The organism is Advenella kashmirensis W13003 (genome assembly GCF_000506985.1).
Lineage (GTDB): Bacteria > Pseudomonadota > Gammaproteobacteria > Burkholderiales > Burkholderiaceae_B > Advenella > Advenella kashmirensis_A.
Window position 1 is genome coordinate 1,240,710 of sequence record NZ_KI650979.1, and the last position, 57,671, is coordinate 1,298,380.

The window sequence follows — 57,671 nt, forward strand, 5'->3', positions numbered from 1 at the left end:
CGCACCGGTAATCATGTTCTTAACATAGTCGGCGTGGCCCGGGCAGTCAACGTGCGCGTAGTGACGGTTCGTTGTCTCGTACTCAACGTGAGCCGTGTTGATCGTGATACCACGCGCTTTTTCTTCAGGCGCCGCATCAATCTGGTCGTAGCCTTTGGCTTCGCCGCCAAACTGCTTGGACAAGACCGTTGTAATCGCCGCTGTCAGCGTTGTTTTGCCATGGTCAACGTGACCAATCGTACCAACGTTTACGTGTGGTTTGGTACGTTCAAACTTACCTTTTGCCATTACCGACTCCTGAAGATTGGGGCTGGATAAATAATTAAAACGCTCGTGGTGCCCATGGCGGGAATCGGACCCGCGACCTCTCCCTTACCAAGGGAGTGCTCTACCACTGAGCCACATGGGCAAATTCTTTCTAACAACGTGTCCGGATCGTATAAAAACCTACGTACATACGATCAGAACACCGGAAACCAGGCGGGATGGAGCGGGTGAAGGGAATCGAACCCTCATCATCAGCTTGGAAGGCTGTTGCACTACCATTGTGCTACACCCGCAGGATCCTGAAACGTTTCCTGCATTCGCAATTTGTTATTGTTGAAGCGGTATTATTTTCACATACCGGTATTGCCACGGCTACTGCTAAAGCGGGAAAGTCTGCAACAGACAAAAAACTGCAAATCTGGGCAAATTCACTCACTCCGGCAGCCACTGGCTAACAAAAGCCTTCACAAAGAACAAATTCGGCTGGTGGTGGAGGTTGGATTCGAACCAACGTAGGCGTAAGCCAACAGATTTACAGTCTGCCCCCTTTAGCCACTCGGGCACTCCACCAAGAGAACTACGGATTATGTAGGATTTAAGACTGGCTGTCAAGCGTTATTTGCAATCAACATGCAGGATCCTGACATAGCCGGTCATTTTTTCAAAAGTGTCGGAAATTTGCTGCATATTGCCGCGGATTTTCGCTCCGGCGCGTCAATTTTCCAGAATATTGCCCAGGCCCTGCTTTTCCAGCAGGGAGTTCAGATGCTCCCAGCCATGAAAATCGATCAGCAGCTGGCCCTTGTCCTTGCTGCCCAGCTTCAGGCTCACCCGGGTGCCCAGATGATCCGAGAGCGCCTCTTCCAGGCGTTCCACGTCCCGGCTGACCGCTTTGGGTTTGGCCAGTGCCTTGCCCTGCCCTGCCTTGCCTGCCTGGTTGACAAGCTTTTCAGTCTCCCGGACAGACAATTGCCGCGCCACCACCTGATTGGCCAGAATGATCTGGGTTGCCGAATCGACGGCCAGCAAGGCCCGGGCATGACCCATATCCAGTTTGCCCTCCAGCAGGAACGTCTGGACCGGCTGGGCCAGGTTGAGCAGCCGCAGCAGATTACTGGTCAATGACCGGGAACGCCCGATGGCCTGGGCAGCCTGTTCATGCGTGAACTGAAAGTCGTCGATCAGCCGCTTGACACCGTGTGCCTCTTCCAGCGGATTCAAGTCTTCCCGCTGAATATTCTCAATCAACGCCATGATTGCGGCATTTTCATCCGCTACCTCACGCACGAGCACGGGTACTTCCGCCAGGCCGGCCAGTTTGGCAGCCCGAAAACGCCGCTCGCCGGCAATAATCTCGTATTTTTCCGGCTGGTCACCGGCAATCGGACGTATCAGGATGGGCTGCATGATGCCCTGGCTACGTACCGATTCCGCCAGTTCATTGAGCGCCGCATCGTCCATGTGAGTTCGCGGCTGGTATTTGCCGGCACGAATCAGGGTCAGAGGCACGCTGGTAGGCAGTTCAACCCCCTTCTTTTCATCGCGGGACAAATCTTCAATGACATTGATGTCATTGCCCAGCAAGGCGGACAGACCGCGGCCCAGCCCTTTGGCTTTCTTTGCCGCAGCAGGCGCTGCACGGGTGGCCGATTTTGTGGTGGTTTTGGCTGCCGTTTTGCGGGCTGTTTTTGATGACGCTGTTGCCATGATTTCCTCTATTGTTCCTTATCCATTGCTTTGACGCGCTTGATGACTTCGGCACCAAACTCCCGGTAGGCTTTTGCGCCCCTGGACGACTTGTCGTACAGGATGCCGGGAACGCCATGACTGGGCGCTTCAGCCAGTCTGACGTTGCGCGGCACCACCGACTTGAACACGTTATCGCCAAAATGCTCAAGTAATTGCTCCGACACCTGCTGTTGCAGGGTCACGCGGGCATCAAACATGACACGCAACAAACCGATCATCTTTAAATTCGGATTAATGTTCTTGTGAACCCGCTTGATGGTGTTGACCAGATCCGATAAACCTTCCAGCGCGAAATACTCGCACTGCATGGGAATAATCACACCATGAGAGCAGGCCAGCCCGTTGAGCGTGAGCAGCGATAATGTCGGCGGGCAGTCTATCAGGACAAAATCATAGTCCTGCGCCACTTCGCCAATCGCATCTTTCAGGCGATGCTCCCGGCTTTCCATCTCAAACAAATCGAAATCGGCACCGGACAGTTCGCGGTTGCCAGGCAAGACATCGTACCCGCCCGCCTCTGCACGTACCCGCACGTCACGGATATTGGCCTGGCCAATAAGCACCTGATAAATGTTTAAGCTTAAACTATTTTTATCAATGCCGCTGCCCATGGTCGCATTGCCTTGCGGATCCAGATCAACCAGCAGCACCCGTTTCTTGTGCTGTGCCAGGCTGGCAGCCAGATTAATTGCGGTGGTTGTTTTACCCACCCCTCCCTTCTGATTTGCGATACAGAATGTACGGGGTAATTTTATTTCATTTGTCATATTTTCCTACTTGCTGCAACCATACAAGACAACGCTCTGCATCCAGCTCCGGTACGTTCAGTTTCTGAACCCGGCTCACTGTCCACTCGCCCTTTTGCTCCAGCTGCGACACCTCTTCAGATGCCAGCCGCCCTTTCATTGCTACCAGATGACCCTGCTCGCCGACATGCCTGCCAGACCAGTCGCTGAAATCGACAAGTGAGGCAAAAGCGCGTGAGATAACCAGATCGGCATTAGCCGGTGCCTTGCGTTCAATACGGATATGTTCGGAGACCAGATTCGGCAATCGAAGCACACTCGCAGCCTGCCTGATGAATGCCGTCTTTTTTTCCACCGCATCAATGCAACACACCTGCCAGTCAGGTCTCATTATAGCCATGACTGCCCCCGGCAGGCCACCACCCGAGCCCACATCCAGCACAGAAATTTGCTTCCCCTGGTCAAATAGATCATCCAGCGGAGCAATAACTGACAGGCTATCGAAAATATGCTGAACCAACACTTTTTCGGGATCACGCAAGGCGGTCAGATTGTAAACCTTATTCCATTTCAGCAACTGTTCCTGATATGAGTTCAGCTGCTGCGCCTGCACGTCACTGATGGTCAGACCCAGGGACCTGGCTGCTGCCATAATGCGCATCTGTGGCGCTACTGCGTCGTTACCTTCCTTCATGCTCATTTAATCAATCCGATCATTCGAAGCCACTGCTGCCTCTTCATCCTGTTTGCTCCCTTAACCTTTGCGCGTCTATCTCGAATGTTCATATTCTGGATGCTCGCATCTTGAATGGTTCACGCTCCGAATATGCCGACACAAATGTACCTGTCCGAATGTTCTCATTCCGGTAAGCCATTCAGGTTGGCTAAATCAGACCACCTGAAAATACTGACGCGCACTTAAATTTAATGTTCCACGTGGAACATCCCATCTAGTGTTCGCTCACAGCCATACCTGGTTTGCGTAACGTTTTCGCTGACAACTGCATCCGTTTCAGATGAATAAGCAGAATGGAAATGGCTGCGGGAGTCACACCGGAAATACGGCGCGCCTGCCCAACCGTTTCGGGTCGCGCATCTTTGAGTTTCTGTCGAACTTCAAAGGACAGACTGCTCACAGAATCATAATCCAGCTCGGCCGGAATTTTCTGCTCTTCCAGATGGCTTTGTCGACGGACTTCTTCTTGCTGCCGGGCTATATATCCAGCGTACTTAACCTGAATCTCGACCTGTTCTTTCACTGCCCCATTCAATGGCTGATCGGAAGCCAAACGGGTTCCGTCTGCCGTCTGTGCATTCATCAGTCCTTCATAGGTTACCGAAGGACGTTTGAGCAAGTCTGCCAGCGAATAATCCCGTTCGATCACATTCCCCAGCAATTGCTCTGACAACGCTGGACTGAACGTGCGCGGAGACACCCGCGTGCCGGTCAGGCGCGCAACCTCCTGCTCGACCGCATCACGTTTACGACTGAACGCATCCCAGCGTTCATTATTGACCAGCCCCAGTTGGCGCCCTACTTCGGTCAAACGAAAATCAGCATTATCTTCACGCAGACTCAAACGGTATTCTGCCCGTGAAGTGAACATACGATAGGGTTCCGTAACGCCACGTGTCACCAGGTCATCCACAAGCACACCCAAGTACGCTTCGTCACGCTTGGGCGTCCAGGGATCCAGATTCCGGGCTTGCCGGGAAGCATTCAGACCAGCAAGCAGGCCCTGCGCGGCAGCCTCTTCATAGCCTGTTGTCCCGTTAATTTGCCCAGCAAAAAACAGACCCGAAATAACCTTTGTTTCCAGACTGCGTTTCAGTCCACGTGGATCAAAGTAGTCATATTCGATTGCATAACCCGGACGCAACACATGTGCGTTTTCCAATCCAGGCAGCGTGTGAATCAAATTCAATTGAACATCGAATGGCAGACTGGTTGAAATCCCGTTAGGGTAAATTTCATTGGTTAACAGCCCTTCTGGCTCCAGAAATATCTGATGAGAATCCTTATCTGCGAATCGATTGATTTTGTCTTCTATTGAAGGACAATATCGAGGACCAACGCCGTCGATCACCCCCGTGTATAAGGGCGACCGGTCCAGACCTTGGCGAATAATATCGTGCGTCTGGTTATTGGTATGTGTAATCCAGCAGGAAACCTGACGCGGATGCATATCAGCAGAGCCAAGATAGGAAAACACGGGAACGGGATCCGTATCGCCGGGCTGTTCTTCAAGTTTGCTGAAATCAATGCTTCGTGCGTCAATACGCGGTGGCGTACCTGTTTTGAGCCGCCCTTGTGGCAACTTCATCTCTTTCAGGCGCTGCCCAAGGCTAATTGCCGGCGGATCCCCTGCTCTACCCGCAGAATAATTATTCAGACCGACGTGAATCAGACCATTCAGAAACGTTCCCGCAGTCAGAACCACAGTTTTGGAGCGAAAGATAATTCCAATCTGAGTCTTTGCACCGACAACACGATCGCCTTCCAGAATAAGATCATCTACTGCCTGCTGAAAAAGCCAGAGATTTTCCTGGTTTTCCAATCTTGAACGTATGGCCTGCTTATACAACAGTCTATCGGCCTGAACGCGTGTTGCACGCACTGCAGGACCTTTTGAACTATTAAGCATTCTGAACTGAATCCCGCCCTCATCTGCTGCAATAGCCATTGCCCCACCGAGCGCATCGATCTCCTTAACCAAATGCCCTTTTCCAATGCCCCCGATCGAGGGATTGCAGGACATCTGTCCCAAGGTTTCAATATTATGAGTCAATAAAAGGGTTTTAGATCCCGAACGTGCAGCAGCTAAGGCGGCCTCGGTACCAGCGTGGCCACCACCAACAACTATGACGTCAAATTCGTCTGGGTAGTTCATCGTGTTCTTTATGTCGTAAATATAGCGGAATGTTCCACGTGGAACATTTAAAAGATTTAAGGATGAATGTTATTGTAATCAGAAGAACGAACAAAAAACATTCAATAATTTGTTCCACGTGGAACAAATGTGGATAAGTATGTTGATAACAAGGGTATATGCAGTGGATATATAGGTATTATTTGTGCATAAGATTACCAACATTCAGGCATAATAAGGATTATAGCCCTGTTGATAAAATTAATACAGTACGAGACGCAAAAAGTGATTACACGTATTTCTTCGAAACTTCCAGCAGTTGGAACCACAATTTTCACCGTAATGAGCAAAATGGCCGCCGATTTCAAGGCCATAAACCTGGGTCAGGGCTTTCCGGACTTTGAACCAGACCCAAAACTGGTTGAACTGGTAACTCAGGCCATGAAAACCGGGCACAACCAATATCCCTATATGCCAGGCGATCAGGTGTTGCGAAGCAATATCTCAAAAAAAGTCGAAACGCTTTACGGTCACAGATATGATGAAAACACCGAAGTCACCGTAACGAGCGGGGCAACGGAAGCGCTGATGGCAACAATTATTGCCGTTGTTAACCCTGGCGACGAAGTCATTGTGCTTGAACCATGCTACGACTCGTATGTTCCCGCGATTCGACTGGCGGGGGGAATTCCGGTTTTTGTCCCGCTAACACCGCCGGACCAAGAAAATAATACCTATCGGGTGGACTGGGACAGGGTAGGGGAGGCTATCACTCCCAAAACCAGATTAATGATGCTGAATTTTCCGCACAATCCTACGGGGATCACGCTTAAAAGCGAAGATCTGGATGCGCTGGAAACCATAGTAAACAATACAGAGGTTTTGCTGCTGGCAGACGAGGTCTATGAACACATTGTTTTTGATGCCAAACCGTTTTTAAGTCTGTGTACCCGTCCAGCTTTGGCTGCCAGAACTTTTCTGATTTCGTCCTTTGGTAAAACCTACCATACCACTGGTTGGAAGATGGGATATTGCTGCGCGCCAGCAAACCTGACCACCGAGTTACGCAAAGTGCATCAATTTATGGTTTTTACCGTAAGTTCTCCTATGCAAGTTGCGCTCGGTATTTATATGGCGGATGCCTCAACATATTTGACCCTGCCATCTTTTTATCAGGAAAAACACGATTTCCTCTATGAAGGTTTGAAACAGACACGTTTCAAACCCATACGCAGCCAGGGTACTTTCTTCCTTTTGGCAGACTATTCAGCCATTTCCAAAGAAAAGGAGCTTGATTTTGCGAAGTGGCTGACTCAGGAGAAAAAAGTGACCTTGATTCCCGTCTCTGCTTTTTACCGAAGTCCGGAAGAGGATGCTTCAAACCATAACTTGGTTCGATTCTGTTTTGCCAAGAAAGAGGAAACCCTGGAGCAGGCTTTATCGGTGCTCAAGCACCTCTAGTTATTAATCTTTTTGAATATATAACAGATTAAGAGATAGATACTCTGTGAATATGTTGAAACTGCCAATTTTGAAAATATATTCAATGACTTAGCGTGCATTTTGCTTGGTGAAGACCGTGCTTTTGAACGGTGTACAAAAATGAACAACTTTGGCGTCTGAGCATAACCGAGGGTTTATCAAGTTTTGATACATAAGTTATGCACAATGGACACCCCAGAGCTTATCCACAGGGCAAAAACACGCTAATGTCGCGTTTTCAAGGAGTAAAAGCGGTTGTGAAAGGGCGATTTTTTCGGATTTTTTGAAGGGTTTTTAGTGTTTTTTGAATCAATGCCAGGCCAAAATTTCTGTACTCTGATAAGAGCGGGCGGGTATGCAGGGAAGGGCAGTTGTTTCAGAAAAGGGGAATGCACGAATCATTTCTGGTCACAAGCCAGCTGGTGGTGCACAAAAAGCGGATTCAAAACGGCTTAAAAATAGACCCTGGTTAATGTCAGAAAGCGGGTCGTTTGGTTAAAATCACAGCCGCAAGCAGCCTTAATCACGTACCCGGGCAATCCTGCTTATAATCCATGGTAATCATTCAAGGCGGCGGTTATACCGCAACGCAGCATCCCGGCGATGGTGCGAGCCACAGACATCCAACCCGTTTTAGATTAATTCGATACAGGAGTCACCATGGCCTACAACAGTCAGAACATCTTTGCGAAAATTCTCCGGGGCGAGGCGCCATCCTTCAAAGTGTATGAAGACGAACATACCTTTGTGATGATGGATATCATGCCGCAGACGAAGGGGCATCTTCTGATTCTGACCAAGGAGGAGGCTGAAACCTTGCTGGATCTGTCCGTGGAAGGCGCTCAGGCTTGCGTGGCAACAGCAAAAAAAATCGCGCCAGCGCTGCTGGAAGTCACTAACGCGGACGGCTTTGTTATGTCGCAATTTAACAATGAGGTTGCGGGTCAGACTGTCTATCACGTGCATTTCCATCTGGTTCCCCGCTATGCTGGACAGAAAGTCGAGCGGCACAGTGCAGTTAAGGGGAATATGGACGAAATCGCCGAACTTGGCCGTCAGATCGCAGCAGCAATCAAGTAAATAGATAAATAATCAGAGAGGCGGGCAGAGCTGCATTTGACCGCCTATTGTCCCACGTGACAACAGGACTTGCCCCTGGCAACGGCGGCTCGGGGAAGCGTTCTTTTACCCCGCTATTAAAGACGGGTTTCGTCGCCGGCTGATGTTTTTCGCGGTTCTGTGTGCTTTGTGACGGAAGCTGAACGACGTTTTCGTTTGAATCTGACACGATTTTTGCGCTCTTTATGTACGGTAATTCCTTCACCGGCTTTCGCGTCGAGTTTATAGAACCAGTACGCGGCGGCAACGGATAGCAAGCCAATTACCCAGAACCCGGTATGAATATCGCCAATTGAAAGGTGGCTGGCGCCTCTCATTTGCATGCTCAGATCCAGAGTGACCGTGGCGATGCCCATGCCCAGGCTGATGCCAATCTGCTGCGCGGTCGCCGAAAAGGAACTTGCCTGACTCATTTTTTCCGGTTCAATATCGGCAAAGGCCAGGCTGTTGACGCCCGTGAACTGCAGGGAGCGGAAAAAACCACCAATCAATAGCAAGGTTCCCATCAGCAGCACTGGCGTGCTTTCAATGAAAAAAGCGTTTGTAATGGTCATCAGGCCGGTCAGTGTGCCATTGATCAGCAACACTTTACGAAACCCCCATCGACCGAAAACAGAGGTTGCGATAAATTTCATCATCAACGCCCCGATCGCCATGGAAAAAGTAATCATTCCACTGGCCAGGGGCGAATAGCCAAAGCCGATCTGAAATAGCAGCGTCAGCAAAAATGGCATTGCGCCGACGGACAGACGGGTCATGTTGCCGCCCACCACGGCGGCAGAAAACGTTGGGATCTTCAGGAGCGAAAGATCAATAATCGGGGCAGGGTGGCGCCTGGCATGGTGGATATACAGCATGGAGCAGACCAATCCTGTGCCCAGGAGCAGCAACGGATAAAGATATCCATGAGTATGATTACCAATCGCTTCGATGCCAATCACGAATGTGGCCATGCCGACCCCGCTCAACAGAAAGCCGACCCAGTCCAGGCGCGGCTTTTCTTCACTGCGAAATTCAAGGACATATTTCAGGATGAGGGCAATACCAATAGCAGCGATCGGAATATTGATCAGAAAAATCCAGTGCCATGATGCATAGGTCACCAGAAAGCCGCCCAGGGGAGGACCCAGAATGGGGCCCAGCAGGGCAGGAATAGAGAGGAAAGAGGTGGCTTTGAGGATCTGGTTGCGCGGGATGGTGCGCAACATGATAATCCGGCCGACCGGAACCATCATTGCACCTGCAATACCCTGGATGAATCGCGATATGGTAAGCGACATGAGATCCCAGGACAGGGCACATGTCAGCGAAGTCAGGGCGAAAAGAGAAATGGCGAAAATGAACAGCCGCCGGGCGCCGAACCGGTCAGCAGCCCAGCCACAAATGGGAACAAACACAGCTACGGCAAGCAAATAGGACGTAATTGCCACGTTCATGCGTACCGGCGTTGAATGCAATGAGACCGCCATCATGGGCAGGGCGGTCGCGACGACGGTGGCATCGAGCATTTGCATGAACAGCGCGCAGCCAACAATAAAGGGGACCAGTTTGACGGCGATGTCCTGCTGGACGAGATCGGGGCTTTTCATGAAAGTTTATATTTGTTGGAAAGTAAGCGGTATAACGGACCCGTAACAAGTAATACAAAGACCATTCGAGATACGTGAAAGGCCGTTACAACAGGGGGGCTCAGCTGCAACACTTTGGCGGTAATAGTCATCTCTGCGATACCGCCCGGGCTATTTGCCAAATACAGGGTTGCCAGCGGAATATCGGAAATCAGGGTCAGCAGCATGCAAAAGAGCAGCGCCAATCCCAGCGAGCCGACGCAAACAAGGGCTACGATTCCCAGGTACTTCGGTGCGCGCCGAAAAAAATCCGGCCCGAACTTGTCCCCCAGAGACCAGCCAATGAACATCTGGCCGACGTGTTGAATCTCCGGGGGAATGGTGGACAGCTCGATATGATTGCTGGTCAGCACTGTCATGATGAACAGCGGCCCAAGCACCCACGGATTGGGAATGCGCAGTTTTCCAAACAGAAAACCGAACACACTTGTGATTGCGACCATTTGGGCGAAACCGCCGTAGGAAAATGCAAGCGCGCTTGTGGCACTGACAGTCAGACCGTGCAAGCCGAAGAATTTATACACAAAAGGAACGGTTACCACCACCAGCAATACGCGCAGACTATGGGCAGAGGCGACACGGTCTATGCGTGCGTGATTGCGCTCTGCCAGATTGGCCATTTCGCTTGCGCCGCCAATGGCCGACGCGAACCAGGCGGTCTTGAAATCGACGTCGCCCAAGCGTCGCAGGGAAAATGCTCCTGTGCATCCCAGGAACAGGGCAAACAGCATGCCCATCACAATTGCAAACGTGTTATCCAGAACAATGTGCAGCACTTCTTCTGTGAAATACAGTCCCAGAGATGTGCCAATCACCCATTGGCCCATGCTTCGAAATATGACATGGGACTGGGTTCGTGCGCCGCGCAATTTGCTGATGGCGGTTATCAGTAACGGGCCGATCATCCAGGGCAATGGCAGGTGTAGCAAGTTCGCCAGCAAAGCACCGGCAAGTGCGAACAGAAACCCGGCCAAATAGCGCTGCATCATATTCTTCAGACGATCGAAATACTTGTGAAGCCTTCATTGTACGTATTCGCTCAAGAAAATGCGAAGGAAAACTGTATAAATTTGAAAGTCTTATAGAAGAGTTGAACGATAACGTGGTTTACTTGCCAAGAAACGCAAAGTCTGACGATTGACTGAACAAACGCAGGTGTCTCTGGGTTTACGCTACGCAAAACAGATAGATGAGAATCAGATCAGCCGCGATTGATTGTTATGATCGGGCGTGTTCATCAATGAGATGAATAAGCTGGCGAACAGGTTCCTTCAGATCAGCTTCGTGCCGGTGAAGCAAACCGATTTCGCGATAAAAAGTGTGTGCACCCAGATCGATTGCGCGCACGCCTGGCGGCCAGGTTGCAAATGCCGCGGTTTGAGGAAAAAGTGCGACGCCGGCCTGATTTTCAACCAGCATGACAATCGCCTCCAGTTCATCACACTCGCAGATCTCATGAAGTGTAATGTGCATGCTTCGTACAAATCGATCGACCTGCCGGCCACCGAAAGAAGCGCGATCATAACGAATGAAGGGCTGTTCCGACAGCAGGCGCAGCCAGTCATTCCCGGTGACATCGCGCGGAACGATTAACCTGAAGGGCTCGCGCGCCAGCGTTTGCCATTGCAGCTCACTTTGCAATTGAAATGGTGGCCGCACAATGGCCGCCAGGTCCACGTCGCCAGCGTCAACCAGGTTCAACATATCCATGGAGACGCCTGGAATAATACGGGTATGACAACCGCCATAGGTGTTGTGAAATTGTGCAAGCGCGCCAGGTAACAAGGTGCGCTGCAAAGTTGCAATTGCGCCCACATTAATTTGTACGCCGGTTGAGGTACTCACAGGGCTTGCACCCAGATTGCTGTATAGCTGGAGCAATTGCTGCGCCTGCTGGAGCAGTTGCAGTCCCTTTTCATTGATCTTTGCAGACCGCCCCTGGCGATCGAATAAAGCAAAGCCAAGGTCCGCCTCCAGACGCTGCATTTGAGCGCTGACAGCAGCCTGGGTCAGGCCGATCTTTTGTGCCGCACCGGCAAAAGTGCCTTCACGCGACACAACGACAAAGGTTTTCAGTTCCCGGATCATGACATTTCTTTATATAAAAAATATTTGTATATATTACAAATATATATTGATTTTATTTTTCTAATACGAAGTCTACAATAAAAACGATTCTTATCGTCGCTTTGCTGACGAGGCGCTCTCGATTGCGTTTTTTTCACAGATGCAATATGCATAGCGCTTTATGTCGGGCACTGCCGCAACTCACTTTTAACCAGGAAATACAATGAGTCTGTCTCCTTTTCATCTGGCCATTCCCGTTTACGATCTGAATGCCGCTCGTCATTTTTACGGACATGTCTTTGGATTGCCCGAAGGACGCTCCAGCGACCATTGGGTTGATTTTGATTTCTATGGTCACCAGTTGGTGATTCACGAGCATCCGAAAACGCCTGGCCAGCAGGACGCGCACACCAATGCCGTAGATGGTCATAACGTGCCCGTACCGCATTTTGGAATCGTACTTGAATGGGACCAGTGGGAATCGCTGGGTGAGCGCCTCAAAGCGCACGACATTGAATTTGTGATAGAGCCCTATGTCCGATTCAAGGGGGAGGTCGGAGAGCAGGGCACGATGTTTCTGTTCGATCCCTGTGGCAATGCGCTGGAATTCAAAGCATTCAAGGACATGAGTCAGTTGTTTGCAAAATAGGGTTGTATGGTCTACGTACCTTTGATTTGAGTACGCAACTGTGATTTGAGCGTGGTCATGGTGTAGTTGACTGAAAAACAGACGGACAGCCAGGAAAAAGGCGAAAAAAATGCCCGCACAATGTGCGGGCAAGTGGCTGAGATTTAATTCTATCACTATTTGTGAAAAAGTCTATGGTTTCTGGCGATAAGCTAATTCAGTTGTCATAAGAGGAAAAAAACGGGGCAAAGGCATCAGCACCTGGGGCGTGTTCTCGCTGGGGGGCACACGTTGGGAAAACCGGTTCGTTATGAACTGGTGGCCACCGGCGAACGAGCAGTGCACCATGTTGCCGGAGAGGGGGCTTTGAAAATATGGTCGCTGGTGACTCGGCCTGCCATCACGACTGTCATCGCTCTGATGATTTAACCCGGCCTTGGGCGTTTTAGAAGAATTGTTGGCAGATTTTCCCGAGTAGCGGTTCGGAAATACCCGGCGAAATAACCGATATAATAGGCTAACTTCATCGATTTCAAGCCTATGTCTGCACCTGCCAACGATCCCATTGCTGCCATTGCCTCCGCGCCAGGTCGGGGGGGCATCGGCGTTATCCGTATTTCCGGCCCCGATCTGACAGGTGTGATTTCGCAGCTGTTCAGCCGCGAACTTGCCGCCCGTCACGCCTATTTTCTGCCTTTCTGCGATAGCAAAGGGCAGCCCATTGATGAAGGTATTGCCCTTTATTTTCGTGCACCGCACTCCTATACCGGGGAAGACGTCCTGGAGTTACAGGGACACGGCGGCCCGGCCGTCCTTAAACGGATACTGGACCGATGCCTGCAGATTGGCGCGCCTTTGCGCATGCGCCACGCGGAGCCGGGCGAATTCACCCAGCGCGCGTTTATGAACAACCGCCTGGATCTGGCCCAGGCCGAAGCCGTGGCCGACCTGATAGACGCCTCATCCGAAGCAGCTGCGCGCAGCGCGATGGCATCGCTCAGCGGCTCGTTTTCTGCCCAGGTCAACAGTCTTGCAGACCAGATTATTCATCTACGCATGCTGGTTGAAGCCACGCTGGATTTTCCGGAAGAGGAAATTGAATTTCTGGAAAAATACCAGGCCCGTGAGACCCTGGGGGGCATCATCGGCGATATGGCCGAACTGGTACGGCAGGCGCGGCAGGGAATGATTCTGCGCGAAGGCCTGCACGTCGTTCTGGCCGGCCAGCCCAATGTGGGCAAATCCAGTTTGCTCAACGCCCTGGCAGGTGATGATATTGCCATTGTCACCCCCATAGCGGGCACCACCCGCGACAAGGTCACGCAGCAGATTCATATCGAAGGCGTGCCTATTCATGTGGTGGACACTGCCGGCTTGCGGGATACAGACGATACGGTCGAAAGTATCGGTATCGCGCGCAGCTGGGCAGAGATCGAAAAGGCAAATGTGATTATTCATTTGCAGGATGCGCGCACGCCCAACGATGAACTGGATGCGGGCATTACCCGTCGTCTGCCGCAGCGCACGCCTGTACTGGAGGTTTTTAATAAAATTGACCTGCTTGATGATGAGGCGCTCAAGTCATTGATAGCGCGTCCTGCGGCTGAAGGCAATACGGCTAAAACCCACGAAGTGTCGCGGATCCTGATTTCCGCTGTCCATGAAACCGGGCTGGACGTATTACGCAGCAAATTGCTGCAGATTGCCGGATGGAATCCGGGTGCGGAGTCGCCATGGCTTGCGCGCGAGCGTCACCTGGAAGCATTGCAAAAGGCCGCGCAGCATTTGCTCAATGCCAAGGAGCACGCCGCGCAGAATGATCGTGTGCTCGATTTGTTTGCTGAGGAGTTGCGTCTGGCTCATGAGGCGTTGTGGAGTATTACGGGGCAGTTTTCCAGTGATGATTTGCTGGGGGAAATTTTTTCGAATTTTTGTATTGGGAAGTAAAAAAGGGATAAAACATGGGAGCCTGACCTTCCTCATCTCGGATGAGGAGAGGGCAGTACCGTGGGTAATCGACATTCACGCATGAAGTGAGAGCTTGTTGGATGCCTGTGATGAGCATAGTTTGGTAAAGTCCTCCATTGCCTTCGCCTTTCCGGCTTGCACTGCTTCTGATCCAAGCGCCATCCCCTGCGCTGAAAAGAACCGCAAGTCATGTAACCCGACCGTTGCCAGAATCGCTTTCAGATATGGCGTTAGAAAATCCGGCTGGCGGCTGCGTTCGCTGCCAAAAAAGCCGCCCGATGCAATCGCAATATAAACAGGCTTGTCCTTCAGCGTTCCCACTTTCCCTTCAGGCGTAATATTGAAGCTGCGGTTGACGCGCACGATCAGATCAATCCACGTCTTGAGAGAGGCGGGTACAGTGAAGTTGTGCATGGGGGTGCCGATGACGACGAGGTCTGCATTCTCGAGTTCACGAATCAACATCTCGGATGCCGCCAGCGATTCGCTGGATGGCATGTCGTCAGTGCGTCTTGCTGCATTAGCCAGGGCGTGGGCATACGCGCCATCAATGGACGAGGTCGCATGTTGGGCCCAGTCTCGACGGGCAATCTGGCTGACCGTATGTTCGCAGCACAGGCGATCGACGATCGCTTGCGACAGTTGTGTGCTTTCGGATTGCTCGCCTCGCGGGCTGAATGTCAAATGTAATAATTTCATATTTATTCCGTGGTAGATGCACTTTTTTCAATCAGAGGCATGCTGAAATGCATGCCGTGCCCGAGCAGGCCCTGGCGAAAATAAAAGCGTTGAGCCAACGAGTTGCCTATACCCGTATCCAGGACGAGTCGGGTACATTTGGCATCCCGTGCGATGTCCTGTAAAGCCGATAGCAAACGGGCACCGCAGCGCTGGCCCCGTTCCGTATCCAGTGTGACCAGGTCATCAACGTACAGAAACGGGCCATAAATCAAATTCTCCTGCAGACGATAGCCTGCAAGTGCGATTACATTTGTACTGTCGAGTACCGCCAGGATACGATAGCTCGCGTTTTGTTGCATGCGTTGTACACGTTCCAGCAGGTCATCGGCATCGTTCAGGTGAGGGCGCAGTTGTTGCATGACGGGGAAGGCGGAACGGATCTGGTCTGCGTTATCCAGATGGGCAAGATGCGTATGTTCCGATAGTCTATCCAAAGAAACGTTCCTGCCGATTGTAGAGGCAATGTCGTTGCTTGCCACGGTATCTGTCATGATCGATTTCCTTTTCAATTGTGATAATTGCTCTATGCAGTTATGGTAGCCGTCGTATGCCATAATCTGAAGAGCCAAGAACCGTGATATGGAGTAGTCCATGAATCAAACGCAGCGTTATGGTTTGTCCGCTTTGGATCCGCAGGGCACTGTGCCGCTTTATCAGCAAATTTATCTGCGCCTGCGCCATGCCATTACCGACGGGCTGATTGCGCCAGGTGAGCGTATTCCCGCTGCGCGCGCCCTGGCAAAAGAACTGGGGCTGGCGCGGGGGACGATTGAATCGGCCTACGGTCTGCTCGCTTCGGAAGGGTATGTACAGGCGCGAGGACAGGCCGGGACGGTGGTGATGCCCGGTTTGGAGCATCGGCCTGCAGTGAATGCGGAGGCATTGCAAACGCAATCGCCAACGGATGCTTCATTGCCCGCGTTGCCCCGGCAGTCCGCTGTTCCCCCATTTCAAATGGGGTTGTCGGCATTGGATGCGTTTCCTCGCAAGATATGGGCCCGGCTGGGCGCCCGGTGTGCGAGGGCGACAACGCCAGAAGATATGGTCTATCCGCCTTATGGCGGCACGACAGCGCTCCGTGAAGCGATTGCCGGCTACCTTCGTGTATCACGTGGCATCGATTGTGTACCGCAGCAGGTATTCATTACCTCGGGTTACCGGGAAACCATTCATCTTGTATTGCGCACGCTGCTGAACGCCGGAGACCGGGCGTGGGTGGAGGATCCTGGTTACGAGCCTACCCGGAATGTGCTGAGAAATTCGGGCATTGAGCTGGTTCCGGTACCGGTAGATGAGGAAGGTATTCAGGTTGAGGAGGGGATGCAAGAGGCGTTCGATGCGCGCCTGGCGGCTGTGACGCCGGCGCATCAGAGTCCGTTGAGTGTGTCGCTGTCTCTGGCGCGGCGTCTCGCCCTGTTGGACTGGGCCGAACAAAGCAATGCATGGATTGTTGAAGATGATTACGATGGCGAATATCGATATATGGGCAGACCTTTGCCGGCACTCAAAAGCCTGGACGCCGCAGGCAGGGTGATTTACTCTGGCACGTTCAGCAAGGTCATGTTCCCCAGTATACGGATTGCCTATTTCGTTGCACCTGTCGAGCTGGTGGGCCGGTTCAACGATACGGTACAGATTCTGGGTGGTGGTGTGCCTGCATTGGAGCAGGCGATCGTGACGGCGTTCATGAAAGAGGGCCATTTCAGTCGTCATATTCAGCGTATGCGCCGGCTGTATGGGGAACGACGCGAACAGGTTGCCGGCGGACTTATGGACGTGCTGGGCGAGCGGCTGCGTATTGACTTGCAGCCAGGTGGAATGCATTTGATTTTGCGACCGCTTGAGAATAAACCAATGGATGACCTGGCCATAGCCCATCGCATTCGAGAGCAGGGCATGTTTGCGCACGGCCTGTCCGGCTGGTATTTGAAACCGCCTGTCAGCCATGGATTACTGATGAGTTTTACCAACGTTGCCTCACGTACAGCGGCGCAACAACTGGGTCGGCGTATTTTGACCCTGCTTGATGAATGAGGGGGCGATGCAAGCAGCTGTTATGGTATTTGTCCATTTGCGGCTGACCACTGATAGACGGCCGGGGATTAACGGGCAGAGGATCGATGGGCAGATGATGGACTGCCTGATCGCGTATGGCCTACTCAAAATCACCCATCTTGGCTCTTTTCTCTGGCCATGCGCAGCATTAATATCACACTCATGGTTCACCAGTGGCCTACACTACATTGAGTAGAACCCCAGTACCGCCAAATGCTTCCTCAGGAGAGGGAGAGCATCCATGATTATGCAAACTACCGGAGTCTATTATGCAAGCCAGATTTGATTTTCCCAAGACCGCCCCTGCCGTTTATAAAGCCATGTGCGCGTTGGAGGCGGCCGTTATGCAGCATCCCGAACTTGAAAAGCCATTGGTTCATTTGATCAAGATCCGGGCTTCGCAGATCAATGGTTGTACATTCTGCGTCAATATGCATTTGCATGAAGCGCGAGAAGATGGGGTGAATTCTCAACAGCTTGATCTGCTGTGTGTATGGCGCGAAGCGCAGGTGTTCAGTCCCAAGGAACGAGCGGTGATTGCCTGGGCCGAAGCGGTGACGCTTGTTTCGCAGACCGGTGCGCCTGACGAGGATTACAACGCCATGCGCGAGTTCTTCTCTGAAGCGCAGATTGCGGCGTATACCCTGGCAATCGTGGCGATCAACGGATGGAACCGCCTGGTGCTGACCGCAAGAACGGTACATCCGGTCAGTGCCGCTGCGCAGAAGGCTGCTGCGTGATTCTGTTAGCCTGAGTGTTCATGTCCTGAGCGCTCATGCTGCCGATATCATGACGTGGTATTGCAGATCCAATTCACGTCATTTTTTTATTGATCTCCTGCTGCAATCACAATTGTGATTACACCATCACAGCTTGTGCCGGAACAGCCATGCTGCCAGCGGCATGGTGACAAGCGTAATACCGATAAATGGCACAAAATCATGCCACAACAGCGTAAGTGGCGCACCTTCCAGGTAGATCCGTCGTACCAGGTCAATGGCGAAACGCAATGGATTGGCGTATGTAGCGATCTGCATGAAATGCGGCATATTGCTCACCGGCGTTGCCAGCCCCGACAACAACGTCAGTGGCATAATCATGACAAAGGTATAGAGCATGGCCTGTTGCATGTTCGCCGAGAGCGCCGAGATGGACAGGCCAATACCGACGATCGTAATCATGAACATCAGCATGGCCAGCAGCAGCGCCCAGAAGCTGCCCGCCATCGGAATATCGAACCAGTAGAGCGATATGAGCAACACCAGCATGGCTTGCGACAGTCCAATGGCAATGGAGGGTAGCGCCTTGCCGATCATGATCTGCAACGGCGTATAGGGCGTCACAAGCAACTGATCGAACGTCCCTTGCTCGCGTTCACGCGCAACCGAGAGCGCCGCCAGCATAATGGTTTGTATCATGCTGAGCGAGGCGATCAGCGCCGGCACGATGTTCCAGCGTGACTCCAGATTTGGGTTATACCAGGCGCGCGAGCTGATGGTGACTGCAGGCTTGTTGTTCAATGTACCATCGCGCTGGTTGTAGGCCGAGACGATGGCCTGCAGTTGACCCGCGGCTGAGCCGGCCGTGGTGGAATTGCGGCCATCCAGAATCACCTGCAAAGGTGCTGAATGGCCTGCCGATAGCAGGCGTTCAAAGTCAGGACTAAAATGCACCACCAGCAGGGCGGAGCCCGTGTCAATGACATCGGAAATCTGGCTGGCGGAGTCAAGGGTTGCTACCCGGTGAAAGACGCCGGTGCCGTCAAAACGGGCAATCAACTCGGTGGACGCGCCGCCGCGGCTTTCATCGAGCACAGCATAAGGCACATTGGTCAGGTCAAAATTGGCGGCATAGCCGAACAGCATGCTCTGCAGGATAGGAGGCACGATCAGGATCACGCGGTTGGCCGGATCCTTGAGCACGGCAATGAACTCTTTCTGGCACAGATTGGCCAGGCGCAACAGATAGTGGAAAAAAGCCAGCATTGTGCTAATCCAGTTTTTTGCGGGTAACGAAGCGCGCCAGTCCCAGCAGGACCACGGCATAGACGGCCAGCACGCTGCAGTTTTTGATAATCATCGGCCAATAGTTGCCGGCCAGAAAAAGCGATTTGACCAGTTCCAGAAAGTAGGTGGCGGGCACCATTTGTCCGATGATATACACGACCGTTGGAACGTTGCGCAGATCAAAGATGAACCCGGTCAGCATCATGGCGGGCAGAAAGCTGGCCAGCAAAGCGACCTGACTGGCCAGGAACTGGTTTTTGGTCATGGCCGAAATCAGAAGGCCGATCCCCAGCGAGACAAACATATAGAGCATCGAAGCCACAACCAGCACCCAGAGCGATCCGTAAAGGGGGACGCCAAACAGGAATCTGGCGGTGAGCACGCACATGACCAGTCCGAGCAGCCCGATGAAGAAATAGGGAATGATTTTGGCAATCAGAATTTCAACCGGGCGCACAGGTGTAACGAACAAGGCCTCGATCGTGCCGCGTTCCCACTCCCGTGCCATCACCAGCGCTGTCAGGAAAGTGCCGACCAGCGTCATGATCAGGGCAATCAGACCGGGTACAAGGTACCAGGTGCTGTTATTGGCGGCGTTGAACCACATGCGGTCTACGACCACGACCGTACCCTGTGCCGCGTCACTGTGGCTGCGCGAGGCCTGTTTGGCGCCCCATATGGCGACGGCGCCTTCAAGATAACTGCGGATGGCGCTGGCGCGTGTCGGATCCGATCCCAGCAGCAGTGTCTGGACCTGCGCATCGCCGACAGATAGACGGCTTGCGAAGTCCGAAGGGATTCTGAGAATGGCATCGGTTTCGTGTTGGGTCATCATCTGCGTCGCCTGATGCATGGAAGCGACTTTGACCGGGACGAAATAATCGGACAACTCCAGGCTGGACACCAGGCTTTGCGCGGCAGGGGATGGATCCTCCAGCACAACGGCCACACGTGCGTCACGCACGTCGAAAGTCAGGGCATATCCGAAAATCAGGATCAGTGCGATAGGCAAGCCGATGCCGATCATAAGATTGCTGCTGTCTCGCCACAGCTGGCGAAATTCCTTGCGTGTCAGGGAGATCAGACGAAGCCAGAAACCGCCTCGACGCGCTGTTTGCTCCCGGGCTGACGATGACGTTTGTGATTCCTGTTGCGTTGGTGAGTGAGAATCCGTCATGCGGCCACCTTCTGGTCATTATTCCGTTCACTGCGGCCCTGTTCCACGATCTTAATAAACGCCGCTTCCATGGTCATTCTCTCGCTACCACCCGCCTGCTTGCGCACTTCATCAGGCGTACCGTAAGCGACCAGCCGGCCGGCATCCTGAATAACAATACGATCGCAATACTCCGCTTCTTCCATGAAATGCGTGGTGATCACAATCGTGGTACCGCTGCCGGCCAGTTCAGTAATGCGACGCCAGAAACCGCGGCGCGCCAGGGGGTCGGTGCCGCTGGTCGGTTCGTCCAGGAAAAGCACATCGGGTTCGTGCAGCAAGCCGACCGCCATGGCCAGCCGCTGCTTGACGCCGCCTGGCAGTTGTCCTGCCGGCATCCTGGTATAGCGCTGCAGGTCGAACTGATTCTGAACGGCGGCGATACGCTCGGCCAGCTGGCTGCGTCGCAGCCCATATGCGCGGCCGAAGAAACGCAGATTCTCCATGACGGACAAATTGCCGTACAGGGCGAATTTTTGCGATACATATCCTATCCGCTGGCGTGCTACGGCGCGGGCGCTGCGCATGTCCATGCCGGCGACTTCGGCGTGGCCACTGGTGGCCGGCAGCAGCCCGCAAAGCATGCGGAAGGTGGTTGTCTTGCCAGCGCCATTCGGGCCAAGGAGTCCAAAAATCTCACCGCGCCGTACGTTAAATGTGGTGCGGTCCACAGCGGTGAAATCGCCGAACTGTCTGACCAGGTCTTTTACATCAATGACTATGTCGTCGTTGCCACTGGCTCTGTTGCTATTGCTATTGTCGTTGTCCTGGTCCTGGTCGATTGCCGCTGGTCTGCTCAATCCGTTTGCAGTCGAAATACGCTGGTATGTTTTGTGGGATGGAGTTGGTGTTCTATCCTGCTTATGAACTGACGCCGATTCTGATCCACCGAGACCCTGCCGTTCGCCATTATCACGATTGTGGTTATCATTCAGGCTGGATTCGTTAACAGCCTTGAGGCCGCCTGTGATGTCTTCATCAGATTCATTCAGCGTGCGCAGCAAAACCATGAACCCATCTTCCAGTCTTGCCGGCGCAGGCTCAATCTGACGTCCATCCAACTGCAATTGTGATTCATTAGCATCGTTCCGCCGGATCACGCGTACGTCACCCGCTTCGGGCACGGCGTCAATGACGGCGGCGTGATTGTCCAGCAACTGCGCCTGCAGATCACGCGGATGTTCACTGGCGGCAGGGGTTACCAGATAGCACAAATCACGGGCGTGTTCTGCCGTCTGTTCAGGCGGCCCACTCGAGAGCAGCCGGCCTTCATGCAACACATACACATTGGCGCATCGTTCTGCTTCATCCAGGTAGGCCGTCGTCAGCAATACCGACAGCTGTTCCTGCTCCCGCAATTGCTGCACAATTTCCCATAACTCGCGGCGGGAGAGGGGATCGACACCGACGGTGGGTTCATCAAGCAGCAGCAATTCGGGTGAGCGCACCAGTGTACAGGCCAGCCCCAGCTTTTGCTTCATCCCTCCCGACAGTTTGCCGGCCAGGCGTGAGGTAAAGCGCTTCAGATCAGTCATTTCCAACAGACTGGAAAAACGTTCGCGTCGCACATCTTGTGGCACGCCATGCAGATCGGCATACAGGTCAAGATTTTCCTGTACGCTCAGGTCCTCATACAGGCCGAATTTCTGCGGCATATAGCTGATTCGGTCCTGGATGGATTGGGGATGGCGAACGACATCGGTGTTCAACACAAGCAGGCTGCCGGTATCGGGCCGCATCAGGCCGGACACCAGGCGCAGAAAGGTGGTCTTGCCGGCACCATCGGGGCCGACGATCGCCGTGAGCTGGCCGCTGGCTACGTGTATATCAATCTGCTCCAGCGCCTGTACTGTGGCGCCTGTTTCTTTGACTTTAAAGCGTTTACAGATGCCTTCGGCGCGCACAGCCAGTGTTGTGGTATGCGAAGTGTCATTCACCTGGGTCACGGTCGGCGTGGTTTTTGTCGCGGCCGCGTTTATGTCTGCGTCAGCGCCGCTTGCGGTCATTTTTTCGCCCCGGAAGTAAGCTTTCCACGCTCGTCAGGCACTGTCTTTTCAAGTGCAATACTAACAGTTGCCGGCATACCAAGACGCAGCCTGTTCTGCGGATCGTCCACCAGAATACGAACCTCGTAAACCAGGCTGGTGCGCAACTCTTCAGTCTGCACATTCTTGGGGGTGAATTCCGCGACCGGCGAGATATATCCGACACGGCCGGAAATCGCTTCGTCAGGGTGGCTGTCGGTGGTCACGGATACCGCCATATCGGGTTTGACATGGCCCAGTTGCACTTCGTTAACATATGCCCGAACCCATTTGGGCGACGTGAGCGCCAGGGTATAAGCCGGCTTGGCAGGGGACGCCATATCACCGGGCTCCAGCAGCCGGGCACGTACGACGGCATCCGTGGGCGATTTGAGTACCGATTGGGTCAACTGGTGCTCCAGCAGCGCGAGATTGGCTTTGGCGGCCTCTAGCTGTGCCTGGGCCTGCGCAATATCTTCGGCGCGCGGGCCGATCTGCGCCAGCTTCAGCGCCTTGCGCTGGTTCTCCAGCTGGGCGTCTGCAACTTGTGCGGAAGCCTGGGTGTCGTCCACTTCCTGCCTGCTGATCGCCTGGCCGCCGGAACGCGTGGCAATATCTTTCATCCGCTTGTAGCGGATCTGCGCCTGTCTGGCTTCCGCCTCGGCAGCCTTGACCTGTGCCTGCAATTGCTCTACTTCTTCCGGACGGGAGCCGTTTTTCAGGCGTAATAAAGCCTGTTCCTGCGCGCCGACCTCGGCTTTTGCCTGTTCAGCCTGCAGCGTCAGGCTGCGGGTGTCCAGCGTGGCCAGAACCTGGCCGGCCTTGACGCTGTCGCCTTCTTCGGCACGCATTTCACGTACCCGCTCGCTGTTTTCAAAGGCGAGAGAGACCTGACGGATATCGACATTGCCATAGAGCGTGAGGTGGTCTGTGGTGGGGGCGGGGCGTCCGAACAACCACCAGGCGCCGGCAGCAATGGCGATGATAGCCAGGACAATTACAACTGCAATTTTCTTGTTCATGTTGGAAATAATCCGATCACGTATTGTGTGGGCAGAGCTTATTTGAGTTATAATTCTAATTCAAATTTGAATTATATGTAAAGCCTCAATTGCACTTGCCATTGTCATCGTTATTACAAATGCCATGAACGGAAAAGCCAGCAGCATCAAAAACAAACCCGCGCCCCGCACATCGCGCGAGGGCACCAGCAGCCGCCGCGCCAGTCGCAGTGACGGCGACGCGACGGTGCAACATATTATTACTGAAGCGGGAACGCTGTTCGCCGAGCGGGGCTATGCAGAGACGACCAGCAAAGCCATTTGTGAGCGCGCCGGCGTGAATATGGCAGCGGTCAATTACCATTTCGGCAGTCGTGACGGCCTGTATCTTATTTTGCTCAAAGAAGTCCATCGTGAAGTTATGAGCCTGGATTTCGTGCGGCAAATCGGTGACAGTGCGGCAGCCCCTTCCGACAAGCTCTACCTGCTGATCGAAGGACTGTTGCGAGCGACGTACGATGCCAAGAGCTGGCATATTCGCCTGTGGGCGCGGGAATTGCTGGCGCCCTCGCCCCTGCTGTCGCAGATCATGGAAGAAGACACCCTGCCTAAATTTGAAGTCCTGCGCGACGTGCTCATGGAGCTGACCGGTATGCCCATCAAAGAGCCTGCGTTGTTGCGCGCCGTCCTGAGTGTGATTGGTCCGGTGCTGATGCTTCTGATTCTGGACAGGGAGTTGCCGACACCCATTCAGCCTCTGTATTCCCACTCGGTTGAAGACATGGCGCGCCATATGCATACCTTTTCAATCGCCGGGCTGCAGGCGGTGGCGCAGCAGGCTGGCGGTTCGGTCGCACGGAAGAGCGGCAGCGACGTTGGGGGAAAAGGCAGCAGCGCGGACTAAGAGGTGGTTGATTCGTTTGAGGTTGCACCGTAATAACCACTAGTATGACTGCCTGTCTCTTGCCTGAGATTTACGCCATTTTCAGCACCCCAGCGGCCGCCAGGCGTGCAATTTCGTCAGACTCATAGCCCAGATCGCGCAATACGCTCTCGGTGTGCTCGCCAATGCGCGCAATCGGCTGGCGCGGTTGCAGACGCTGCCCGTCCAGGCTGATGGGCAGTAGTGGCATGGGGGTTTCGGATCCGTCTTCCAGCACCTGGCGACCCAGGCCGCCGCTTTGCTGCAAATGCGGATCGTCAAACAACTCCTCGGGTTTGGTGATATAGGCAAAGGGAATCTGTCTGGCTTCAAAGACAGGTGCCAAAGCGTCGGCGTCCAGCCCTTTGAGCGTCTTGCCCAGCTCCGGAATCAGCCAGGCGCGGGCGAGAACACGATCGTTATTGGTTTTGAGGCGCGGATCCTGATAAAGATCAGGACGCTGCAGGATGTCGCACAGTTCCTTCCACGGCGCATCTCCGGTGGCGGCGATGAACATGAGACGTCCACCCGCCAGCTCAAAGGTATCATAAATACCCCAGGCGCTGATGCGTTCCGGCATCGGGTTGGCAGCGACCCCGGTCACGGCATATTGTTGCATGTGTTGCGCCGAGAGCAGCACGCAGTTTTCAAAAAGCGCGCTCTGTATTTCCTTGCCCTGGCCGGTGCCGGTGCGCTGGAACAGGGCCGCCAGCACGCCCAGTGCGCCGAACATGCCACCCATAATATCGTTGACCGATGTGCCCGCACGCAGCGGGCGGCCGACCGGGCCGGTCATATACGCCAGGCCAGCCATCATCTGCACCACTTCATCCAGCGCCAGACGCTTGTCGTAGGGTCCCTGCAAAAATCCCTTATGTGATACGTAAATGAGGCCGGGATTACGTTTTTTCAGGCTGTCGTAGTCAAGGCCCAGCGAGGCCATGCGACCGGGTTTGAAGTTTTCCACAAAAACATCGGCCGACTCGACCAGTTTAAGAACCGCCTGCACGGCCTGTGCATCTTTAATGTCAACTGAAATACTCTTTTTGTTTCGGTTGAACGTGCGGAAAAAACCGGCGCCGGCACCCAGCAATTCGCGGGTTTTGTCGCCGGTCAACGGCTCGACCTTGATCACCTCGGCACCCAGATCGGCCAGAATCATGCCGCAAGTGGGGCCCATGACCATATGCGACATTTCAACGACGCGAATGCCTGCAAGGGGCAGCGATTGTGTAGTGGCAACATTCATTGTGAGACTCTTTGATGCGTAGAATAAGTGTTGGGCAGACCCGCCCGGTGGATAAAACCATATAGCGGCTCTTGCGGCAGGGCTTCGGTCAGGATGGACCGACAGGCCAGCAGTCCTTCGACGGAAATGCCGGTACGATAGCCCATGGATTCGAGCATGAAGACCAGGTCTTCTGTGACCACATTGCCAGTGGCGCCGGGCGCATGCGGGCAGCCGCCAATGCCGGCCAGCGACGCATCAAATTCGCGAATGCCATTTTGCAGGGCAATAACGGTATTGGCCAGCCCCATGCCGCGCGTGTCGTGAAAATGCATACTGCGAAGACGCTCGCCTGCCACTGAACGCACGGCGCCGATCATCTCCTGAACCTGAGTGGGCGTAGCGTGTCCTGTGGTGTCGGCAAGCGCGACTGTATCAGCGCCGGCAGCAAGACTGCCGCGCACGACATTGCAGACGTCATCAATAGGTACTTCGCCCTGCAAGGTGCAGCCAAAAACGGTAGACAGGCCCGCGATCAGTGTCGTGCCGGCGTTCTGCGCGTCGATGCATTCACGAATACGACCGAACTCCTGCACCATATCCATCGGAGCGCGACGGACATTGGCCAGGCTGTGCTGCGTGCTGACCGAGATCGGCGCCACCATGCGGTGCACGCCTGCTTTCAAGGCATTCTCCGCGCCCTTGAGATTGGGCACCAGCGCCGTCACGGTCAGGCCTTCCAATTGGAGGGCATAGTCGACAATCTCCGCCGCATCGGCAAGCTGAGGCAACAGTCGCGGCGGCACAAAAGATGTCACTTCAATATAGCGCAGGCCTGCGTCGTAGGCCGCCTTGATCCAGCGTTTTTTGGCTGCTGTCGGCATGACGGCAGCAATGCTTTGCAAGCCATCGCGCAAGCCGACTTCCTGGATATGGACATGATCTGCCATCGGTGTTCCTCTTGATTGATGATGACAGTCTACGACGAATCGACCGTAACGATAATCCCCCGACGGTCATGGTCACCATCGCCGTTGGTTATGGTGTCAGAGGAATCGCAGGCCCCAGGTTTGAATGGGCCTGGGCGCCGAGGGCCTGGGTCTGCAGATGATTGAACAGTTTTTGTGCCGCGCCCGACAGGCTATCATTGGCCCGTGTGCAAAGAACGAAATTGCGCCGTGCCCAGGGGTCCTCCAGCTTGATGAGTTCAAGGTCATACAGTCTGGCGTAACGCTCTACGGCTTCGCGTGGCAGCGCCGCGATGGCCAGATTGGCTTCGATCAGCCGATAGGCGGCATCAAAGGAGCTGACATGGGTGCGGTAGGTGAGTGTTTTTCCCTGCCGACCGGCGATGTGCGACATGAGCGTGTTCATGGAGGTCTGCATGGAAAAACCGATTTGCGGATAATCCAGCGTTTCTTCAAACAGAATGGATTGTTTGCCCGCCAGCGGATGCGCTTTATTGGCGACGATTACGAAATGATCGAAGCGATAGGGCGTCACGCAGGTATTGCCCGTAGGGACGAAATCGCGACAAATGCCGATATCGGCGTTGCCTTCCTCTATTTTCCTGGGAATATCACTACTGAAATGCTCTTCAAGATCCACCTGGATATTCGGATGGGTTTCCAGAAAAGACGTCAGATCGGCGGGCAGAAACTCCATGATGGCCGATACATTGGACAACAGCCGCACATGGCCTTTGACTCCCTGCGCGTGCTCGCCAAGCTCGCTTTGCAGCTTGCGGTAGTCCATCATAATGCTGCGAGCGTGTTTGAGCAGGACCTGACCGGCCGCCGTCGGGGTCACGCCGCGCTGGCTGCGTAGCAACAGCGGCGCGCCGATTTTGCGTTCTATTTCGACCATGCGCTTGCTGACTGCGGCGGCGGACAGCAGCTCGCGCTCGCCCGCGCGCGCAATGCTGCCGGTTTCACAGACGGCAATGAATAAATGCAGGGATGTCGGATCAATGGACCACAAATCAAACTCGCGAAAATCAGGTTTGATCGGGATTAGAGCACCGGCAGTCATGTAAGTAAATAGTGAAAAACCATGGCTTTCACAAAAAAGATAGACAGGTTCAGCCTGGACGGCAGCGTGACATGGGCGATTGCGGCCCCGGGTCACGAGAGTACGGAAGCAAGCCGCGTCGATCCGGGCAGAGCCCGGATCCGTAACGGGTTCAGGTGGCTTTTATTTGAGCAAAGCAGCGCTTTCGTCGATATCCTTCTGGATCGTTTCGCCAAAAGCTTGCGGACTGGAGACCACGATGTTAAAGCCAAGCTGCTCAAGCTTGTTCTTGACGTCCGCGGAGGCGAACGTCTCTTTGAGCGTGGCCTGCAGTTTATCGCGAATGTCATCAGGCAGGTTAGCCGGTGCAATCATGCCCAGCCATGGTTCGTAAATATAGTCCGCCACCCCGGCCTCGGCCAGCGTCGGCATATCAGGCAGCATCTGGCTGCGTTTGGACGAGGTCACGGCCAGACCGCGCAGCATGCCACCCTTGATCTGTTCTGACACGCTGGCAATGGCGAGGAACGCTACCTGTACCTGATTGGAAATCAGATCGTTCACGATGGTATTGCCGCCTTTATAGGGAACATGGGTCATTTCCACACCAGCCCGCTTTTCAAAAAGCACGCCGGCCAGATGCAGGGCTGTCCCGACACCGGCCGAGCCGTAATTGAGCCGTTTGGGCTCCTTTTTGGCCGCTGCTACCAGATCGCTCAGCGCAGGGTAAGGAGAGGTCTTTGGCACCGCGACCACCAGGGGCGAGGTCACCAGATTGGAGATGGGTGTAATGTCCTTGACGGAGTCATAGGGCAGGTTTTTGTGCAGGCTGGGGTTTACCGCATGATTGGACGAAATCAGCTCCAGAGTATAGCCATCGGGTTTGGCGCGGACCAGTTCGCGTGTTCCCGAGATATTGGAGGCACCTGCCAGATTCTCAACCACAACCGATTGCTTGAGCAACTGACCCAGCTTCGGCGCAAAGGTGCGGGCCAGATTATCAAGTCCTGACCCAGGCGAGCTGGGCACGATCAGCCGGATCGGCCGTTCTGAGAAGCTGACGTCAGTTTGCGCTGCGGAGGCCGGACCGAGTGCTGCCACACAGGCCAGCACAAAAGAAGTTATGCACAGACGCATAGGTTTGTCTCCATAAGGGGCGATGAGGGCTGGTATCACCCTTGTGATTTTTTTCAAAATGTGACTGGCAGTTGCGCCGAGAGCGGCGGTCCCGGTATGACCTCAGTTTTCAGGCAAAAGCAGGCCGGATTCAGTCTATGCTGATTTGCCAGCGTGTGGAAGCGACCAAACGTCATGGACAACATCACGTTTGGTGATGGCAGGGGGCCATTGCGTGCACAGAATGAGATAGCAGCCTTGAACATCTTTCAAAGCCAGCAAGGCCACATTGACTAGAATAGAAACCTTCGAACCTTAAGGTTTCATCAATACAGATGGATGACTCGTTTCTATGTTGATACACGAACTTGCCCGCTATGGCGCCCGTGAAAGCGGCGAACGCACATTGAACGATAGCGTGCGCCACCACACCAAACGCGCGGTCCTTGACTGGCTCGCGGCGCTGTATCCGGGTACCCGGATGTCGCCAGGGACTGAGCTGATGAAGGCTCATGCCGATGAATTCGGTGTTGGCCATGCCCGCCTGCCTGGATTTGGCAAACACACGTTTGGTGCGACGGCAGCCTGGATCAATGGCAGCGTCTCGCATACGGTTGAGTTCGATGATATTTTCCGGGATGCCGTCTATCACCCCGGCTGCCCTGTCATATCGGCAGCCCTGGCTGCGGCCGATACGCTTGATAGCGAGGGCCTGGATTTCATGACAGCCATTGTCGTGGGCTATGAGATCTCGACCCGTCTGGGTGCGGCCATCCAGCCGGCACATTATCGATATTTTCACACGACAGGTACAGTAGGCAGTATCGGGGCTGCGGCCGCAGTTGCAGCGCTGTACGCGCCAGGTAACGCCTCAGTCATGCAGCATGCGATCGCGACCGCTGCAACCTTTGCTGCCGGACTGCAGCAGGCTTTTCGATCCGATGCCATGACCAAGGCGCTGCACGCCGGCCATGCGGCTGCCGTCGGTGTCCGGGCCGGTGTGGCCGCGGCTGCAGGGGTCACCGGCGTAGCCGATATTCTGGAAGGCGAAGCGGGCTTTGCTGCGGCCCTGGGCGGGTCGCTTGATTTGCCTACGGTCACGGCCCGGCTGGGAGCTGACTACAACATCACGCGCATTACCCAGAAAAATCACGGCTGTTGCGGGCACACTTTTCCGTCGATTGACGCGGTGCTGACCTTGCAGCAGCAACATGGGTTCACGGCAGACGACATTGAATCCATCGATATTGCGACCTACAAAACGGCGATCGATGTGACGGGCAATGCCAATCCCCAGACGGCATTTGAGGGCAAATTCAGTCTGCCTTATGTTGTGGCACATGCGCTTCTGTATGGATCGGTCAGATTGAATGCTTTTGATGCAGACCGGTTGGGCGATCAGGCGATTCGGGATCTGATGAAAAAGATCAAACCGGTTGCGGACGACGCTCTGACCGCTGCCTTCCCGCGGCATCGATCCTCACGTGTGGCCATTTCACTAAAAAATGGCGAGCGTCATGAGCACTACGCCCAGGATCGCAAAGGCGATCCCGAATGCCCGCTGAGTGATGACGAGCTCAATGACAAATATGATGAACTCGTGACGCCCGTGCTCGGTGAAGCGAATGCGACTGTACTCAAGTCCCAGATCTGGACGCTGGAAAGCCTGCGGGTCAGGCAGCTGTCGCTGTGCTAGAAAGCCTATATCCGAATGATTGATGAGTGGATGATTGAAAGAACAATGAAAAACAACGATACAGAAAACAACGGCGTTCGCTTTGGCAGCCGCCAGGCATTTAACAAGGCATTGCTGAACCCGGCCTCGGTGGCATTGATCGGCGCTTCCAGCAACCAGAAGAAGAACACCGCGCGGCCCCTGCGGTTCATGCAAAAGCATGGGTTCGATGGCGATATTTATCCGGTCAATCCGTCAACAGAGCACATTAGCGGCGTCAAAACATTTAGCAGTATCGAGCAATTGCCCGATGGTGTTGATCACGCGTTTGTGATGATAGATAGCGCGAGCGTGAACGGTGTCATAGAGCAATGTGCCGCCCGGGGTATCGGCATGGTCACCATCTATTCCGACGGGTTTGCCGAAGCCGGAGAAGAAGGCCAGCACAAGCAGCAGATATTGAATGAAACGGCCAGGAAACTGGGCGTACGCGTGCTCGGTCCCAACAGTATCGGCCTGGCCAATGTACATAGCGGTGCGGTGATATCGGTCAATGCCGCGTTCGAAATGGAAAATCTTGTTCCCGGTGATATCGGTATTATCTCGCAAAGCGGTTCGATGATGGGATCGCTCATGTCCCGGGCGGCCGCACGTGGGTTTGGCTTTTCTCATCTGGTATCGGTCGGCAATGAAAGCGATATTACCGTTGGCGAAATTCTGGACGCCATGGTCGATGATGACGCGACGAAGGTGATCCTGTTGTTCCTGGAAACCCTGCGCGATGCGCCGACACTTGGCAGGGCGCTGCAACGGGCACGAAAAGCAGGTAAGCCGGTCATTGCCTACAAGCTCGGGCGTTCTGAACAGGGTGATGCCCTGTCTCAATCTCATACCGGTGCAATCGCGGGCAATGATGCCGCTGTCGACGCCTTTTTCCGGGCCTATGGGGTCATTCGCGTAACGATGCTGGAGGCGCTTTTTGAAGTGGCGCCGCTGGCGGCGCGCTATGCAAAGCTGCGTCCTCAAAACCATGGCGACGAACCGGTAAGGCTGGCCGTCATTACCACTACAGGCGGGGGCGCCGCGACGGTGGTGGATAATCTCGGGCTGCGTGGCTTTGTCGCGGTGGCGCCGCCTGCCGGATTCGTATCACATATGGCATCGCGCGGATTGAACATCAGGCAAACGCCTGTGATTGACCTGACGCTGGCGGCCAGCAGCGAGCAGTACCAGGACTTGCTGCAGGAAATATTGCAGACCGATTGGTGTGATGCTGTGCTGTGTATCGCAGGTTCTTCCGCGCAATTTCATCCGCAATATGTCGTGCAGCCGATCCTGAATGCTGTCAGTACAGAACACGGCAACAGGAAACCGCTGGTGGCATTCCTGTCCCCGGAAGCCACTGCCTCGCTGCAATTGCTGCAGGAGAACGGCATCGCGGCTTTTCGCACGCCCGAATCGTGCGCCGACGCGCTGGCGGCATTTTTTGTACCCCAGGAAAACACACAGTGCGAACAGGCACAGCCCGTGCAACTGCCCGCAGGCTGCCCGGCGACAGGCAATCTGAGTGAACCCGAAGCCATGGCGCTATTCCAGGACCTGGGAATTGATACTGTGCAGTACGACATGGTGCAACCGCAAGCTGCGGCGCACACGATCGACTATCCTGTTGTCCTGAAGGTTGTGTCCAGAGAAATTCTTCATAAAACCGAAGCGGGCGGCGTCCGGGTCGGTATCGATTCGGATGAAGCGCTGGCGCGCGCGCTCGACAAGATGGCAGACGATGTCAAGACTCATGTGCCTCAGGCCGAGATTGACGGTTATATGGTCCAAAAAATGGAAGGCCGGCTGATTGAATTGCTGCTGGGATATCGCGATGATCCATTGGTCGGTCCCACGGTCATGCTGGGCGCCGGCGGCATTACCGCCGAACTGATGCCCGATTTTTCGCTGCGTCTGGCGCCCGTCAACGAGCAGACAGCATGGCAGATGATACGCGAGGTCAGGCAGACCCAGCTGGTTCGCGGCTATCGGCAACTGCCGGAAGGCGATTGTCACGCGCTGGCGCGGGCCATTGTTGCCTTTTCCCACCTGGCGCTGATCGAATCACAGCCGGTCCTTGAAGCGGAGATCAATCCATTGTTCGTTCGCCAGGACGGAGTGGTGGCCGTGGATGCGGTCGTTCGCCTGCAAGAAAAATCACAATTGCAATAGCGGACGTGACCACAAGTGTGCGCGCTTCATAAGAACCAGCGCCAATAAGGAACACCGCCAGAGTTGCGATGTTCCTGCGCCTGCATTATTGCCCGGTGAAATTGGCCTCGCGCTTCTCCCTGAACGAATCGATACCCTCCTGATAATCGCTGGTGCAATGAATCAGGGGCTGGATCATGGCTTCGTATTCCAGAAACTGGTCAAAGCTGGGCGACAGGGAGAATTGCAGCATTTTCTTGGCCATGCCCAGGGCGAAGGTAGGCTGCTTGGCCAGCCTGACGGCATACTCCAGGGCGTGCTGTTCGAGCATTTCGTCCGGTACCACTTCGTTGATGATCTCCAGCGCCCGGGCTTCGTCGGCCGAGAAAAAGCGCGTGGTAAAGATCAGTTCTTTCGCTTTGGCATGGCCGATCACGCGACTCAGCAAAAATGCGGCGCCGGTGTCAGGCGCCAGGCCACGGCGTGCGAAAATACACGAAAAACGCGCGTTTTCACTGGCAATGGTCAAGTCGCATGCCAGCACCATGGACAGCCCCATGCCCACGGCAGGACCGCGAACCACGGCGATGACCGGCTTTTCGATCGAATACAGTTTCTTGATCATCGCATGCGTATGCGCCTGCAGGCGCGATCGCGAATCCACAATGCTCAGATGTCCCATGCCTGACACATCCGCGCCCGCGCAAAAACATGCGCCTTCACCCTCGAGCATGACAGCGCGCACCGATTTGTCCGCGTTGGCCTGGTCAAAATAATCAGCCAGCTGCAGTCGCATATCACCGCCCAGTGCATTTTTCCGATCAGGGCGGTTGATTTTGATTCTTGCAATCGGTCCGTCCTGAGTCCATTCAATATCTGCCATATCAGCCTCCCGCAGCGGTCGCAGTGTGACAAGCCGGTGTTGCCTGTTCCGGCACGATCGTTTTTTTGACGATCAGGCTATCGACGACCGCCACGCCTTGTCCTTCGGGATAGACAATGACCGGATTGAAATCCAGTTCGCCGATATCTTGATGGGCATCGTTCAGCAAGTGCGATGTCGCCACCAGCAGACCGGCCAGCGCGTCCACATCGCTGGCCGCTTCCCCGCGCGCGCCGCGCAGCAGACTGCTGCCTTTCAATCGGTCGATCATGGCGTGGGCATCGGCAAGCGCAAGGGGAGCCGGTGCTAGCGTGACATCGCGCAGTATTTCGACATAGATCCCGCCGAAACCCAGCATGACCATGGGTCCGAAATCCGGATCCATGATGCCTCCCACCATCAGTTCGCGGCCTGGCGGCATCATTTTCTGCACGAGTACGGTGTCGATCGACGGATCATTCGCATAGTTGCGGGCGTTGGCAACGACCTGTTCAAACGCCTGCGCAACCTGTGCGTCGGTGGCGAGCGAGAGCGCCAGCGCGCCTGCTTCGGTCTTGTGAGGTACCCGCTCCGAGATCACCTTCAATGCGACTGGGTAACCGATGCGCTGCGCCTGCGCAACGGCCTGGCTTGGTGTTCTGACCAGCGCTTCGGCAGGACGGGCAATGCCATAGGCGTCCAGCAATGCGTCCGTGTCCGAGAGTAAGTCGCGGTGATACGGAACGGCGGTCACAGTGGGCTGCGGTTGCCCGGTTTTAGACGATGCAGGACGACGGCGCTCCAGAAAATCGCTGTAGTCGGCCAGTTTGTTCATGGCACGGGCAAAGACCGGCAAGTTCAGCTGTGCGCTGCCGGCCTGCATCAGGATGCGCCGGGCACTGTCGTGCGAGGTTCCGGGAGAGTGGAACAGCATGGGCCGGCTCATGCCGGACAGCAGCGCACTCAGTGGCGCTTCGATCTGGCCAAGTCGCTCCGGCGACACCAGGGATACGATGACCAGCGCAATATCGATGCCTTCGGTACCCGCCACTTCTTTCAGGATGGCCATCAGGGTAACACCGCCATCCTCTACGACCGACGCGGTTACGTCTACCGGGTTTTCCGCAGAACCATAGTCCGGAATAATACCGCGCAAATGCGCCTTGAAATCGGGGTGCAGTTCGGGCACGGACAGCCCGGCCTCTTCGCAGATATCTGCTGCCCACCCGCCGGCGCCGCCGGAAGTGGTAATGATGGCAACCCGCTTGCCTTTGGGCAGGATGCCGGCACTGACGACCGACCCCAGGGCGATCATTTCTTCGGGGTCGTCGACGCGAATCACACCGTATCGGGAAAAAATGGCGTCATAGGCCATATCGGAGCCGGCCAGATGCGCAGTATGCGATACGGTGGCGCGTTGTCCGGCGGTCGACTTGCCGACTTTGGCCACGATAATGGCAATGCCGGCCGCCGCCGCTTTCTGCGCGACTTCGACAAACCTGGCCGGGTTCTTGAATCCTTCCAGAAACAGGAGAATGGCCCGGGACGATCCTTCCTCAATCAGGTAATCGATGACTTCGGCGCATTCGACATCCGCTTCATTGCCGGTGGACACCAGGTGGCCGATTGGCAAATAATCCGCGCAAGCGCGGCTGTACAGGGCAAACGCCATGGCTCCCGACTGGGACACGATGCTCACATAGCCCTGCCTGGGGCCCTGCGCCTTGACCGGCGAACTCATTTGCATGGTGGGGCTGAAGGTGGCAATCACACGATTGATCGTATCAATGAATCCTTCGGCATTGGGTCCCAGCACGCGCAACCCGGTGCGTTGCGAAAACTCGGCCACCTGGTCCTGCAGGCGGGAACCGACTGGATCGGCCGCAGACCCGGCGCTGAAAACCGCAGCCGCTTTGATTCCTTTCCGGGCGCATTCCTCCAGCACCTGCATCACCTGTTGTGCCGGCACGGCAATCAGTGCCAGATCAGGTATATCCGGGAGCGCCGCAACATTGGGGTAGGCAGGCAAGCCCTGGATGACGGGGCTGCTCGGATTGACCGGATAAATGTTTCCCTGATACCCGCCGTCGACCAGCAGTTTCAATAAGCGTCCGCGAATCTTGGTGACCTTTTCCGACGCACCGACGATGGCAATACCGGTGGGCTTGAAAAGAGCGTGTAAACCGTTCATATTGTTGTCCTTCCGTGCATGGCCTGCACGTGATGAGTGTTGAGTCAGGATTGAAGCCGTGCTTTCCAGTGCGCGCGTATCTCGCCGTATTCGTAATGCAGCCGGTCGACCAGATCGGCAATGGCCGGTACGTCGTTGATGTCGCCTGCACCCTGGCCGCAACCCCAGATATCTTTCCACCGCTTGCTGCGGCCCTGCCCGGGGCGGGCTGTCGTGGCGGGCAGATTGTCCGGGGCCCGGCCGCTGGCCACGATACTGGGTTTCAGGTAATTGGCAGAGATGCCTGAAAAATAGGGGGTGTAGACAATGTCCGATGCGCTCGCCGAGACGATAGCGTCTTTATAGGCGGGCACAGCAGCGGACTCGCGGGTAGCAATGAAGCGCGAGCCCATATAGACATAATCGGCGCCCATCACCTGTGCCGACAGGATAGAACGGCCGTTGGTGATCGCGCCGGCCAAAACCAGCGGGCCATCATAGAACGCGCGTACTTCATTGAGCAAGGCAAAGGGACTCAGCGCGCCGGCGTGCCCCCCGGCGCCGGCGGACACCAGGATCAGACCGTCAACGCCGTCGCCGATGGCCTTGCGGGCATGCCGGGCGGAGGTAACGTCGTGAAGCACCAGGCCGCCCCAGGCATGGACCCGTTTGACCACGGCGGCGGGCGAGGCCAGACTGGTAATCACCAGCGGGACCCTGAACTGTTCGAGTACATCTACATCGGCCCACAGCCGGTCATTGGATTCCCGGATTACCAGGTTAACGGCAAAGGGGGCAGCACAGTGTCCCGGGTTTTGTTCCGCATGGTCTGCCAGTGCAGTTGTGATGCGTTCCAGCCATATCGCCAGCTCCGCCTGCGGCCGTGCGTTCAGTGCCGGAAACGCGCCGACGATGCCGCTTTTGCATTGGGCGATCACCATGTCCGGATTTGAAACGATAAACATGGGCGCGCATACCACTGGCAGGCGTAATGAGGCGAGTCGTTTTCTGACTTCATCCATGAAGGTGTCTCCGAATATTTTGATGCGCGCCCTGCCGTGACAGGACGCGCTTATTGTTCTACTTCTACAGCGTGGCCTGCGTGCCCAGCACGGCCGTGGCCTGGCTCGACAGCGTACCGCCGTTGCCATGCACCAGGGCGATCCGGGCGTTGTCGATTTGTCGCTCGCCACATTGGCCGCGCAACTGGCGCACCGCTTCGATCATGATAAATGCGCCATACATCCCCGGATGCACGCAGGACAGGCCGCCGCCGTTGGTATTGACCGGAAGGCGACCGCCCGGGGCAATGCCGCCATCCCGGACAAATGCCGCGGCTTCGCCTTTTTTGCAGAAGCCGAGGTCTTCCAGAAACAGCAGCGTATTGATCGTGAACGCGTCGTACAGTTCTGCCACATCGACATCGGCGGGCGTGACGCCGGCCATCTCGAACGCGCGCGCGCCCGAGTCGCGTGCCGCAGTCACCGTCAGGTCCGGCATGGCCGAGATCTGTTTGTTCCATGTTGCGGTCGCACTCCCCAGGATATACGCCGGTTTCTGCGGCAGGTCCCTGGCCCGGTCGGCGCGGACCATCACGAATGCACCAGCTCCATCGGTCACCAGACAGCTATCCAGCACCGATAGGGGGTCCGATACCATCCGCGCGTTCAGGACATCATCAATCGACAGGGGATCGCGGCGAAAGGCTTCGGGATTCAGTTGCGCCCACTTGCGTGCGGCAACCGCCACTTCGGCCAGATCGCGCCGCGTGGCACCGTACTGATGCATGTACCGTCGTGCTGCCAGGGCATAGGAGGTCAGCGGCTGCAGGGGTTCATACACTTCTTCGAAAGGATGGGGCTCAAGCTGGCGGCGCGCGCGCTTGATTTCCGAGCGGTTCATGACCGCCGTGCGCTGGGTGCTGCCGTAGCACACAAGCACTGCATCGCACTGGCCGCTGGCCAGGGCCAGCAGGGCCGGCATGGTATGCGATACAAAGCTGGAACCGCCGATCATGGTGCTATCGACAAAGCGCGGATTCAGTCCCAGGTATTCGACCACCGATAACGGCCACATGGCCGAAGAGCTGCTGGCTGTTGCCAGGCCGTCGATATCGGACATGCGCAGCCCGGCGTCGGCTACGGCCTTGTGGCTGGCTTCGGCCAGGATCTCCATTTCCGTACGCCCTTTTGCTTCGCCGCAGCCGGCCTGGCCCACACCGACGATGGCCACGGCACCTCTTAACTGTTTGAGTGAAATCATTGGTCGCGTCCTCTTTTCTTCATCAGTAACACAGGGCCGCTGTCGGTCTGTTCGATATAAGCCTGAACCGGCATGTCAATGTCGATTTCATCAGGCGCCACGTCTTCGATCCGGGACATGCAACGCACACCTTCTTCGAGGTCGACCAGAACGACGTTATAGTCGCCGCCGGCCTCGGGCTTGCGGCGAACGATGCTGTAGGAATAGATCACGCCTTTGCCGCTGGCTTCGACCCATTCCAGCCTGTCCGACCCGCAATGCGGACAATAGGCCCTCGGATAAAAAACATAATGGCTGCACGCGGCGCAACATTGAATGACAAAGCGGCCTTCAGCCAAATGGCGGAAGTATGTTTGCTGTACGCCGGGCGTGCCGGCGTCGGTCTTATCGATGGTATTAACCATGTTGTGTACTCCTTAATTCGGCGTAGCCATTGTCCAGTACCTTGACACCGCGCTCCGGCACCGAGGCGCGAAAGGAAACCTGATCGCCGTCGTGCCACACGTCCACGACGATGTTCTCTCCCGGATAGACGGGCGAGGAGAATCTCGCGGCGATTTTGCCAAGACGGGTCGCATCGTAATCGCAAACCGCCTGTAAAAGAGCGTGCGTGGCGACGCCGAACGTGCACAGACCGTGCAGGATAGGTTGTTTGAAACCAGCGGACGCTGCTACATCGGGATCGACATGCAGCGGGTTGTAGTCCACGTTCAGACGATACAGCAATGCCGACTGCGGCAGTGTCGGCAATGCAATCTGGTGGTCGGGCGGGCGTTCCGGCAGCGGGTGGGGCCGTGCCACGGGGCCGGCCGGACCGCCGAAGCCGCCGTTGGCGCGACAGAAGGAGGTGGCGTTCAGTGTCGCCAGCAACCGGCCTGTCGCTTCATTGTAGATTTTTCGCTCGACATAGACGAGGGCGCCTTTGCCTTCACCCTTGTCAATCACATCTGTGATACGGTTCACTCCCCGCACCGTTGCCGAGGCGGGAAAAGGCTCGTGGATTTGCACCGATTGTTCGCCATGCACGACGTGCTTGCGATCAATGCCCGATTCGGGATTGGCATTCCACGCGCCCGGGTGACCAAGCACGACGGCAAAGCTGGGCAACACTGCCAGGTTTTTCTCATAGACATAGGCAAGCTGTTTTCTGTCCATGGGGTCCGCGCCCAGCCCCACGCCAAGCGCATAGAGGATGACGTCTTTGAAATCGTAGGTCTGAACGGTGTCCTGAAAGGGCCAGTTGAGCAGTTTTTCTCGATCAATGGTCATCGCGTCAGCCTCTAGATCGCTTCCCAGGCAAACACATCGCGCGTGCGTTCAAGCGGGGTAAACGCCGTCGCCCACGCTTTGGGCAATTGCTGCGCTACTGTCTGGGGAGTCCAGCCGTCGGCACGGTGCAGCGTGCGGATGGGGCGTGTCTGATTGTAAAGATAGAATTCATTGCCGCGGGCGCCCAGGATCTGGCCCGAGACGTCCCTGGCCGCGTCGCTCGCCAGGAAAACGGCAAGGGGTGCGATCTGTTCCGGCCGGGTCTGCTGCCTGCGTTTGGCCAGATTGGCTTCTTTTTCTTCCGGCGTGGCACCTGGCACGGATTCGATCATGCGACTGAACGCGCTGGGCGCAATACAGTTGGAACGCACATTGAAGCGGCTCATTTCCATGGCCAGGGAACGGGACAGGCCTGCGATACCCAGTTTGGCAGCCGCGTAATTGGCCTGGCCGATACTGCCGATCAGGCCGCTGGTGGACACCATATGCACGAACGCCCCTGATTCCTGCTTGCGGAATATTTCGGCTGCCGCACGACTCACGTTAAAGCTGCCGTACAAGTGAACCTTGATAACTGCATCCCACTGTTCGAAGGTCATCTTGTGAAAAATGGAGTCTCGCAGAATGCCGGCGTTGTTCACGACGATATCGACAGTGCCGAACTCTTTGGCAGCCTGAGCGACCATATCACGCATGCTATCGTGGTCGGCGACGCTGTTGAAATTGGCGATCGCGGCGCCGCCATTTGCGATAATTTCCTGGACTGTCTGGCTGGCCGGCGCATTGTCGTTACCTTCGCCATCCAGCGATGCGCCCATGTCGTTCGCCACGACAGAGGCGCCTTCGGCAGCCATCATCAAGGCAATCTCACGGCCGATGCCCCGGCCCGCGCCGGTCACGATTGCCACTTTTCCTTCCAGTAAACCTTTGCGTTGTGCATTCATCTCCATACCCTTTGTTTATTTATAGAATCATTTATACATGATGACATTTGTGATCGGCAACAAGATAATCCGGTTGCCGGTCATGTCGTTCAGGCGCTCAACTGCAGGGCTGCGCAACAGCGGTCATGCTGTCGTCGCCTGTAACGAGGTATCAGTCGGACGAGGACCGTATTGAGAAAACGAGCGCTCGAATACGCCTTCTGCAATGCGGTTTTTCAGAATTTCGATTGAGCCGCCGGCAATCATCCAGCCGCGGATACGGCGCACACAATACTCGACCAGATTTTCCTGGGAAAAGCCCATTCCGCCCATGACCTGCAGCGCTTCATTTGCCGCGAACCAGCCTGCCTGATTGCAGGCCAGTTTGGCCATGGCTGTACTCTGGGCCGATGGCAGTCCGTGCTCACCTTCCAGCGCCGCCTTGTAAAGCAGCAACTGCGCTGATTCCAGTTGCATCCACATATCTGCGAATTTCCACTGGATTCCCTGGAACTCGCAGAGCTTTTTATTGAATTGCTCGCGCATGGCGGTATGTTCCTTCGCCTGGTTGAAGGCATATCGCCCCAGTGCGAGGGAACGCGAGGCATTTCCCAGTCGTTCGACGTTGAAACCGGAAATCTGCCTTTTGAATCCGCCGGGGCCCAGCAGGACATTGGCGGCAGGAATCCGGGCGTCCTCGAAATACAACTGACACCATTGTTCGCCGTTCATGAAATCGGCCGGCTTGCCGATCGTGAAGCCCGGTGTGCCGCGTTCAATCAGCACAGAGCCGATTCCGTCCAGGCCCGGGCCAAACCGCAAGTAAACCAGAAACAGATCTGCGTCCGGACTGTTGGTCGAGAATACTTTACTGCCGTTGATCAGGTAATCGTTGCCGTCCTTGCGCGCGCTTGTTTGCAGTTGCGTCACCGCCGAGCCCGCTCCGGGCTCTGTCATGCCTAGCGCGATCACTTTTTTTCCGCCCAGCAGATCGGGCAGAAAGCGTTCTTTTTGTTCCGCCGTGGCATATTCGACAAAGGTGCGGATCGGTCCGAAATTGCCCGCCTGAACAATGTCGGCGCTTTTCGGGCACGACAGGGCAACTTGCTGGATCGCAAGCACCGCGTGCATCAGGGTTCCGCCATGCCCGCCGTCTTTCTCTGAAAAGGTAATGCCCAGCAGCCCGTTATCAGCGATTTTTTTTGCCGTTTCCCATGGGTACGACTTGGAATGGGCGCGTTCCAATGCCCCCGGCGCCAATTCCTGCCGGGCAAAACGAGCCACCGAATCAGAGAAAGCCCGGTGCTCCTCGTTGAGTTGAAAATCCATTTAACATCCTTGATGATTAGTTGTCAGGATGATGGTAATCAAGTCTTCGTATAATGAATACTTCGAAATGCGCACAGTGATATGATAAAAAATCATTGGTTTGATTTTCACAAGGACCCGCGTTCATGGTGCGTCACCTTCCCCCGCTGAATCCCCTGCGCGTTTTTGAAGCGGTCGCCCGTCATAAAAACCTGACGCTGGCTGCCAAAGAACTGCACGTGACGCAATCGGCAGTCAGCCGGCAGATCGCCACGCTGGAAACCTATGTCGGTACGCCGCTCATCATGCGGGAAAGCCGGGGCGTTACCTTGACCCGGGCCGGGCAACGCTATGCCGAAGAAATTATTCCTGCCTTCGATAAGCTTGCCGAAGCCACCGGCAAAGTCATGGAGAAGAATGTCCAGAGTGTGTTGCGGGTACGCACGTATACCACCTTTACCGCGAAGTGGCTGATTCCGCATCTGATGCATTTTCGCCAGCGTTATCCGGATATCGAGGTGCTCATCACCAATGCGGTGCCCACGGTCGACTTTGACCGGGACGGCGTCGATATTGCGATTCAGTATGGGGAGGGCGACTGGCCCGGCACGCAAAGCGATCTGCTATTCCGGGACGAACTGGAACCGGTCTGTTCTCCCCAGTTTCTGGCAGCCCATCCCGAGTCGCAGCACGATCCGGCAGCCCTTTTGAAAGGGCCGTTGCTTTGCTCTCATTACCGGCGCAGCGATTGGGATGACTGGCTCAGTTTTGCGGATCTGGAAACGGTGGCAAAAAAAGCCGAGCGCATGAGTTTCAGTACATCGGTGCTGACCTGGCAGGCGGCCATGGACGGCCTGGGCCTGGCCGTCGGTCAAATTCCGCTGCTCAAGTCGGAGCTGGAAAGCGGACTGCTGGTGCGTCCTTTCGCCAGGCCCCAGTATCGCGACAGGGGGCATTATCTGGTCAGGCCGTCATTGCAGCGCCATTCGCGCAAAGTGACGGCGTTCAGAAACTGGATTTTGCAGGAAGTCCGGGATCCCGAAGAGAACCTGGTATAACCTGCGTGCACCCGCCGATCAGGTGTCTCCACAAGTAGGAAACAGCCGGGTATACAGGCCTTCCCCGGTTTCGCACTGATATGACTTTTCATCATGCCAGCGCACTAACTGGGAAGTACTCAGTTCATTCGTATTTCTTTACTATGCAAGTCGTCGAGCAGCAAAACTAACATAATATTGGAGACGACGAATGAAGACTGATTTAAGGAGGATTCTGCGGGCAGCCGGGTTGGCACTGATGGTCAGCGCAGTGCCAGGTGTCCACGCCGCAGACGCAAATACATACCCGAATCACCCGATACGCCTGGTGGTGCCATTTCCCCCGGGAGCCGCTACCGATACTGTGGCGCGCCTGATCGCCAAGTCGATGTCGGACAATCTGAAGCAAACCATTGTCGTCGAGAACAAGGGCGGCGCAGGCGCGACCATTGGCGCTGCCTTTGTGGCCGGCGCCAAGCCCGATGGCTATACCTTGCTCGCGACAACGCAGGGTGTTCATATTTTCAACCCCGCCATTTACGCGGATCTCAGTTACGATCCGCTGAAAAGCTTTACGCCGGTCAGCGAACTGGTCAGTTCGTCGCTGGTGTTTTCCGTCAGGTCCGATTCCCGCTTCAAAACCATGAAAGAGCTCATCGCCTATGCCAAAAAACATCCCGGTGAACTGAGCTATGCATCGGCAGGCCAGGGATCATCGTTGAACGCGGCGGGCGAGCTGCTGAAACACTATGCCGACGTCGATATTCTGCATGTTCCCTATCGGGGCGGCAACCCCGCCATGCAGGACTTCCTGGCCGGGCGGACCACGATGAATTCCTCCTATTATTCCTCGATCATGTCTTACGCAAAAAGCGGAGCGGCAAGAGTATTGGCTGTCGGCAGCGAAAAGCGCCTGCCGCTTGCGCCGGACGTGCCCACCATGGTCGAGCTGGGCTACCCCGAGTACAACTCCGATACCTGGACGGGAATTGCGGGCCCCGCCGGCATGCCCCCCGAGATCGTCAAGCGCCTGAACGCGGCAGCCAATGCCGCACTTGAAGCCAACCGGGCACAGCTGGAGAGCGAAGGGTATACCGTGCTGGGAGGAACGTCGGAAGCGATGCGGGAACGAATCGGGCGCGAGCTGACAACCGTGACGCCGCTGCTCAAGAAGCTCTGGCCTGCGCCGCAGTCCAAATAGAACGGGCGGGCAGCACGGCGTGGTGGATGTCGCCATGTTCGCTGCTGCCGTGTCGCAGGGATTCTGTTCAAAGAAAGGAGGGAAAGTGGATATGCAAGTAGACGGAGACATTGTCACGCTGTGTGACGCCCTGGTCCGGTTCATCGATAAGGAAGTGGTTGCGCTGGAAAAGGAAAACGCCACGCTGTTGCACGATGAACGCCTCGTGTACAACGACAAGGGACGATTTGTAGAGAAGGTCCTGCAATTGCGCAGACAGGTCCGGATGCGCTCCGCCGAGCTGGGGTTCTACAACATGTTTGCGTCCGAAGAACTGGGCGGATCCGGACTGGACGCCCGGGCAAACATTTATATCCAGGAGGTCATCAATCACAAATATGGTCCGGGTCGCAGACTGATCCAGACCGTGGTGCTGCCTTCGCCCTTTACCAATGGCCTGTCGCCCGTGCTGAGGCACCTGAAGCCCGATGTCTTCGAGACTTATCGGGCGGGTCTCGCATCCGGCGATAAAACCCTGTGCTTCTGTCTGAGCGAGCCCGATGCCGGATCCGATGTCTATGCCATGAAAAGCAAAGCGGTCAAATCGGGCAATGAATGGATCATTACCGGCACCAAGCAATGGATCACCAACGCACCCTATGCAGATTATGCGATGGTATTTGCGGTTACCGATCCGGAGCGGGCGGCGAAGCGGCGTGGCGGAGTCACCGGTTTCTTTGTCGATACCCGGACGCCTGGTTTTTCTGTGCCGTCCGTGATCCGGACCATGGGGCACCTCGGGGCGGAAATCGGCATTGTTGCCCTTGATGACGTGCGGGTACCAGAGGACCATATGATCGGCCCATTGCATGAAGGGTTGACGGTTGCCCTGGGTGGCATCAATGCGGGCCGGCTGAGCATGGCCGGTTCCAGCGTCGGCCTGGCGCGCTGGGCCCTGGACCAGGCGATCGACTATGCCCAGGTGCGCAAAACCTTCGGGCGTCCCATCGCGGAACACCAGGCCATCCAGCTATTGCTTGCAGACAGCGCCATGGACATTTACGCAGCCAAGAGTATGGCCCAGAACTGTGCGTGGAAAATCGACAACGGTATTCCCGCCGTAAAGGAAACATCCATGGTCAAGGCGTACGCCACAGAGATGGTGGGCAGAGTGATGGACCGCAGCATACAGGTCCACGGCGCCATGGGGCTGACCAACGAACTGCAGCTGGAAGAAGGCTATCGTCTTGCCCGGCAAATACGGGTCCCTGACGGTACCGGCGAAATTCACCGCAGGACAATCGCCCGTCAATTGCTCAAAGGGGATCACGCGCTTTGAGCCGCTGTTTTGCGGAAATATAGGGTTAACTCCAATGAGGGTTTGCCGGTCACATGTTTTATTATGAATACTTCTGAATGCAAAAGAATACAGTTTATCTGAAGGAGCAGGAATTGAGTCCAATACAGCTGGCAAGCGCCAAATCAACATGCAGCGAAGCAGAGTGGCAGGCGCGCATCGATCTGGCGGCATGCTACCGTCTCGTGGCGCACTATGGCATGTCCGATATGATCGCTAACCACATTTCGCTGCGTGTTCCGGATGAAGAAGATGCATTCCTGATCAATGCATACGGTTTGCTGTATGAAGAAATCACCGCGTCCAGCCTGCTCAAGATCGATCACAAAGGCAATATCCTGAGTTCGCCGGACTTCGGCGAACTTAATTACGGCGTTAATAAAGCCGGCTTTGTCATTCATAGCGCCATACACGAAGCCCGCCCGGAGGTGGCTTGCGTGATTCACACCCACACCTGGGCGGGCATGGCGGTGTCGTCGCTCAAATGCGGTTTACTGCCTTTGAACCAGACGGCCATGCGTTTTCTGCATATTGCTTATCACGACTACCAGGGCGTGGTGCTGGACCTGAGCGAACAGGCCTCGCTGGTCAAGGACCTGGGCAGGTCTGAAGCCATGATCCTGCGCAATCACGGGCTGATTACGGTGGGCAACACCATTGGTGAAGCTTTCAACTGGATGCACCGGCTGGAGCTGGCCTGTCGCGCCCAGATTGCGGCAATGTCCTGCAACACGCCGCTGAACGAAGTGGATGCCTCGGTTCTTGAAGAGACCTATAAAAATTATCAGCCGGGTACCCGCCGTCCCTATGGGTTGATGGAGTGGCCGGCACTATTGAGAAAGATGGAACGGTTGGATCCTGGTTTTATGGATTGACCGGGTTTGGTAGTCGCATCCCGCTTACCTGCGCCGTTGATGGCATGAACGGGCAGGCAGCGCCTTAGCAGGCATTATCCATGCAAGTCAGAATGCACCTTCGCTGGTGCGGCATGACTGCGCGCGTTCGTTGTCGACCTTCGCGCATCAGCAGTATTACGGAATACCGATTTTTACATCATCGTCCAGGAGACAAACTATGCACAGGTTCTACCCAGTAATCAGATACGCAGCATCTTTCGCTGCTGCAGTGGTCGCGCTTGCGACCGTGTCGACGGCGCAGGCGCAGGACTGGCCGACCCAGCCGGTCAAAACCGTTGTATCTTTCACCGCCGGCGGTACGACCGACATCATTGCACGTGAAATAGGCAACGAACTGAGCAAGATATGGAAAGAAAGTGTCGTCGTGGAAAACAAGCCCGGCGCAGCCGGCAACATAGGCACCGGCGCGGTGGTCAATGCCAAGCCCGATGGCTATACGCTGTTGATGAATTCGATCGGCCCCATTGCAGTCAACCCGTACATCTATAGCAAGAGTACGTTCAATACCATGACCGATCTGCGCGCCGTCACGCTGGTTGCCGATGTGCCCAATGTGCTGGTAGTCGCGCCATCATTGAACATCAAGACGGTGCAGGAACTGACCAAACAGATCGAAGAAAAGCCGGGTTCTTTCAATTGCGCCTCTACCGGTGTGGGAACGGCAGCCCATTTGTCATGCGCCATGATGGCCAAAACGCGCAATCTGACGGTCACGCATATTCCGTATAAGGGTGCCGATGCGCTGAATGACGTGTTGTCGGGCCGCGTGCAGTTCATGTTTGCCACGTTGCCTTCAGTGATGGGCAATATCAAGGCCGGTAAACTTGTTGCCCTTGCCGTGTCAACTGACAAACGCTCGCCCGCGCTCAAGGACGTGCCCACCATGCAGGAAGCCGGCTACAAGGATTTTGCCATGGGCTCTTGGTTCGGCTACTTTGCACCCGCAAAAACCCCTGACGATATCATTCAGAAAATCAACAAAGACATCAATACCGTATTGCAAAATCCGACCGTTAAGGCCAAACTGTCCAACGAAGGGGCTGAGCCGGTAGGGGGAACGTCGGAGGCGTTCACCAAGTTCGTCAAAGCCGAGAACGAAAAGTGGAAAGCGTTCACGACCGAAATGAACATTTCTGCAAAATAGTGACTATCGCCACTGCGGTGCAATCATCGCAGTCCATTATGCAAAAGGGGGGCGCGCAACGCTGCTCTTTTGTGTTCTGTTTTTTATTTCAAATGAAACATCATGGCAACTGACGTACCGAATATATTGATATCCGAGAAAATGCTGGCACACGTACGTGACACGATGCGATCGCGCTACGGGCAGGACCGGATCAAATTTATTCCCTTCACCGGTCAGCGCCTGGATGAGCGCACGCTGGCCGCAATTGATATTGCTTTTGTTTCCAGAGATATCACTGCAACGTCGACCAAATACGTTCTGGAACAGCGCACCGAGACTTTTTATCAGATGATGGAAGAGGCACCCAGGTTGCAATGGGTGCATGTTCATTCTGCCGGAGTGGATCGCCCTATCTATATCAGACTGCGCGATAAAGGGCTGAACGTAACCAGTTCTACCGGGGCAATGGGGGGCATTGTGGCGCAAAGCGTACTGGCCGCCGTGCTCGCCCTGAACAGGCGTTTCCGGTTCCTGGAACAGGCTCAGCGAGACCACGCCTGGCGTCCGTTACTCAATGAGCTGACCCCGCCCGACCTGCAGGGGCAGCATGTCCTGCTGGCGGGCTGGGGGGCGATCGGGCAAACAATAGCGCGCTATCTGGCGATGCTGGGCATGCGCGTGACGGTGCTGCGCAACAGTGCCGTGGCGACGCAAGATGACGTCACCATGCTGGCCTATGACGATATGCATCAGGTGCTGGCCGATACCGACTGGCTGATCCTTGCCTGCCCGCTGACCGACAGGACGCATCATCTGGTCAATCAGACTGTTATTGAGGCCATGAAGCCGGGTGTACAGATCGTCAACGTGGCGCGCGGAGAAGTGATTGAAGAGGCTGCGCTGATCGCCGCATTGCAGTCCGGACACGTTGCCGGCGCTTATCTGGATGTCATGGAAAAAGAACCGCTGGGGGCTGAGTCGCCCCTTTGGGACATGCCAAATGTGATCGTGTCACCCCATACGGCAGGACATTCTGCCGGCAATGGACTGCGGGTGGCGGATATGTTCATGGAGAATCTGGCCAATTGGATAGACGGCAAACCGCTGAAGAATCTGGCGAAAGGGACGTCGGATCGCTGATCCTCCCGCGCGGGTGGAGTTCAGCGGAACATTCAGGTCAGTGGAGCGTTCAGGTCAATGGGGCATTCATGTCAGCAGCGCATCCAGCAGCTCGCGGATCAATGGTTGCTGCGCGTCTATTGATTTGACGCAGATATAGAACTGCCGCAGCGCCCAGCTGTCTTTCAGATGCAGCAATTGCAACCCCATGGGTTGCAGATAGCTGGCCGCGATTTGTTCGGGCACGACCCCGATACCCAGGCCCTCCTGAATCATCCGACAGCGAGTCTCAAAATTGGACACTTGCAGGTTCACATTGGGCGGCCGCGACAGCGTGGGACCCACATAAGCCAGAAATGAATCCAGGGAATGGCGCGGAAAATAGCCCAGCAGATCGTAGTCCAGCGCTTCTTCCAGAAAAAGCGATTCGCGTTGCGACAGCGGATGTCCGTTGGGCACGACCAGACCGACCCGATCCTGCTTGTAGGGATAAGATAAAACGCCCGGCGCCGGCAGGTCTGCATGATAAATGCCGATGTCGCCGGCGTCCTCTGCTATCAGGCGGGGAATATCGTAGCTGTGGCATTCAACCAGATCGATACGCAGTCCCGTATGCGTCTTGAAAAACGAAGCCATCTGCTGGGGCAAAAACTGCAAAATACTTGAGGGGTTGACCAATAGACGCAGCTTTGCTTTGCCGTCATTGGCAAATTCATGAAGCAGGTTTTCAGTCAGGCGCAGATTGCGCAGAAGCGATTTGGCATGCTGGTACAGCAAAATGCCCGCCGCAGTGGGTTCCACGCCACGCCCGTGGCGTGACAACAGCGTTTTATCCAGGTGATGTTCAAGATCGGTAATCCGCTTGCTGACGGCTGATGTCACCAGGTTTTCCCGTTGTGCCGCCTTGGACAGGCTTTTTTCTTCGACGGCTGCGACAAAGGCTTCCAGGGAGGGAATATCCAGCTTTTTCATGTCTTTCTCTTGTCTGTGTTCTGGCGGTTGCAAGCCGGGTCAGGGCAACCGTCAGCATCATAACACGGGCTCATGGCCGAAAAAAAACCGCTATGGCATATGCAATAGCGGTTTCGCGTACATCCGGACAGGGCAGGCGGGCGATCTGCACCCGCATGCCCGATCAGCCTATGTGGGCGTCATTTGCAGCCTTGTTCAGGTTGCGTGTGATGAACCACTGCTGACCGATGGACAGTACGTTATTGACGCACCAGTACAGCACCAGACCGGCCGGGAACATGAACATCATGGCACCGAATACCAGCGGCATGAACATCATGATCTTGGCCTGCATCGGATCCGGCGGTTTCGGATTCAGGCGCATCTGCAGGAACATACTGGCCATCATGAAGACCGGCAGGATGAAATACGGGTCATGCACGGACAAGTCGTGAATCCAGCCGATCCAGGGCGCGCCGCGCATTTCCACGCTCGCCAGCAGGACCCGGTACAGTGTCAGGAACACGGGAATCTGAACCAGAATGGGCAGACAGCCGCCCAATGGATTGATTTTTTCCTTGCGGTACATTTCCATCATGGCGGCATTGAGCGCCTGACGGTCGTTGCCGTATTTTTCCTTCATGGACTGCATGCGCGGCGCGACGTTCTTCATTTTCGCCATGGATTTGTAGCTGGCGGCAGAAAGCGGGAAGAAAATCAGCTTGATCAGGCAGGTCAGCAGCACAATCGTCCAGCCCCAGTTACCGACGATGGAATGGATCCATTGCATGACGGCAAACATGGGCTTGGCAATGATGGTCAGCCAGCCGTAGTCGACGACCACATCCAGGCCGGGCGCTACGGCAGCCAGCGCGTCCTGGTCTTGCGGACCGACCCACAGTTCCGAGCGCGTGGTGGTGCTGGCACCAGGCTCAAGCGTGCCAAGCGGCTCGACCGTACTCACGGCATACAGCCCTTCGGGGGTCTTGCGCAGGTTATACAGGCGGTCTTTGCCTTCAGGCGGCACCCAGGCCGTCACGAAGTAGTGCTCGATCATTGCGATCCAGCCATCCTTGGCCTGCTTGATGTACTCCGCGCTGTTTTTGTCTATATCTGAAAACGAAAACTTCTGGAAACGGCCTTCTTCCGTGTAGATGGCCGGACCGGTAAAGGTATGGTAGAAGCTGGAGGCGCCCGGAGGATCCTTGCTGTCACGGGTTATCTGCAGGTATTGCGAAGGCTGTTGCGCTTCCTGGCTGACGTTGGTGATCTGGTCCTGCACGTCTACCCGATAGGTGCCACGGGTAAAGGTGTAGGTGCGGGTCACTTTCAGGCCGCCGGATTCGGCTTCAAAAACCACCGGCAGCGTATCGCCCGTCATTTTGGTCTCGGTTGAGACCAGCCTGAAGGGTTTGTATTGGTCAGGATAATTCTTTTTCTGGCCGGCAGGCGCCACGATGCCACTTTGCACTGTATAGCGCGAAACGTCGTTGTTTTCCAGCAGAACGGCGGCCTTGGATTCGTCTGCCGTGTCGCGGTGTTTGCGAAGCTCGGCATGAACCAGTTGCGCGCCCATCGTATCGAATTGAATGCGGAATTCGTCCGTTTCAATGTCGATGATTTCTGAAGGGCTGGCACTTGCAGCCTGCGCCTGTTCAGGCGTGGTTGACGCACCCGGCACCGAAGGTGCAGACGGCGTATCGGCTTGCGGCGTCCCTGCAGCCGGTGCAGCGTTATCCTGCTGCGCGACCTTGGGCGTTTCGCCAAGAAGAGAGGGATGACCGGTATAGGTTTGCCAGTTGTTCCATAGCATAAATGCCGAGAAAACAAATATCATCCAGAGTATGGTGCGTCGGATATCCATGTAACCTGATGTCAGAAAGAGCGGTTGGAAAAACGCACTAGTGTAACCCAGTGCACCTTACGGGGCTGCGGTTTTGCGCGCAGTGTGCTGAAATTATTCATGATTTGCCGAAGGACCACGCTGCGCCGCAGAGCGGGCGGGCGGGACCGGATCATGACCTCCGGCACTGAATGGATGACAGCGGCACAGGCGTTTGGTTCCAAGCCACAGCCCCCGGCCTGCTCCGTGTGTCCGGATGGCCTGCTCCATATAGCTTGAGCAGGTGGGTGTAAACCGGCAGGACTGACCGACCCACGGGCTGATAAAGTATCGGTAAAAGCGGATGGGTGCAATCAGAATCTCACGGATCATGACTGTGCTTTCTGTTGAGCGCGCCCGGCCGTGGCGCGTGCGAAATGATCGTCTACTTCCTGTCTGACCTGCTTGCGCAGGACGGTCAGCGAGCAGGGGGCGACTTTGCCATGCAGGCGCACCAGATAATCGGCGGCGGGCAGGGCAAGGCGATGATGACGAAAGGATTCGCGAATGACTCGCTTGATGGTGTTGCGGGTTGTGGCCCGCAAGGCAAAGCGTTTGGCGATCACCATCCCCAGCCGTGCTGCAGGTTCGGGCAGGGGCGCTTCCGGCTGGGCATGGCTCAGAGTGAACAACGCCCCACGGGACACACGTCGTCCTTTCAGGACATTCGTGAATTCAGAGGGGCGGTGCAGTCGCGCCGCTTTAGGGTAGGAGGCGCTTTGCATGAAACGGACGGAAACCGTCTTGTGCCTGTCAGGTGCAGTCGGAACGATGCCCGAATTGCACTTAGATGGCCAGACGTTTACGGCCTTTGGCGCGACGGGCGTTGATCACGGCGCGGCCACCACGGGTTTTCATGCGAACACGGAAGCCGTGTGTGCGTTTGCGACGGGTTACGGAAGGTTGGTAAGTACGTTTCATGGAAATTCCACCAAAAATAAAGAGCTAAAGTTAATTACGGCGATTGCCCGGGCGGGGTGTTCTCCACCATCGGGCAAAAAAGAGTGATGCGGCGTCCCTGTGCACGCCTGGTCAAGTCTCATGATAGCGAGCCGTTGACATGACGCTCCGAAAGCCCGGGCTGACTGCCGTTCCCGAATCGGGCGGCTGCCGCTGATCCCGGACCCAGAGCCGCCAACTTTGACTGCCGCAGGCCCTCACGTGTGTGAGCCGGGGCATTTACGCATTTGCGGGCACTGATTTGCGGGTTCTGATTTCAGAGTTTCTTTGGGTTTTCCCTCGCATCCTTGCTTAGGATCTTCGCTAATTTTTACGCATTGCATATGGACCTTAGCGGGTGCCGCTAGCCGTGCAATTTTGTAAAGCCTTATATTTCATCAAATTTTTTGTGATTAGTCAATGGTTTACGAGCTAATCAGCATAATATTTGCCGTTCTGTTGTGTTATGGTTGGGCCCGGGTACGGATTCGTCCTGCACAATGCGCTTATTTATACCGCAATTGACCAGAAATGATAGCGAAATAACGGCAATTTTAAGGATATTGGAAAAAACGGTTCTTAACGCAGGAAACTTTGAAACAGCTGTGCTGCCTGTGGATAACTTTAGCCGATTCAGGGTAAAATAGGACGTTTTCAGATTGACGTCGCTATGCAAGAGTTTTGGCAATCCTGCGTGCATTCCCTGGCCCAGGAACTTCCCCCCGAACAGATGAAGGCATGGGTGCATCCCTTGTCTTTTCTCAGTTTTGATGAAGAACTGGGCGAGGTTCGTGTGTCCGCGCCAAACGCCATCAAACAGAACTGGGCCCGTACCAACTACACCCAGCGTATCCAGGAGCTTGCCAGCAACTGGTTCAACCGTCCAGGCATCCGTGTCATTTTTCAGGTGGCGCGCCGCGACCATCATGTCTCCCAGGTTCACGGCCCTGCGGTGTCGCCCCCTGCCGGGCAACCCGGTACCGAGACGGGCAGCGTGGCTGCCTCTGCCGGCCACACCAATGGCACGGCCCAGCCTCTGAACGGGCATGCAATTAACGGGGCCTCGCACGTCCAGGCGAAAGCCGCGACGCCCGCCAGCGCGACCAAAGAGCCGGTCGTCATCATCGAATCGGGCATTCAGGCGCCCGAAGACCATGTCTATAAACGTTCGCACATGAATGCGAACCTCACGTTCGAAAGCCTGGTGATCGGTAAATCCAACCAGCTTGCCAACGCCGCGTCGGCGCAGATCGTCGAAAACCCTGGCGTGTCTTCCTACAATCCCTTTTTTCTGTATGGCAGTACGGGGTTGGGTAAAACGCACCTGATGCACGCCATCGGCAATGCACTGTTCAAGGCAGGCAAGGTCAGCCGGGTTCGCTATATCCACGCCGATCAGTATTACTCCGATATGGTCAAATCGTTCCAGACCAACACGTTTGATGACCTGAAACGGTATTATCATTCGCTGGACCTGTTGCTGATCGATGATATTCAGTTTTTTCGCAAGAAAGAGCGGACCCAGGAAGAGTTCTTCCTGCTCTATGAAACCATGGTGCAGCGCGGGCGGCAGATCGTAATTACCTCCGATACCTATCCGCGTGAACTGCAGGACATCAACAACCGCCTGACCTCGCGTTTTGACTCGGGTCTCACGGTGCAGATCGAACCGCCGGAACTGGAGATGCGTGTTGCCATTTTGCTGCGCAAGGCCGAAGAAAAAACCGCCATTGTGCTCAAGGAAGAGGCCGCTTTCTTCATAGCGAAGCATTTGCGCAGTAATGTGAGAGAGCTGGAAGGCGCGTTGTCACGGGTGTCGGCCTATGCCGGTTTTCATGGCGTAAAGATCATTACGGTCGAATTTTGCAAGGAAGCGCTCAAGGATCTGCTGTCGGTGTCTATCGGCCAGATTACCGTCGAGAACATCCAGAAGACCGTGGCCGATTTTTACAAGCTGAAGGTTCAGGAAATGTACTCGAAACGCCGGCCGGCCAATATCGCCATGGCCAGGCAGATCGCCATGTACCTGGCCAAGGAATTAACACAGAAAAGCCTGCCGGAAATTGGAGATTCGTTCGGCGGAAGAGATCACACAACGGTGCTGCACGCGGTCCGTAAAATTACCGAACAGCGTGCCAAGAACGCCGAGCTGAATCACCAGTTACACGTATTGGAACAAACCTTAAAAGGATAATCATGCAACTGTTACAAGCGAATCGCGATGCGCTGCTCAAACCGCTGCAGACGGTCGCCGGGATTGTGGAGCGCCGGCATACGATGCCAATCCTGGCAAATATTCTGTTGCGCAAGGAGGGGAATAAAATTGCTTTCGTGGCAACCGACCTAGAGGTTCAGATCACCACGCATGCCGACTTCGGCGTGGGTGACGATGTGGAGTCTACAACGGTTGCTGCCCGCAAGCTGCTGGATTTTGTCCGTGCCCTGCCCGCCGCCAACGAGGTCAAGCTCAAGCTGCAGGATAGCAAACTGGGAATCCAGTCCGGTAAAAGCCGTCTGGAACTGCAAACGCTCAATGGTTCGGAATACCCGACAGTATCGGTGCCGGAAAGCTGGAATGTATCATTTTCCATTCCTCAAAGGGCGCTGCGCAAACTGTTCGGCATGGTGCATTTCGCCATGGCGCAGCAGGACATCCGTTACTACCTGAACGGCACGCTCATGGTGTTCGAGCCGGGCATGGTACGCGCCGTGGCCACCGATGGACACCGCCTGGCCCACGCCGCCGAAGAGATCGAAGGCATCCAGTCTTCCAGCGAAGTGATCCTGCCACGCAAAACGGTTCTTGAAGTGCAGCGCCTGCTCGACGACAGCGATGAGCCCGTCAATATCGACGTGTCTGCCAGCCAGATCCGTTTCCGTTTTGGCGACATTGAGCTTATTTCCAAGCTTGTCGAAGGCAAGTTCCCCGATTTCAAGCGTGTGATCCCCAGCGATTACACCCGTCATTTCAATGTGAATCGCGAAGCGTTGCAAAGCAGTCTGCACATCGCCTCTATTTTGATGACAGACAAGCTCAAGGGAATCAAGCTGAACCTGGAAAACAATGTATTGCAAATGAAATATATAAATGCAGACCAGGAAAATGCCCAGGATGAAATCGAAATTGATTACAGCTTTGAACCCCTGAGCGTCGGCTTCAATGTGACCTATCTGCAAGATGTGCTTTCCATGGCCAAAACAGAAGAGGTCATCTGGTCAGTCAAGCCCGACGTCAATGCATCGGCACTGATTACGCTGCCGGAAGAAAAACACTTCAAATATGTCGTGATGCCAATGCGTATCTAGAATCGTGACAGCTGGCTACCTCCCTGCCTGGCAGGGAGCAGGCCGGTTATTGTTCACAGCGGGGTGTGTATAGCGAGGCGCGCCGGTAGGTCAATCAGGTTTTCAATCGAAATATTGCCGCTGCGTTTTATTATCGCTTCCCCAAAGCAGTTATTTAATACAAGAGCTATCAACACTATGTCAGAAAATACCCAGCCAGTTCAGGAAAACGGATACGGCGCCGATTCAATCAGAATGCTCAAGGGCCTGGAGGCCGTGCGCAAGCGTCCCGGCATGTACATCGGTGATACATCCGATGGTACCGGTCTGCACCACATGATTTTCGAAGTGGTCGATAACGCCATTGACGAAGCGCTGGCCGGGTACTGCGATGACATCGTGGTCACTATTCACACGGACAACTCCATTTCCGTGACCGACAATGGCCGCGGTATTCCAACGGACATACACAAGGGCGATGAGTTCCACCGCAGCGCGGCCGAAATCGTCATGACCGAGCTGCATGCCGGCGGCAAATTCGACCAGAACTCCTACAAGGTGTCCGGCGGTTTGCACGGCGTGGGCGTGTCATGCGTGAATGCGCTGTCAGACTGGCTGCGCCTGACGATTCGCCGCGGTGGCCAGGTCCATCAGATGGAGTTCCGCCGGGGCGAGCGCGTAGAGCCGCTCAAGGTCATCGGCACCACCGATAAAACCGGTACCGAAGTGCGCTATCTGGCCGATGCCCAGATCTTCGAAAATATCGAATATCACTACGAAATCCTGTCCAAGCGGCTGCGCGAATTGTCGTTCCTGAACAATGGCGTCAAGGTGCGTCTGGTTGACGAGCGCCAGGGCAAGGAAGAGAACTTTGCGTTCTCGGGTGGTGTAAAAGGCTTTGTCGAATATATCAACCGCACCAAGACCGTTTTGCATCCCAACGTCTTTGCCGTTTCCACAGAATCGAATGGCGACGGCCCAAGCATCACCGTTGACGTGGCCATGCAGTGGAATGACAGCTATGGCGAAAGCGTGCTGTGCTTTACCAATAACATTCCGCAACGCGACGGCGGCACTCACCTGACGGGCCTGCGTGCGGCAATGACACGTGTCATCAACAAGTACATTGCCGATAACGAAATGGCCAAGAAGGCCAAGGTCGATACGACCGGCGATGACATGCGCGAAGGCTTAAGCTGCGTGCTGTCGGTCAAGGTGCCCGAGCCCAAGTTCAGCTCGCAGACCAAGGAAAAACTGGTGTCCAGCGAAGTGCGCCCGGCCGTGGAAGAAGCCGTGGCCCGCACGCTGGAAACCTGGCTGCTGGAAAATCCGACTGACGCCAAAGCCATCTGCGCCAAGATCGTAGATGCGGCAAGGGCACGGGAAGCCGCGCGCCGCGCACGGGAAATGACCCGTCGTAAAAGCGTGCTGGAAGGCGCCGGCCTGCCGGGCAAGCTGGCAGACTGCCAGGAAAAAGATCCCGCCAAATCTGAAATCTATATTGTGGAGGGTGACTCTGCGGGTGGTTCGGCCAAACAGGGCCGCGACCGCAAATTCCAGGCGATTCTGCCATTGCGCGGTAAAGTGCTGAACGTCGAAAAAGCGCGCTTTGACAAACTGATTGCCAGTGAACAGATCACCACCCTGATTACCGCGCTGGGCACCAGCATCGGACCGGACTTCAACATAGAGAAGCTGCGTTACCACCGTATCATTATCATGACCGATGCCGACGTTGACGGCGCGCACATCCGCACACTGCTGTTGACCTTGCTGTATCGTCAGATGCCGGAACTGGTTGAGCGGGGCTATGTGTATATTGCCCAGCCACCGCTGTACAAGGTCAAGGTCGGTCGTGACGAACGGTATCTGAAAGACCAGGCTGAAGAAGCCCAGTTCATGATGCAGGTGGCCCTTAAAGACGCCGGGCTTGAGCCTCAGGAAGGCGCAGACGCCATCGTTGGCGATGCGCTGGCCGAACTGGCGCGTCAGTATGTGATCTCTGACAGCGTCATTCATCGCCTGTCCAAAGTCATGGACGTCGAAGCGCTGTCCGCGATTGCCGAAGGCGTGGCCATCAATCTGGAAGATGATGCATCGGCCAAGGCCTCGGCCGAGCAGTTACAGGCCACCCTGCAGGATCCGGTGCGTCCGCAACTGGTGACGGTCACGGCAGAGTATGACCAGGAAACCGAGAAATATCGTCTGGTCCTGCGCCGCATGCATCATGGCAATATCAAGGTCACTGTATTTGATCATCGTTTCGTGGAAGGCACCGATTACGGCGTCATGTCACGTGCTGCGCATACCTTCAACGGTCTTGTCGGCAAAGGTGCACGCGTCTATCGCGGAGAAGGTGACAAGCGCAAGGAA

The 57,671-nt window shown here is 55.4% G+C and carries 49 protein-coding genes and 3 tRNA genes (1 of these 52 only partly in view); 18 read left to right on the forward strand and 34 right to left on the reverse strand.

The window, feature by feature from the left end:
• The 8 genes from W822_RS46605 to mnmG form a co-directional block, all read right to left on the reverse strand.
• On the reverse strand, positions 1–288 hold a 288-nt coding region (locus tag W822_RS46605; protein WP_024004233.1), incomplete at its 3' end, for a GTP-binding protein.
• Between the two features lie 46 nt (positions 289–334).
• A tRNA-Thr gene (locus tag W822_RS29835) sits at positions 335–409 on the reverse strand.
• Positions 410–486: 77 nt separating this feature from the next.
• A tRNA-Gly gene (locus W822_RS29840) sits at positions 487–560 on the reverse strand.
• Positions 561–751: 191 nt separating this feature from the next.
• Positions 752–837 (reverse strand) — tRNA-Tyr (locus W822_RS29845).
• Between the two features lie 144 nt (positions 838–981).
• Entirely contained in the window at positions 982–1,974 is a 993-nt protein-coding gene (locus W822_RS29850; protein ID WP_024004234.1) for a ParB/RepB/Spo0J family partition protein, read from the reverse strand.
• Between the two features lie 8 nt (positions 1,975–1,982).
• Positions 1,983–2,783 (reverse strand): ParA family protein, encoded by an 801-nt coding sequence (locus W822_RS29855; protein WP_024004235.1) that lies wholly within the window; start codon positions 2,781–2,783, stop codon positions 1,983–1,985.
• Complete coding sequence (gene rsmG, locus W822_RS29860) at positions 2,773–3,456, reverse strand: 16S rRNA (guanine(527)-N(7))-methyltransferase RsmG (protein WP_024004236.1); 684 nt, start codon at positions 3,454–3,456, stop codon at positions 2,773–2,775. The genes W822_RS29855 and rsmG overlap by 11 nt, the downstream gene beginning before the upstream one ends.
• Before the next feature lie 256 nt (positions 3,457–3,712).
• Positions 3,713–5,653 carry a tRNA uridine-5-carboxymethylaminomethyl(34) synthesis enzyme MnmG gene (mnmG, locus tag W822_RS29865; RefSeq protein ID WP_024004237.1) on the reverse strand — a complete coding sequence of 647 codons (1,941 nt, stop codon included), beginning with the start codon at positions 5,651–5,653 and terminating at the stop codon, positions 3,713–3,715.
• A 264-nt stretch (positions 5,654–5,917) separates the two neighbouring features.
• On the opposite strand from mnmG, the gene W822_RS29870 reads away from it, so the two are divergent.
• Together W822_RS29870 and W822_RS29875 are read left to right on the forward strand one after the other, a co-directional pair.
• Positions 5,918–7,093, forward strand: coding sequence for a methionine aminotransferase (locus tag W822_RS29870; protein ID WP_301280268.1), 1,176 nt, complete (start codon positions 5,918–5,920; stop codon positions 7,091–7,093).
• A gap of 681 nt (positions 7,094–7,774) precedes the next feature.
• Entirely contained in the window at positions 7,775–8,194 is a 420-nt protein-coding gene (locus tag W822_RS29875) for an HIT family protein (RefSeq protein WP_024004239.1), read from the forward strand.
• 116 nt (positions 8,195–8,310) lie between these two features.
• On the opposite strand, the gene W822_RS29880 is transcribed toward W822_RS29875, so the two are convergent.
• The 3 genes from W822_RS29880 to W822_RS0123330 all read right to left on the reverse strand — a co-directional run bounded on the left by W822_RS29880 (position 8,311) and on the right by W822_RS0123330 (position 11,949).
• Complete coding sequence (locus W822_RS29880; protein ID WP_051401616.1) at positions 8,311–9,822, reverse strand: MFS transporter; 1,512 nt, start codon at positions 9,820–9,822, stop codon at positions 8,311–8,313.
• Complete coding sequence (locus W822_RS29885; protein ID WP_367379356.1) at positions 9,819–10,850, reverse strand: AbrB family transcriptional regulator; 1,032 nt, start codon at positions 10,848–10,850, stop codon at positions 9,819–9,821. Before W822_RS29885 ends, W822_RS29880 begins: the two co-directional genes overlap by 4 nt.
• 229 nt (positions 10,851–11,079) lie before the next feature.
• A complete protein-coding gene (locus W822_RS0123330) occupies positions 11,080–11,949 on the reverse strand; it encodes a LysR family transcriptional regulator (protein WP_031242256.1) in 870 nt (289 codons plus the stop codon).
• 202 nt (positions 11,950–12,151) lie between these two features.
• On the opposite strand from W822_RS0123330, the gene W822_RS29890 reads away from it, so the two are divergent.
• Positions 12,152–12,577 carry a VOC family protein gene (locus W822_RS29890; RefSeq protein WP_024004242.1) on the forward strand — a complete coding sequence of 142 codons (426 nt, stop codon included), beginning with the start codon at positions 12,152–12,154 and terminating at the stop codon, positions 12,575–12,577.
• A 519-nt stretch (positions 12,578–13,096) separates the two neighbouring features.
• Positions 13,097–14,503, forward strand: coding sequence for a tRNA uridine-5-carboxymethylaminomethyl(34) synthesis GTPase MnmE (gene mnmE, locus W822_RS29895; RefSeq protein ID WP_024004243.1), 1,407 nt, complete (start codon positions 13,097–13,099; stop codon positions 14,501–14,503).
• Between the two features lie 75 nt (positions 14,504–14,578).
• Here mnmE and W822_RS29900 read toward each other — a convergent pair whose 3' ends face one another.
• On the reverse strand, positions 14,579–15,223 hold the full coding sequence (locus W822_RS29900) for an FMN-dependent NADH-azoreductase (protein WP_024004244.1): 645 nt from the start codon (positions 15,221–15,223) through the stop codon (positions 14,579–14,581).
• 2 nt (positions 15,224–15,225) lie between these two features.
• A complete protein-coding gene (locus tag W822_RS29905; protein ID WP_081724297.1) occupies positions 15,226–15,756 on the reverse strand; it encodes a GNAT family N-acetyltransferase in 531 nt (176 codons plus the stop codon).
• A gap of 100 nt (positions 15,757–15,856) precedes the next feature.
• On the opposite strand from W822_RS29905, the gene W822_RS29910 reads away from it, so the two are divergent.
• On the forward strand, positions 15,857–17,299 hold the full coding sequence (locus W822_RS29910) for a MocR-like pyridoxine biosynthesis transcription factor PdxR (RefSeq protein WP_024004246.1): 1,443 nt from the start codon (positions 15,857–15,859) through the stop codon (positions 17,297–17,299).
• Between the two features lie 290 nt (positions 17,300–17,589).
• Complete coding sequence (locus W822_RS29920) at positions 17,590–18,060, forward strand: carboxymuconolactone decarboxylase family protein (protein WP_024004248.1); 471 nt, start codon at positions 17,590–17,592, stop codon at positions 18,058–18,060.
• A gap of 126 nt (positions 18,061–18,186) precedes the next feature.
• Here the strand turns inward: W822_RS29920 and W822_RS29925 are convergent, their stop codons facing one another.
• Genes W822_RS29925 through W822_RS29940 form a run of 4 tightly spaced genes read right to left on the reverse strand, consistent with a single transcriptional unit; the run spans position 18,187 to position 23,588 of the window.
• Complete coding sequence (locus W822_RS29925) at positions 18,187–19,305, reverse strand: ABC transporter permease (protein WP_024004249.1); 1,119 nt, start codon at positions 19,303–19,305, stop codon at positions 18,187–18,189.
• Between the two features lie 4 nt (positions 19,306–19,309).
• A complete protein-coding gene (locus W822_RS29930) occupies positions 19,310–20,503 on the reverse strand; it encodes an ABC transporter permease (RefSeq protein ID WP_024004250.1) in 1,194 nt (397 codons plus the stop codon).
• A complete protein-coding gene (locus W822_RS29935) occupies positions 20,500–22,548 on the reverse strand; it encodes an ATP-binding cassette domain-containing protein (protein WP_081724298.1) in 2,049 nt (682 codons plus the stop codon). Before W822_RS29935 ends, W822_RS29930 begins: the two co-directional genes overlap by 4 nt.
• Positions 22,545–23,588 carry an HlyD family secretion protein gene (locus W822_RS29940; RefSeq protein WP_024004252.1) on the reverse strand — a complete coding sequence of 348 codons (1,044 nt, stop codon included), beginning with the start codon at positions 23,586–23,588 and terminating at the stop codon, positions 22,545–22,547. Before W822_RS29940 ends, W822_RS29935 begins: the two co-directional genes overlap by 4 nt.
• Positions 23,589–23,712: 124 nt before the next feature.
• On the opposite strand from W822_RS29940, the gene W822_RS0123335 reads away from it, so the two are divergent.
• Positions 23,713–24,471: a TetR/AcrR family transcriptional regulator gene (locus W822_RS0123335; RefSeq protein ID WP_024004253.1), complete on the forward strand. Its 759-nt coding sequence runs from the start codon at positions 23,713–23,715 to the stop codon at positions 24,469–24,471.
• Positions 24,472–24,541: 70 nt separating this feature from the next.
• Here the strand turns inward: W822_RS0123335 and W822_RS29945 are convergent, their stop codons facing one another.
• The 4 genes from W822_RS29945 to W822_RS29960 form a co-directional block, all read right to left on the reverse strand.
• Positions 24,542–25,738, reverse strand: coding sequence for a CaiB/BaiF CoA transferase family protein (locus W822_RS29945; protein WP_024004254.1), 1,197 nt, complete (start codon positions 25,736–25,738; stop codon positions 24,542–24,544).
• A complete protein-coding gene (locus W822_RS29950; RefSeq protein WP_024004255.1) occupies positions 25,735–26,667 on the reverse strand; it encodes a hydroxymethylglutaryl-CoA lyase in 933 nt (310 codons plus the stop codon). Before W822_RS29950 ends, W822_RS29945 begins: the two co-directional genes overlap by 4 nt.
• Before the next feature lie 88 nt (positions 26,668–26,755).
• Positions 26,756–27,748 carry a LysR substrate-binding domain-containing protein gene (locus tag W822_RS29955; protein ID WP_253272237.1) on the reverse strand — a complete coding sequence of 331 codons (993 nt, stop codon included), beginning with the start codon at positions 27,746–27,748 and terminating at the stop codon, positions 26,756–26,758.
• Positions 27,749–27,910: 162 nt separating this feature from the next.
• Positions 27,911–28,864 (reverse strand): Bug family tripartite tricarboxylate transporter substrate binding protein, encoded by a 954-nt coding sequence (locus W822_RS29960; protein WP_024004257.1) that lies wholly within the window; start codon positions 28,862–28,864, stop codon positions 27,911–27,913.
• A gap of 331 nt (positions 28,865–29,195) precedes the next feature.
• Between W822_RS29960 and W822_RS29965 the strand changes: the two genes are divergently transcribed.
• Together W822_RS29965 and W822_RS29970 are read left to right on the forward strand one after the other, a co-directional pair.
• Positions 29,196–30,539 carry an MmgE/PrpD family protein gene (locus W822_RS29965; protein ID WP_024004258.1) on the forward strand — a complete coding sequence of 448 codons (1,344 nt, stop codon included), beginning with the start codon at positions 29,196–29,198 and terminating at the stop codon, positions 30,537–30,539.
• Positions 30,540–30,584: 45 nt separating this feature from the next.
• Positions 30,585–32,732: an acetate--CoA ligase family protein gene (locus tag W822_RS29970; RefSeq protein WP_024004259.1), complete on the forward strand. Its 2,148-nt coding sequence runs from the start codon at positions 30,585–30,587 to the stop codon at positions 32,730–32,732.
• An 85-nt stretch (positions 32,733–32,817) separates the two neighbouring features.
• Here the strand turns inward: W822_RS29970 and W822_RS29975 are convergent, their stop codons facing one another.
• The 8 genes from W822_RS29975 to W822_RS30010 form a co-directional block, all read right to left on the reverse strand.
• Positions 32,818–33,594 (reverse strand): enoyl-CoA hydratase/isomerase family protein, encoded by a 777-nt coding sequence (locus W822_RS29975; protein WP_024004260.1) that lies wholly within the window; start codon positions 33,592–33,594, stop codon positions 32,818–32,820.
• Position 33,595: 1 nt separating this feature from the next.
• The gene (locus W822_RS29980; RefSeq protein WP_024004261.1) at positions 33,596–35,764 is read right to left on the reverse strand and encodes an acetate--CoA ligase family protein; all 2,169 of its coding nucleotides are present in this window, start codon (positions 35,762–35,764) and stop codon (positions 33,596–33,598) included.
• A gap of 44 nt (positions 35,765–35,808) precedes the next feature.
• Positions 35,809–36,765, reverse strand: coding sequence for an NAD(P)H-dependent flavin oxidoreductase (locus W822_RS29985; RefSeq protein ID WP_024004262.1), 957 nt, complete (start codon positions 36,763–36,765; stop codon positions 35,809–35,811).
• Between the two features lie 64 nt (positions 36,766–36,829).
• Positions 36,830–38,002 carry a thiolase gene (locus tag W822_RS29990; protein WP_024004263.1) on the reverse strand — a complete coding sequence of 391 codons (1,173 nt, stop codon included), beginning with the start codon at positions 38,000–38,002 and terminating at the stop codon, positions 36,830–36,832.
• Positions 38,002–38,409 carry a Zn-ribbon domain-containing OB-fold protein gene (locus W822_RS29995; protein WP_024004264.1) on the reverse strand — a complete coding sequence of 136 codons (408 nt, stop codon included), beginning with the start codon at positions 38,407–38,409 and terminating at the stop codon, positions 38,002–38,004. The genes W822_RS29990 and W822_RS29995 overlap by 1 nt, the downstream gene beginning before the upstream one ends.
• The gene (locus W822_RS30000) at positions 38,402–39,274 is read right to left on the reverse strand and encodes a MaoC/PaaZ C-terminal domain-containing protein (protein ID WP_024004265.1); all 873 of its coding nucleotides are present in this window, start codon (positions 39,272–39,274) and stop codon (positions 38,402–38,404) included. Before W822_RS30000 ends, W822_RS29995 begins: the two co-directional genes overlap by 8 nt.
• An 11-nt stretch (positions 39,275–39,285) precedes the next feature.
• Entirely contained in the window at positions 39,286–40,218 is a 933-nt protein-coding gene (locus tag W822_RS30005) for an SDR family NAD(P)-dependent oxidoreductase (RefSeq protein WP_031242265.1), read from the reverse strand.
• A gap of 123 nt (positions 40,219–40,341) precedes the next feature.
• On the reverse strand, positions 40,342–41,526 hold the full coding sequence (locus tag W822_RS30010; protein ID WP_024004267.1) for an acyl-CoA dehydrogenase family protein: 1,185 nt from the start codon (positions 41,524–41,526) through the stop codon (positions 40,342–40,344).
• Between the two features lie 125 nt (positions 41,527–41,651).
• On the opposite strand from W822_RS30010, the gene gcvA reads away from it, so the two are divergent.
• The 6 genes from gcvA to W822_RS30040 all read left to right on the forward strand — a co-directional run bounded on the left by gcvA (position 41,652) and on the right by W822_RS30040 (position 48,262).
• Complete coding sequence (gcvA, locus tag W822_RS30015) at positions 41,652–42,563, forward strand: transcriptional regulator GcvA (protein ID WP_024004268.1); 912 nt, start codon at positions 41,652–41,654, stop codon at positions 42,561–42,563.
• A gap of 190 nt (positions 42,564–42,753) precedes the next feature.
• A complete protein-coding gene (locus W822_RS30020) occupies positions 42,754–43,743 on the forward strand; it encodes a Bug family tripartite tricarboxylate transporter substrate binding protein (RefSeq protein ID WP_024004269.1) in 990 nt (329 codons plus the stop codon).
• Between the two features lie 34 nt (positions 43,744–43,777).
• Positions 43,778–45,061, forward strand: coding sequence for an acyl-CoA dehydrogenase family protein (locus W822_RS30025; protein WP_253272238.1), 1,284 nt, complete (start codon positions 43,778–43,780; stop codon positions 45,059–45,061).
• A 77-nt stretch (positions 45,062–45,138) separates the two neighbouring features.
• Positions 45,139–45,954 (forward strand): class II aldolase/adducin family protein, encoded by an 816-nt coding sequence (locus W822_RS30030; protein WP_051401618.1) that lies wholly within the window; start codon positions 45,139–45,141, stop codon positions 45,952–45,954.
• Between the two features lie 199 nt (positions 45,955–46,153).
• Positions 46,154–47,140, forward strand: a complete 987-nt coding sequence (locus W822_RS30035) for a Bug family tripartite tricarboxylate transporter substrate binding protein (RefSeq protein WP_031242268.1) — start codon at positions 46,154–46,156, stop codon at positions 47,138–47,140.
• Between the two features lie 102 nt (positions 47,141–47,242).
• On the forward strand, positions 47,243–48,262 hold the full coding sequence (locus tag W822_RS30040) for a D-2-hydroxyacid dehydrogenase (protein ID WP_024004273.1): 1,020 nt from the start codon (positions 47,243–47,245) through the stop codon (positions 48,260–48,262).
• Between the two features lie 66 nt (positions 48,263–48,328).
• On the opposite strand, the gene W822_RS30045 is transcribed toward W822_RS30040, so the two are convergent.
• The 5 genes from W822_RS30045 to rpmH form a co-directional block, all read right to left on the reverse strand.
• Positions 48,329–49,213: a LysR family transcriptional regulator gene (locus W822_RS30045; RefSeq protein WP_024004274.1), complete on the reverse strand. Its 885-nt coding sequence runs from the start codon at positions 49,211–49,213 to the stop codon at positions 48,329–48,331.
• A gap of 163 nt (positions 49,214–49,376) precedes the next feature.
• Positions 49,377–51,056, reverse strand: a complete 1,680-nt coding sequence (gene yidC, locus W822_RS30050) for a membrane protein insertase YidC (protein ID WP_024004275.1) — start codon at positions 51,054–51,056, stop codon at positions 49,377–49,379.
• Positions 51,057–51,149: 93 nt separating this feature from the next.
• Positions 51,150–51,407, reverse strand: coding sequence for a membrane protein insertion efficiency factor YidD (yidD, locus tag W822_RS30055; RefSeq protein ID WP_024004276.1), 258 nt, complete (start codon positions 51,405–51,407; stop codon positions 51,150–51,152).
• Positions 51,404–51,799: a ribonuclease P protein component gene (rnpA, locus tag W822_RS30060; RefSeq protein WP_024004277.1), complete on the reverse strand. Its 396-nt coding sequence runs from the start codon at positions 51,797–51,799 to the stop codon at positions 51,404–51,406. The genes yidD and rnpA overlap by 4 nt, the downstream gene beginning before the upstream one ends.
• Before the next feature lie 61 nt (positions 51,800–51,860).
• A complete protein-coding gene (gene rpmH / locus W822_RS46115) occupies positions 51,861–51,995 on the reverse strand; it encodes a 50S ribosomal protein L34 (protein ID WP_008650850.1) in 135 nt (44 codons plus the stop codon).
• A gap of 688 nt (positions 51,996–52,683) precedes the next feature.
• On the opposite strand from rpmH, the gene dnaA reads away from it, so the two are divergent.
• The 3 genes from dnaA to gyrB all read left to right on the forward strand — a co-directional run.
• Entirely contained in the window at positions 52,684–54,207 is a 1,524-nt protein-coding gene (gene dnaA / locus W822_RS30065; RefSeq protein ID WP_024004278.1) for a chromosomal replication initiator protein DnaA, read from the forward strand.
• 2 nt (positions 54,208–54,209) lie between these two features.
• A complete protein-coding gene (gene dnaN / locus W822_RS30070) occupies positions 54,210–55,319 on the forward strand; it encodes a DNA polymerase III subunit beta (RefSeq protein WP_024004279.1) in 1,110 nt (369 codons plus the stop codon).
• A 177-nt stretch (positions 55,320–55,496) separates the two neighbouring features.
• On the forward strand, positions 55,497–57,671 hold the 5' portion of the coding sequence (gene gyrB / locus W822_RS30075; protein WP_024004280.1) for a DNA topoisomerase (ATP-hydrolyzing) subunit B. The gene runs 276 nt beyond the window's last position; only the first 2,175 of its 2,451 coding nucleotides appear in the window; it begins with the start codon at positions 55,497–55,499; its stop codon lies beyond the right edge, outside the window.

What these genes read in the sequence shown, in the direction of transcription:
- W822_RS30000 (WP_024004265.1), bottom strand. Translation starts at nt 39,274, where the DNA reads ATGACCATTGATCGAGAAAAACTGCTCAACTGGCCCTTTCAGGACACC.
- mnmE (WP_024004243.1), top strand. Translation starts at nt 13,097, where the DNA reads ATGTCTGCACCTGCCAACGATCCCATTGCTGCCATTGCCTCCGCGCCA.
- W822_RS29950 (WP_024004255.1), bottom strand. Translation starts at nt 26,667, where the DNA reads ATGGCAGATCATGTCCATATCCAGGAAGTCGGCTTGCGCGATGGCTTG.
- W822_RS29945 (WP_024004254.1), bottom strand. Translation starts at nt 25,738, where the DNA reads ATGAATGTTGCCACTACACAATCGCTGCCCCTTGCAGGCATTCGCGTC.
- W822_RS0123335 (WP_024004253.1), top strand. Translation starts at nt 23,713, where the DNA reads ATGAACGGAAAAGCCAGCAGCATCAAAAACAAACCCGCGCCCCGCACA.
- W822_RS29920 (WP_024004248.1), top strand. Translation starts at nt 17,590, where the DNA reads ATGCAAGCCAGATTTGATTTTCCCAAGACCGCCCCTGCCGTTTATAAA.
- W822_RS29985 (WP_024004262.1), bottom strand. Translation starts at nt 36,765, where the DNA reads ATGGATGAAGTCAGAAAACGACTCGCCTCATTACGCCTGCCAGTGGTA.
- W822_RS29975 (WP_024004260.1), bottom strand. Translation starts at nt 33,594, where the DNA reads ATGGCAGATATTGAATGGACTCAGGACGGACCGATTGCAAGAATCAAA.
- W822_RS29930 (WP_024004250.1), bottom strand. Translation starts at nt 20,503, where the DNA reads ATGACGGATTCTCACTCACCAACGCAACAGGAATCACAAACGTCATCG.
- W822_RS30005 (WP_031242265.1), bottom strand. Translation starts at nt 40,218, where the DNA reads ATGAATGCACAACGCAAAGGTTTACTGGAAGGAAAAGTGGCAATCGTG.
- W822_RS29960 (WP_024004257.1), bottom strand. Translation starts at nt 28,864, where the DNA reads ATGCGTCTGTGCATAACTTCTTTTGTGCTGGCCTGTGTGGCAGCACTC.
- W822_RS29955 (WP_253272237.1), bottom strand. Translation starts at nt 27,748, where the DNA reads ATGACTGCCGGTGCTCTAATCCCGATCAAACCTGATTTTCGCGAGTTT.
- W822_RS29890 (WP_024004242.1), top strand. Translation starts at nt 12,152, where the DNA reads ATGAGTCTGTCTCCTTTTCATCTGGCCATTCCCGTTTACGATCTGAAT.
- W822_RS29885 (WP_367379356.1), bottom strand. Translation starts at nt 10,850, where the DNA reads ATGATGCAGCGCTATTTGGCCGGGTTTCTGTTCGCACTTGCCGGTGCT.
- W822_RS29970 (WP_024004259.1), top strand. Translation starts at nt 30,585, where the DNA reads ATGAAAAACAACGATACAGAAAACAACGGCGTTCGCTTTGGCAGCCGC.
- W822_RS30010 (WP_024004267.1), bottom strand. Translation starts at nt 41,526, where the DNA reads ATGGATTTTCAACTCAACGAGGAGCACCGGGCTTTCTCTGATTCGGTG.
- W822_RS29935 (WP_081724298.1), bottom strand. Translation starts at nt 22,548, where the DNA reads ATGACCGCAAGCGGCGCTGACGCAGACATAAACGCGGCCGCGACAAAA.
- dnaA (WP_024004278.1), top strand. Translation starts at nt 52,684, where the DNA reads ATGCAAGAGTTTTGGCAATCCTGCGTGCATTCCCTGGCCCAGGAACTT.
- W822_RS30025 (WP_253272238.1), top strand. Translation starts at nt 43,778, where the DNA reads ATGTTCGCTGCTGCCGTGTCGCAGGGATTCTGTTCAAAGAAAGGAGGG.
- yidC (WP_024004275.1), bottom strand. Translation starts at nt 51,056, where the DNA reads ATGGATATCCGACGCACCATACTCTGGATGATATTTGTTTTCTCGGCA.
- W822_RS29995 (WP_024004264.1), bottom strand. Translation starts at nt 38,409, where the DNA reads ATGGTTAATACCATCGATAAGACCGACGCCGGCACGCCCGGCGTACAG.
- W822_RS30040 (WP_024004273.1), top strand. Translation starts at nt 47,243, where the DNA reads ATGGCAACTGACGTACCGAATATATTGATATCCGAGAAAATGCTGGCA.
- W822_RS0123330 (WP_031242256.1), bottom strand. Translation starts at nt 11,949, where the DNA reads ATGATCCGGGAACTGAAAACCTTTGTCGTTGTGTCGCGTGAAGGCACT.
- W822_RS29910 (WP_024004246.1), top strand. Translation starts at nt 15,857, where the DNA reads ATGAATCAAACGCAGCGTTATGGTTTGTCCGCTTTGGATCCGCAGGGC.
- yidD (WP_024004276.1), bottom strand. Translation starts at nt 51,407, where the DNA reads ATGATCCGTGAGATTCTGATTGCACCCATCCGCTTTTACCGATACTTT.
- W822_RS29940 (WP_024004252.1), bottom strand. Translation starts at nt 23,588, where the DNA reads ATGAACAAGAAAATTGCAGTTGTAATTGTCCTGGCTATCATCGCCATT.
- W822_RS30035 (WP_031242268.1), top strand. Translation starts at nt 46,154, where the DNA reads ATGCACAGGTTCTACCCAGTAATCAGATACGCAGCATCTTTCGCTGCT.
- dnaN (WP_024004279.1), top strand. Translation starts at nt 54,210, where the DNA reads ATGCAACTGTTACAAGCGAATCGCGATGCGCTGCTCAAACCGCTGCAG.
- W822_RS29880 (WP_051401616.1), bottom strand. Translation starts at nt 9,822, where the DNA reads ATGAAAAGCCCCGATCTCGTCCAGCAGGACATCGCCGTCAAACTGGTC.
- W822_RS29850 (WP_024004234.1), bottom strand. Translation starts at nt 1,974, where the DNA reads ATGGCAACAGCGTCATCAAAAACAGCCCGCAAAACGGCAGCCAAAACC.
- W822_RS29855 (WP_024004235.1), bottom strand. Translation starts at nt 2,783, where the DNA reads ATGACAAATGAAATAAAATTACCCCGTACATTCTGTATCGCAAATCAG.
- W822_RS29875 (WP_024004239.1), top strand. Translation starts at nt 7,775, where the DNA reads ATGGCCTACAACAGTCAGAACATCTTTGCGAAAATTCTCCGGGGCGAG.
- W822_RS29905 (WP_081724297.1), bottom strand. Translation starts at nt 15,756, where the DNA reads ATGACAGATACCGTGGCAAGCAACGACATTGCCTCTACAATCGGCAGG.
- W822_RS29900 (WP_024004244.1), bottom strand. Translation starts at nt 15,223, where the DNA reads ATGAAATTATTACATTTGACATTCAGCCCGCGAGGCGAGCAATCCGAA.
- mnmG (WP_024004237.1), bottom strand. Translation starts at nt 5,653, where the DNA reads ATGAACTACCCAGACGAATTTGACGTCATAGTTGTTGGTGGTGGCCAC.
- gcvA (WP_024004268.1), top strand. Translation starts at nt 41,652, where the DNA reads ATGGTGCGTCACCTTCCCCCGCTGAATCCCCTGCGCGTTTTTGAAGCG.
- W822_RS29980 (WP_024004261.1), bottom strand. Translation starts at nt 35,764, where the DNA reads ATGAACGGTTTACACGCTCTTTTCAAGCCCACCGGTATTGCCATCGTC.
- W822_RS29925 (WP_024004249.1), bottom strand. Translation starts at nt 19,305, where the DNA reads ATGCTGGCTTTTTTCCACTATCTGTTGCGCCTGGCCAATCTGTGCCAG.
- W822_RS30045 (WP_024004274.1), bottom strand. Translation starts at nt 49,213, where the DNA reads ATGAAAAAGCTGGATATTCCCTCCCTGGAAGCCTTTGTCGCAGCCGTC.
- rnpA (WP_024004277.1), bottom strand. Translation starts at nt 51,799, where the DNA reads ATGCAAAGCGCCTCCTACCCTAAAGCGGCGCGACTGCACCGCCCCTCT.
- rpmH (WP_008650850.1), bottom strand. Translation starts at nt 51,995, where the DNA reads ATGAAACGTACTTACCAACCTTCCGTAACCCGTCGCAAACGCACACAC.
- W822_RS30030 (WP_051401618.1), top strand. Translation starts at nt 45,139, where the DNA reads ATGCAAAAGAATACAGTTTATCTGAAGGAGCAGGAATTGAGTCCAATA.
- W822_RS29965 (WP_024004258.1), top strand. Translation starts at nt 29,196, where the DNA reads ATGTTGATACACGAACTTGCCCGCTATGGCGCCCGTGAAAGCGGCGAA.
- W822_RS30020 (WP_024004269.1), top strand. Translation starts at nt 42,754, where the DNA reads ATGAAGACTGATTTAAGGAGGATTCTGCGGGCAGCCGGGTTGGCACTG.
- rsmG (WP_024004236.1), bottom strand. Translation starts at nt 3,456, where the DNA reads ATGAAGGAAGGTAACGACGCAGTAGCGCCACAGATGCGCATTATGGCA.